The organism is Paraburkholderia hiiakae, from assembly GCF_904848665.1.
Lineage (GTDB): Bacteria > Pseudomonadota > Gammaproteobacteria > Burkholderiales > Burkholderiaceae > Paraburkholderia > Paraburkholderia hiiakae.
Map to the genome: position 1 here is coordinate 1 of NZ_CAJHCQ010000002.1, position 57671 is coordinate 57671.

Genomic DNA, 57671 nt, shown 5'->3' on the forward strand with positions numbered 1-57671 from the left:
GGTTTCATGTCGCCAACCCAGTTCATGCAAGACTGGCTTGTGGCTCAGCGGACAAGGGATGCGGCTGCATAACCCGTGACCTCTGGAAGGCGAAAAACCGGGGGAACCTCACCGCCCGCGGAAATGCCGGCCGCTGATTCAATATATGCGTTCGCAGGACTCGTGCCGAGCGGCCCCGAAACAAGCGCGGACAGCGAGTCGACGATCATCGATTGCCGGATGTTGCGCGGATTGCCGTTTTCGTCGAGCAGATTGCCTGCCTCCGACACCGCCATGAATGTCGAAAGCGCGTCGAAGAACGAGGTGAACAGCATCACGAAAATGAATGGCCAGTAGACGAACTTCAGCGCACCGAGCAAATCGAGCTGGCCAATGGCGGAGAAGTCCGGTGCGGCGAAGAGCCCCTTCCAGTTGACGAGCGTCTTAGTCGCAATCGCGGCGGGCCAGTAGGTCGTGCCGTCGCCCCACCAGCGCCCGATCGGTATCGCGAGCAGCGTGGTCACCACGATACCGATCATCAGCGCGCCCGTGACGCGCCGCGCAACGAGCACGCTCGCGACCGCGAGACCGACGAGGAATGTGATGATGACGGGGTTCAGATGCGTCCCGTGCACGATCGTGACGGGATCGCTGACGATGAACTTCGCGTTCACAAGCCCAATCAGACTGATAAAAAGACCTATGCCGCAAGACACCGCATGGCGCAGGTTGGCGGGAATCGCCTCGACGACGAGTTTGCGCACATTGAACGACGCGAGCACTGCGAAGATCACGCCCGACCAGAACACGCAGCCAAGCGCCGTTTGCCACGACATGCCTGCGCCATGCACCAACACGAAAGCAAACAATGCGTTCAGGCCCATGCCGGGTGCCACGAGCACTGGATTGCGCGCATAGAGCCCCATCGCGCAACTGCCAAGGAAGCTCACGATCACGGTGGCGGTGAGCGCGGCCGTAAACGGCACACCCCCCTGCGAAAGAATGCCGGGATTGACGACGATGATGTACATCGACGTTAGGAACGTCGTAATACCGCCGACGATTTCGACCTTCACGCTCGAACCTGCCGCCCGAATGCCGAAGTAGCGGTCGAGCGCGGAGAGGGAGGAAGACGCTCGGGTATCGCTGACACGATTCATCGCATCTCCTCGGTCATTGCGGAGCGGCAGGCATACCGCTGTGCGGCAGCGGGCGTCGTGCTTTCGTTGGGCGCGACGAACGCGGAGTCCTCTCAATTCGACCGTGTAATTCGGCTTGCTGTGCAGTCATAGGCACCCCGCAGGTCTTATAGAAGAACGGAATCGTTTTCAGAAAGAAAAGGGTAAGACCATATTTGAAATGCAACGCTGTGCTGGTGCACGGTGTGCCACGACAAAAAGATCTTACCAACAACTTGCGGACCGAAGATGACCTAGACCCATCGCTGCCGGGGATCGGCGTCACGGCGACGTATCCATGCACAAGCCCGTTGAGATCATTGTCACTGTTGATTGGCACCTGCCGCTTCAATGCCGACGATTGTCGTCAATCTCAGGGAGACCGTCGAATGGCCGGGATCGGGCACTATTGGCACCCACATAAGCCAGCAGCCGGCCACGATCCGCCATTCGGGTCGTCCTTCCGGGAGACATTCGAGCGGCCGGTCTAACCGCGAAGCCAACGATCAATTCGCGCCGTGCCAGGCCTGGGAGCAGAGTCAACCGCCCGCGCACCAAATAGGTGCGGCCGATCCTCCACCCCACACTGCATTGGACTCACGCACCAACGCCGTTTCCTTGCAATTGCTTGCGGGACCTTTGTCCAGTGCGTGTCGGTTCGCGACGCTCATCCAGTCGTTGCGTCGACGTCCCAAAGAATGTGGTCGCCGTGGGCATCGTGATGACAAGTTACGACATATAGTTGACTTGTCAAATTGAGCAGGGCACACAACGCCGCGAGCCCACCCATGGATATGCTGCCTGCTCACAACGCAGAGCCGCGGACAGCCCCGCGTACGTGGGCCCATGCCTGGAAGGCCGATGGAGACGAGTCGACCGTGTTGGTCTGGGTGAACACACCGAAGAGCTTCTAGCAGCCCGTTCAGATTTGCGCTGTTGCAAGCGGACTCTGAGGGTGCACGTAGTTAAGTGTGCCAGGGATGCGGCCGTGTCCCCGGCGAGAGGTGCGGCAGGTACTCGGGCACGGCGACCCGACCCAGATGCGGCGCAGGTTCGTGCCATCGGACGACACAGTCGGCTAGCCCTTCAGGAGGGGCCCAGTGCCTATTCAGGTTCCGCGTTGTAGCCCACCGTAAGCCCTAACTGGTAGGCTTGCTCGAGGGCCTTGGCGAGATCCGACACCCGCAGGAAACGGATATCCGTGAGCTTTCGCCCGGATTCTTCGAGATTGCTGATTTCGAGGTGCTGGTTGGCTATCGCAACGAGTGCAGGCCAGCAAGGATGATTCGGGGTTCTGTCGATCACGGTTAGCTCCGGCTTTCAGTGAGAGTGCGAACGGGTGCTCATCAGGTCGTCAGCAGAGGCACGCACCCACTCCTGTTCCGCGCGACACCTCAATTTCGACCCCATGGCCTTCCCTTGCTCTGCCCTCGCTACCATGTGCCCCATCAATAGCCCGAAGTCGTAAGCCCGCTCGAACGCACTGGCAAGCGCGGCAATCCGCACCAGCCGAACGTCCGTTGAGACCTTGCCCGACTCCGTGAGGGAGCTTATACCGAGCTCCTCTCTGGCGATTGCTTTCAGTGATTCCCAGTGAACTTCGTTTTCAGCTGCCTTATCCATTGCGACCTCCACATACGCGTCATCAACATTACAGTCAGTATAGGAATGTCAGGCGGTTGCCAGTGCGACCGGACGTCACACTTTGACGTAGCCTTCGCTTACATAGTTGCTATATCCATTTGTTTGACGCTTGATCGTCTGTGGGATCCAGACTCTCGAGGCTGGACACCGAGCCGTCGGTTAGTCGATGCGAACATTGACGTTGCGTAGGAAACCTTGGGCTTATAGAAAGCTGGCACGTATTCGCCAAGGCGGCAGCACACGTGAACACCCGTGCGCTCGATTTCAATCACCGATCAAGAACTCTTGCGGCAACGTAATTTCGAGCAACTGGAGATCCTCTGAATAGCGCTCAAACGCATACCGCGTGTTTCCGGGAATAGTTATGTCTGGATCTGAGGCGAGCGTATAACGGTCGCCCTCCACGACGACACCGACAGCACAAAGAAAAAGCACAGTTCGGTATTGTTCGCTTGGGCCCGACGACTCGCCTCCGCGGCAGGCCGTATAACGCGAACTCCAGGGACACCTTGGGTCGCGTGAATGTCGGCGACGTCCGGCAAGCGGTCGCCCACTCGGACGCTAAAGTTTCAAGGCAGACTGCCGTAAGGACGGTTTGGTTTCCCGATGCTGAAACGTGCGGAGTGGTATGAACAAGAATATGAGAATTCTGGTGGTGGATGACTTTCCGACGATGCGCCGAATTGTCCGCACCATGTTGAGGGATCTGGGTTATACGAACGTCCATGAGGCGGAGGACGGCATGATGGGGCTTGCGCATCTGCGTGCGAGCCCCTTCGATTTTGTGATTACCGACTGGAACATGCCGAATCTCAACGGGCTTGAGATGCTGAAGGAGATTCGCGCAGATACAAGGCTCGCACACCTTCCGGTGCTGATGGTTACCGCCGAGTCGAAGAAGGAAAACATCATCGCAGCGGCTCAGGCCGGTGCGAATGGCTACGTGGTCAAGCCGTTTCCCGCATCCCTCCTGGACGAGAAGCTGAGCCGAATTGTCGAGAAAATGGGCAAGACTGGAAAGTGAAATGAACGAACCCGCGAGGCAACCAGATCAGGAAGGCAGCAGCGACGCCCCGAAGATGAGGTCTGACGTTGAGGTTGATCAGGCTTGGCGGGGAAGCATCGTCATTTCAGCAGCCCGCTTTCAAGAGGCAGGCGCAGAGGTGGACGGTTAGGCGAACGCAACGAGTGCTCGCCGACAGCCGTCCGGGAATCACGGGGGCTACAAACAGCGCCCCCCAGAACTGGGAACGTTCTCAGCAACGTGAGCCACCGGTGATCGAACCGATGGGGCTGACCCGAAGCATGTCCGCATGCGTCGAATAGACCTTAACGGCACGTGCTGGATACATCGGACAGGACGCGGCCAGCATACGACGTTCAGCCGGAGTTTCGTAACGGCCGTCCCGCACGAATAGCGGCCGAAGAAACAAATAAACTGCAAGCCAGCACTGATCGATGCTCGCTAGCACTGAGTCGTGGACAGCGCTGCGGGTTGCCCGCCTTGAGCGCGGCATCGTCCGGTGACTTTCGTCGGCTGTCGAACTTCCTGGTCTAGGGATGAACGGTCTCGCCGCGATTCAGCATGCCGATGAATTGCTCGATCTTGCGCACTCGTGTTGCGGGCTTTTTGGCATTCTGTATCCGAAACAGAATGGCGTAGCGGTTTCGGCCGTTCAGTGTCGCAAAGAACGCGCTTGCCTTGGGATTGGCATCCAGCGCGGCCTGCAGGTCGTCCGGCACGACCGAGTTGCTGGCGGACGTATAGGCAGCCTCCCAGCGGCCATCCTCTTTGGCTCTCTCGATTTCTCGCATGCCCGATGGAAGCATTCTGCCCGCGGCGATCAACGCTTCGGCCCGGTCTTTGTTGAGCCTGGACCAGATGCTTTTTGCGGAGCGTCGAGTGAAGCGTTGCAACCAGTATTCTTCACTTTCAGTCCGTTTTTGACCGTCGATCCAGCCATGACAAAGGGCACATTCCAGCGCCTGTTCGTAAGTCAAGGTTGACTGCCTGGCGCCCCTTTTGGCAAGGCGCAGCCATATCCCAGCCGAGGTACCGCCGTTTTGCGTCAACCAGCTTTCCCATTCATTCTGATCAAGGAATGTCAGACGAGGCTCAGTCATGGAGCGATCCGAACGGTTGCATTCAGGCAGCGAGGCATTTTCGTTCACTGAAACCTCGTAGATTACCGATTTGCGCGGATTTGGGAATACCCGATTTATCGACAATTCAGCGTGTATCCATTGGAGGGAAGATTGGGGTATTTTCTGGCGGAGCATCCAGCTGACCGGTTGAATCCGCCGCCAACATATGTCATTGCCATCGGCTTTGGCGATGACCGGCGAAGGGCGATATGACCCGTTCACTTTTGCGCCGAACTGACACCTCCAGGCTCAAATGATCACGCCCAACGCCCCGACGACGCCGCCATCGCCCACTTTGACTGCCTGAATGTCGACTGCGCCGAGTCGCCAATACCCCAAACCAACGGGAGAAGCGGCAGACAATCGCTGAGCGCAGTCATTGTTCAAAGCTGCGCGAAATCCTTCGCCAAAGGCTCGCGCTCGCGAGACACTGGCCCTATCGGTCGCAGCGTGTTTCCCAGTGGTGGTGAACTCGCACCTTCTCGCAATGGTGATGGTGCTCGTCTGCGAAGCTCGGTTGTGCCGAGAGGGCTGCGAGGGCGAAGGCCGTTACGACAAGGGCGAAAGTTTTCACGTCATCTCTCCTGTAAAGTGAGCGGCCATTCGAAAGCTCCGAGCCGCCGAACGTGCTGTCGCAAAATCCTTGCCTGAGCCGGACGATCGACGATTGAACAGGCGGGCGAGGCCACCTGTTCCCCGCCATTGTCCGCGAGTTGATTCGCTAATATTGCGGAGTCTGAATTCTGCCGACCGTCCATCATCGGCTGCGCGATGCAGGGCGGCGTCTCTATCGCGTTACGCCTCGCCGACGCGCGCACATTCGGTGCGACTCTGATCGCGGGGCGTCGGCAAGCATATTCTCCGATCTAAGCTTGACCGCATGTCCGGTCATGCAACGGTCTACCATGATCCAAAGCGCCCTCTCCGTTGAAGCGCCGTGCTTCGAGCGTACCTGGCGTCACTCTGAGAGAAACTGGTCGACATGCGTAACGAATCGCTCCGGGTACTGATACAACGAGCCGTGATTGGCGTCGGGATAGATGATCAACTGGGCGTTCGGAATGTTCTGCTGCAGTATCCATGAATTGATCGAATAGATAATCACATCGTTGTCGCCGTTGACGACTAGTGCTGGCTGCGTAAGCGCCTTCAGATATTCGTACGGCCCCTCACGCAACGCCCCCCATTTTGCAAGCGCGGCAAGTTGCGCAGGCGCGACCTTTTCGTCAACCTCTGGATCGCGGTTCTCTTTGCGTAACCGGAACCGTTCGATAAATTTGCGGCCAGCAGCCTGACTTGTTTCCGAAGACGTGAAATGCACGCGCAGCCACAAATCGTCCGGGTTGGCGTACGTTGCACCAAAAATTTCCTGTGCTTCCGGCGTCGGTGTAGCCATACCTTCGCCGCTGCGCGGGCCAGTCCCAACGAGAACGACACGGCGCACCAATTGTGGTGTCGTGATCGCGAGTTCCTGCGCGATCAACCCGCCCATCGAAAATCCGAGCACATCGACCTGCTCCAGATCTAGCGCACCGATAAAAACGCCGGCGTTCGTCGCCATTTCTTCAATTGACTCCGGCACACTGCCCGAACTGCTGGAAATGCCGGCGTTATTAAACAGGATGACTTCGCGCTTCTGCGCGAGGCCGTCGCTCACGGCGGGATCCCAATGGTCCATCGTACCGGTGAAGTGAATATTCATGACAAGTGGCACCCCACCGGGGTTGCCGAGGCGGCGATACGCGAAGCGAATGCCATTTGCGTCGACGAACTGAGTCGGAGCGCTCCGATGAGTATGGGCAGTCATGGCTATGTTCTCCAAAATGAGCGGGCGGCTTGACGCGGCCCGAAAGGGCTGACTTACAGCACGGTTAAGCAGATTGACTCTCACCGCGATTACGAAGGGAACTTCGCCCCGAACATCGGAAGTCCGCTCATGGACTGCGCCTGTGTCGCCTCATCCTGCAAGACGTCCCAATGTTCCGCGAGTTTGCCGTCTTCGAAACGAACTACCGCTCTGTTGCGGTCGCGGAGAAAGAAGATCGCACGCTGGCAGCGTCAGTCAGTGCTGATAGTGTCGAGCGCCACACTGTACCTTGCGCGAGACGTTCCTTCGGGTTGTCATCGGCACGCGCATATCCCGGCGGGTGACCGTCGCACAGCGGCACTGCTGGATAGCTTTTCATAGCGCGATGCCTCACGTATGCGGGGGAGCGTCGACTCGAATAGCAAGTTACGTTGTGCAGGTCTCACACCCCACGAGCACGCTCCACCGGCAGCTTGAACGAGCCGGCAAAGTCGGCAACTACGGGCCCGATTTGCGGAACCGGGTAATCGTCCGTGGTCCTGACGACCGCTTCTTCTAGCGCGCGGCTTTTCTTCGAAGGGTGCCTGGGCATGCGTACCCCGGACACCCGTCCTTTACACCGTTACGACGATCTTGCCGAACTGGCCGTTATTCTCTAGATATCGATGGACTTCAACCATTTCATCGAACTCGAACGTCCGGTCGATTGCGGGCTTCAGCGCGCCGCTCGCCAAGCCGGCAGTGACGAACTCCACGGCCGCTTTGCGGCGTGTGTCGTCGCCGCTCGTCAGCCAGATGTTGTGTGCCTTGATGGTCGGTATCTTTGCGATCATTGCAAGCACCGGGATGGGCGTATCACCCTCCGCTAGCGCCCCGTAGATGTATACGATGCCCTGGAAGGCTAGCGCATCGATGAGCTTCGGAAAGTTCGGACCGCCTATTGGATCAAAGGCGACACGCGCGCCCTTTGTGTCCGTGATACGCATGACCTCCTCGACCATGTCCTGTTCGTCCGTCGCGATGACGTGGGCTGCGCCAGCTGCGAGCAGCTGCTCTTTCTTGGCCGACGAACGCGTAAGCGCAATCGGCTCAGCGCCAGCGTAATTCGCGATCTGGATCGCAGCTAAACCTACGCTGCTCGATGCTGCCGGAATAAGGACAAAATCGCCCCTCCCAACTTTTGCGTCTTCGATCAATGCCCCATAGGCTGGAATGAACATCATCCACACTGAGGCCGCTTCAGCGTACGAAAGTATCTTTGGATGCTTCACAACCGCGAAACTCGGCAGGGTGACGACCTCGCCATACGTAAAGTAGTCATTCATTGAAAATGACGGAATCACGCTCACGTCATCGCCCACCGCAATTCCCGTGACGTCAGCGCCGATCGCGTCGACTATTCCTGCCGCCTCATAGCCAAGTCCCGCTGGAAAGTCCACCGGCTCGATATAAATATCGGTCCGCGACATCGACTCCGCACGGTTTATCCCGATCGCCTTCACCTTGATACGAACTTCTCTCGGCCCGAGGGTCCTTTCGGGTGCGTCAATAAACTCAATGACTTCAGGTCCGCCCGCTTTCGCAAACTGAATAATGCGTGCCATTTGAATCTCCGGAAGATTGTCGTGTGCGATTCCAAACGGCTCACAGTCCCGCTTCGCCGTCGTACGTCGGGAAATCTGTGTAAAGCCGTTCGTCGCCGCCCCAGAATCCAGCACGTACGTAAGGAGCGAGCGGTAGCTTGTGCCTGAGTCGATAAGGGAGGTCCGGGTTAGAGGTGAAATGCCGACAAAACGCCACGAGGTCTGCGTCCCCGGAAGTCACGATCTCTTCCGCGCTAACGCCGTTGAATCCTCCTGCCGCGATGATGGGGCTGCGAAAGTGCGGACGAAGATAGCTGGACGCCACCGGCGGATGACCGTCGTGAAGGGTGTCATCGCCTTTTATGCGAGGTTCGATCACATGAAGATAGGCGATCCCATACCCGCTCAATACCTTCGCCACATGGCTGAATGTAGCTTCCGGATTGCTGTCCGATATGCCGCCCCACTCCCCGGACGGCGAGATTCGAACGCCAACCCGTTTCTCACCCCAAACGGAGCTGCCGGACGCCTGCCGCTGACTCGCGCGTCGCGCCTTTCCATCAATACCCCCAATTCTTGTCCTAGACTGAATCCATTTGCCGGGAGTCAATTCGCGGAGGGATCGCCAATGAGAGTAACTCTGGAATTCGTGAAGGCCAAGGCAGAAGAAACGAAGAACGAGACCCGATGGGGGCGGGTGCTCGAGCCCATTCCGCGGGAACAGGTACAGGAGGGGCCGACCTGCGGCTTCTATGCGCTCAGCATTGTCATGGACTACTGGAAAGCAAAGGGACGCACGAAAATGAGCGCACCGGCCCGTCAGCGCGACATTGACACCCAGAAACGCGATCCCGCGGAAAAGGACAACCCCTCTTTGCGCAACCTGGGCAAGCAGACTGGGGCACTTGATGTCGGCAAGATGGTGAAAGCCTCTACGGGCGGGGTCTGGACAGCGGCGCAGCTCGCCGCGGCGCCGCAGTGAAGTTCGCGAACTTCAAGGTGAAAATCGAAACCCAGGTGAACCCAATCGACTTTGTCATGGCAATTTTCGACGCCATCGATGCAGACGTCCCACCGATCGTCGCTTTCGACGTGCGCGACGCTGAGCCAGTGTCGGATGCCGCCGGGCAACGTTCACATTGGGGGGTGATTATCGGCTATTACGAGGACATGGACATACAGTGGGTTATCTGTACACATGGCCATGGCGGATATCATGTCTGGTCTGCATCAAAGCTTCAGAGCTCGAATTTCGCTTTGACCGGCACAACGGTCAAGAGAGCGAGCGAACGCAAGGTCCGGGGAAGCGGGCCCGGCCTTAAAGGACCGTACGAAAAGTTCAACCGCACGCAGTGGATGACTGCCGCAAAGCAGAAGGAATTTGCGACCAGGATCGCTGAACGCAAGCTCGAGGCCACATTGACAGAAACGGATGAAATTCGGGAAGGCGTCGAGGCAGCACAAGATCTTGGACGGCACCTCGTGCTCGTTGAGCCCGCACAATGAGTTCGCGCATGTCCGGCCCAGGAACCGGCCGCGGTGTTCGACTACACGCACAAGCTTGTCCCGGGCGGATTGGGTTTGTCCGGTCAGCGAATTGTGGAGGGAGCAGACATGCGGGTCCCACTGGCTGACATCAAGATAAAGGCTGCACAGATGAAGTGCAAGGGCGAGTGGGGGCGGGTGCTCGACCCCATCCCGGCTGCACAGACACAGGAGGGCCCGACCTGCGGCTTTTATGCGCTCAGTATTGTCATGGACTACTGGAAAGCAAAGGGGCGCACGACGCTGAGCGCGCCGGCGCGTCAACGCGATATCGACCTCCAGCAGCGCGACCCAGCCGAAAAAGACAACCCATCGTTGCGCAAGCTGGGCAAACAGGCTGGCTCACTCGATGTGAGCGGGATGATCAATACATCCACGGGTGGGGTCTGGACAGCGACGCAGCTTGCTGCGGTCGCCTCGGCCGTGAAGTTCGCGAACTTCAAGGTGCGTGTCGAAACTCAGCCGGACCCCTCCGAGTTTATCCAGGCGATTTTCAGGGCCATCGATGCGGACATACCACCAATCGTCGCCTTCGACGTGCGCAACGCCGAGCCAATTCCGGATGCAGCGGGACAGCGCTCGCATTGGGGAGTGATTCTGGGTTATTTCCTGTTCGAGAACTTCCACTGGCTCTTCGCGACACATGGCCATGGGTTTTATCATGTCTGGCCCGCGGTCATGCTTCAGCAATCCAATTTCGCGTTAGCAGACACGACCTACAAGAAAGAGTTCGAACAAAAGGTCATGGGGGTCGGGGCCGGTCTTACCGGAAAACTCGCACACTACACCCGCACGCAATGGCTTTCAGCTACGGAAATTGAGCGTTTTCCCGTCATGATGACGGAAAGAAAACTCGAAGGAAACCTTTATAAACAGTGGGCTACCCGGCAAGCCTGTGAAATCAAACAGGATCTTGCGCGGCATATCGTGCTTGTTGAGCCCGCTAATTGAGGTCGACATGAAAAAGCCCGCACAGGTTGCGCGAGCCAGGAGTTGAAGGTCGCCTCAGATCCGGCCAGCCGACTCGCCAAAAGCGCCAAGTGGCAACGTCCACACGGCCCGGGCCAGTTTCTGCCGCTCGCTTGAGCCATGCAGTGTCGTTCGAACGGCTGGTCCATTCCAAAACCTGCCCAAGATGCGCTTGTCGGCCTTTGCGGACGTTCGGCGATAGATGGCGGTGCGTCGGCCGAAGGTAGGTTTGCTGCCATTCGCAAACCGGCGTCGGCGAATGGATCTTCTCGCTGTCAATGAACGCGTCCTCCCGCAACCATGTGCTTGAGCGCAAGGTGCTGTGTATGCGTCGGTGTGTCGCCAATGCCTGTTTGAATCATGGAATCAAGGCGGCCGGGAAACCATGTCGAATGGAGTGCGAAGCTCCCGAAGAGGCTAACGATGACTGGGCCGGCACGCCACATGTGAATACAAGATCACGCGCATCTTCCTTTGGCCCCAAACCACTTTCGAGCCGATCGAATGCGTAGATCACCTGGACAGGTTTGTCAGCGCAAACCTTGCGGGCACGCTTGAAACAGGTCCTGCTGCTTTCTAACAGACCGTGGCAATGAACGCCCCAGCCCTCCCGATCATCGGACAATTTGACCATTTCCACGTTGTGCTTTGGAGCGGATGCCGTCGTACAACCGGCGACAAACACCACGACTACTACGGCAGAGAGAATACGGATCTTCATTAAGTTAAAGCGCAACGATTTTGGTGACTGCGTGTCACTTCACTCGCTGTGAGCATTTTGTGGTGGGACTTGCACCCACAGGACTGCGCACATGCTGGGTGCACAAAAGAGGCACCTGCTCGAAAGCGGGCTCTGAGGGGAGTTCAGATACATCAACCAACAGATCGGCTACGTGTTCCCTGCAGTTGCCAGAGGCATATTGCTTCTTCGTGATTGCGCTCACAATCGTAGAAATTAGAAAGTGGGAATCCGTACAACACGATCATTCAGCGCGCGCGAAACGTTTACGTTGAATAAGCTCGGCGCTCTGACCAATGGGTAATCGACGTCTATTCATAGCGCCACACAACTGCGCACGACGAGTTCGGGCGAGTTCACCACCGATAGCCGATGCCAGTCACGATAACGTCCGTGTCTCGATCGTAACGCGTCACGACGCGATTCCATTCGATCCGCGCATCCCATCTGGGGCTGAATCGCCAGGAACCGGCTATCGTGAGGATTCCAGAGAATTTGCCGGCACCGGGCCCCGGCGACGCGCTGCCCTCGTTCTCGTTGATCGCATAGTAGGCACCCGCCCCGACGCCCAGCGTAACTTTGTCGTCGAGAAACGCGCGCGTGAGCCATAACTGACTGGTAACGCCGTCGCGGCGGGCAACGTGGGTGCTGCCCTCGTGCAGATACCCAATCGTCCAGTCCACGTTGTCTGTGAGGTTGCGCCGATATTCGATTGCGCCGCCAAATGCGTCTGGCGAACTTGTCGAGTTGACGATGGTCTTGCCGAGATACAGCGCGACTTCGTTGTTGGTCACCTTCTTCAAGGAACTCGCTGCCCAGTCGCGTGGTCCTGGCGCATCGGGTGCGTCCAACTGATAGGCCACGCCAAGCATCACGCCTGACGAGTCAGGGCCGCGCGGCACATGGACACGGTTCACCTGCAATTGCGTGACCCAGCGGTTGGATGCATACCAGGAAGCGCGTACGCTGTAGACGATCCCCCAACCGTGCACATCCGAGTAGCTGCCGCCCTGCTCCACGGTCGTCGTGTCAAAGTAACGATACGGGCCGAGCCCGGCTTGCAGCACGAACTGCGGACTGCCTACAGGCACCCTCGCCCAGAACTGGATGAGCTGACCGTCCCGATGATGATTCGGGATATGTCCTTCGTTGAGCCACGTGAAACTCGTCGCCATGGACTTGCCGAGTCCCTCCTGATAGCTGAAAGCCCAGGTATAGGTATTGATGTTGCTGGCTCGCGACCGACCACCGAGCAGCGAGAGTTCCTGCGCCTGCGCCGGCGTTGTCGCGGTGAGCCATAGCAGAACGGCCCCGATTGCCGCATTCATAATGCGCGGCATTGCGAGCGAACAACGGATCTGCCACCAGTGCATCAAGCGGCCTCCGATCCCCGATCGCTTACTGTGCGATTTCGCTTTCATGGATCGAGCTCGTCTGCGGTTTCGCCGCCATGTTCGCGACAAGAGAGTCCGTGAACGAGAAGTCACCCGTCTGCGCGCTCGCTTCGCCTGCCTCGCGCCAGTCTCCACCCAATGCGAGCAGCAGGCCGATACGCGCATTGAGCTGGTCGCCGCGTGCGCTGACAAGATCCGCCTCCGAGAGCAGCAGCGTTTGCCGGCTCTTCAGCGCGCCGCGCTCGTCGGCCGATCCAATCGAGACGCGCGCCTCCTCCCGAACCAGCAGCGTGCGGCACTCCTCGGCGCGCGCCTGCAACTCCGCGATCCGCGCCTTGTAGCTCGTCTCGGCCTGAAGCCCAGCTTCGACTTCGTTCAGCGCGTCCAGCGCACTATTGTCATAGGCGACGATTGCGGCCTTTTGCGCCTCGGTATAGTAATCAGCCTGGGCCTTGAGTTTTCCCCCGGTAAAGATCGGCGCGAGGAATGTGGCGCTCACGCCCTTGACCGGACTGCTGGAATCCATGAGTGACAGCACGTTGCTTCGGATTCCCGTAATCGCGACGTCGATGGAAACGCTGGGCAATCGCGCGGCTTGAGCCGATTGACGCTGGTCGAACGCTTCGGCAACGCGATGCGACGCGGCGATGAGATCGGGCCGGCGCTCGACGAGATTCGCAGGCAAACCGGCAAGCGGCTCGGCTGGCAACGCCGGCATCCTCGGCTCAGCCTCGATCTCACCGGCCGGGTAGCGGCCCAGCAGCAATTCCAGCGCTTGAGCAGCCCGGACCTTCGCCTGAGTCGCCTTGATGAGCGCATCCTGACTCATCCTCAGCGTGTTTCGCGCTTCCTGGAGCTCCGTTTGGGAGGCGGCGCCAGTGACCACGCGATGACCTTCTATCTCGACGAGTTGCGCCTGAACCTCGACGATCTCCTTCAGCGTCCTTTCGAGCTGCGTGCATTTGATGAGCGAAAACCAGGCCTTGGCAGTCGTTGCGGCCACGACCCGTTGGGCCCACACATAATCGGCTTGCGTCGCGGCGCGTTCGGATTGCGCCGCCCGCGACTGCGCGCGTATACGCCCCCAGAGGTCAAGTTCCCAGCTCGCGCCAACGGAAACGATCTGCGACTCGGATTCACCCAGCCGCCCCCTGGCGCCCGCGGCGGGAAGCAGCCCGCTGCTCTGCACGGTCGCCAGCGCCTCGGCCTGCTGCACGCGAATTGCGGCAATCGCCAGATCCCCGTTGTGGCCGATCGCCTCGCGCACGAGTTGGTTCAACCGGGCATCGTTGAAACTGGCGAGCCAACCGTCAGTGGGATCGCCGAGCGTGCTGCTGTTGGCCCACAGGCGCTGGCTGTCAAGTGACGGAACCGAATGAGCGGCGAGGTCGCTGGCCTTGGGTGGCGTTTCGAGCGTGCAACCGACAAGCAATCCTAAATAGATTGCAAGGATTATTGGATAGGCTTTCTTACGAATCAGCGACGACACGATCATTCCTTTAATGCAGCTTGAAGACGAGATAGTTCAGCCTGGAGCTCACCCGCAGAAACACCATGCGAATAATCTGGATCGCTTCGCCATGCTGCGTATAGATCGCCCCTGCGCCCAGCGCACCGACCGGGAGGAGCGGCCACTTCGATTTATCGTCCAGTGCGAGCTTCACGGCAAAGCGATTCGGAGTCGCGGCGACCGCACCGGTATTGGGAAGCATGCCGCCTTGAGGGAATTGGCCCTGCGACTGCGCCCAGACGATCGAGTCCACCTTCGCCTCGAGGATCGCTCCGGGTATCGTCGGCAGGTACACTTCGGCTACGTCGCCTGGCCGCACGTTGTACAGCTCGTTCTGGCCATAGAAGGCGATCAGTTCCTGGTCATCCTCAACAAAGCTGAATGCAGGCGTCAACGGCAAGGGGACGAGCATCGTACCGACACGCACCTGGAGGTTCACGACCCGGCCGGCCGCCGGAGCGCGATAAACCGTCTGAGATAGCTCCCACCTCGCGTTTTCGAGCATACTCACGGTTTCCGCACGGCGTGCCCGCGCAGCAGCGATGGCGGCGAACTCACCCTGACTTTGCGCCGAAAGCTTCGCCTTGACCTCGCCTTCCTCAGCCTGCGCACTCACCAGTTGACCTTCCAGCTCGCTCTGCCGCGCCAAGGCGTCGTCGCGGTCGAACTTCGAACCCGCCCCGACCGCAAGCAATGCGTCCTGCTCCTTCAGCCTTTGCCTCGCCAGCGACAACGAGGCTTGCACGGTGCTGACCTTCCCGGCTTCGCGGCGCACGGATTGCGCAAGTTGCAGGCTCGAGGCGTCGGCCTCCGCAACGGCTGCGTCGTCGGCATGCAACCTTCCCTCCAATTGCGCGACCGATAATTCATACGGAGTTGGATCGATACGAAGCAGCACATCGCCTTTACGGTAGTGCCTGTTACCCTCGGCCGGAAGTTCGACAATGCGACCCTTGACTTGCGGCACGACCTGCAGCACCTTGCCGACCACCCTTACCTCATGCGTCGATGGCGCTACGACGTTGAGGGTAAGAATGATCGTTGCAAGCGCAATGATCGGCAGCGTAAATGCGATGACCATGGAGACGGGATTCCACGGCAACCATTTGAACTTGAAGAAGATGAGCCACACGCAGAACGCGTAGACACCCAGAATCAAAACTTCCATCTAAACCTTGTCCTTTTCGTTGGCGATTGCGCAGACTGGCTCGTGCGCGCAACCCGGCGTTGCATGGGCATCAGCATCGTCCGGCGGCAGCCTGTCGGTTCCGTAGGCCGCCCGGTAAAAAACCGGCTTGGTGTGAGCCCATAGCCACGCTAATGGCCACAGAAGGCCGCCAAAGAACAGCGACAGCAGGCACAGCGCGTGAATCGCCTCCATTTGCGGATGTTGCTTCTTTCTCGCAACTCTTTCCGGCAAGATATGGAGAATCCAGAAGACGTAAATACCGGCAACCGGTACGACGGCGAGAACCACCCACGACATGAAATCGGCAGCGTGTTCGAGGGTCCCTCGCGAAACCGAGGCGAAAGTTGGCGTACTCAGCGCCAGAAGCGCGCCGCTAGCCGCCAGATATCGGCCAGACCGGACTAAAACGTTGACGATGCGCGGATGCTCAGCCATACATTCCATTTGCTTCGATTCGAGTTTCATGGCGTCTGCGGCTGCGAGAGGGGTTCATAGCTGAGGTGATCCTGGCCGCAATCCGGGTAGCGTCCAGTGCACCGGTTCGACACGGAGCCCGTGAATACCATCATCGGCACCGCCTCTTTCAGGCCCAGCGCGATTGTCATCACCCCCGCGCTGCCGAGGTTGCTCAATACAGAGTCGATTTTTGAACCCTCTATTGGTGTGGCTGGTGAACGACGACCGGTTTCCCGGCGTGAAGCCTGGGCGTCCATGCCTTGCGCCTGATCTGTATAGAGCAGGTCATATTTGCCCGGCGCGGCACCACCATGTTCTCGAGACCGCGCTGCCTCCATATAGAAGCCGAATCCATAGCCGGCATTCGGGGAGATGCGCGCCCCTCCGCCGGCGGCAGTCGCTTGCGCATGCGCTTGCCCGGCGCCAGCCACCGCCACTGCCAGTGTGAGTTGATGTGCGGCGGCGCGAATCGTGCCGCCCCACCGCGTGAGTTGCCATTGCCGCATCTGGCCACAAGCGTGGCGGACGCTCGCCAGGAGCGCGGTGAGCCGGTTAGTTCGCCCTCGCGAAGCCGTTGAATGATCGTTCCCGTTCATCTAAGTCGTTCCCTTGCGTTGGGACACACATCGCGAATTGCAATCTGCGTGTTGTCAATCGTTCCATCAGGTCGGTAAATTACGCGCCGCGGCACACCGTCGCTATCACAGGAATCAGAAAATGCGGGGGTACCATTTCTGATTCCTGTGATAGCCCGGAAGGTATGCGCACCCTATGCTCGTCGTGAGATGGAATTCCACACAGGGGAGACGGGGAATGGTCAGTTGCTTGCGGCGCGAAGCGAAGCGCGAAAATGCGTCGAGGGTCCAGCCGAGGGAGAGCGATGCGCCAGAGTGTGCGCGCAACCCCTTGGACGGCAGATTCCTGGTCGAATACCAACCGATCGTTTCCGCGCGATCCGGTGTGTTGACTGGCGCCGAGGCCATCGCCCGATGGAGCGCTGAGCCCACTGCGCCGGCAATGTCGGACTTCGAGACCGTCTTCAACGATGGATGCGCCAACCTGGCTCGTTGGCAGTGCTGCACGCCAGACAACGTGGCACTTTCAATTGGCATATCGCCGGATCAACTTCTCGACGATCAATTCGCCTCCCTGGTCGCGCGTGGCATCCGGCAACATGCCATTCAGCCCACCCGCCTCAGGTTCGTGATGCGTGAGCCGGCCGATCAGGATGTCACCGCAATCCTCGTCGGGCGATTATCGGAATTGAGGCGTATGGGAATTTCCATCGTTCTCGACGACTTCGGCCTCAAGCCTTCGACGCTCTCGAGCCTGATCACGTTGCCAGTCAGCGGGTTGAAATTTTGTCGTCAATTCACCGAGAACCTTCCGCACGATCTAACATCGGCCGGCATCTTGACGAGCGTCGTCAGCCTTGCGCGCGACTTCGGAATTTCCGTAGCCGTCGACGGTGTGGAGAACGTCAGCCAACTCGCCTGGCTCGGTCGGTTTGGCGATCTGGACGCACAGGGCAATCTGATCTCGGAACCACTCTCATCCACGGCAATTTTCTATTGGCTATTTCGCGCGTCCGGCATATCGGCGCGATAAAACGCGGGCGCCGGTAACCTTGCACGCTGAACGGCGTTGCCCGGGAAAGCGCGAGAAAACGTGCGAGTCAGGCAAACTAAAAATGATGGCCATGCAGATATGAAAGACTTCTTCTTGGGAATTGACCCCCATATGATTGATATATCCACTTTTCGAATAAAATTTTCCTTAGGCCGTGTCGAACTTTTTGCTGCTTTTGCTGACATAGCCTTATTCGAACAACCATCATGTAGATGATTTCTCAACCAGCGTTTCGAACCCTATCAGTAGCGATCGCAGACGATCACCCGATGATCCGCCTCGCGATCAGAGATGTACTCAGCACCATCGGTTTTCAGGTCGTCGAGCTATACCAGTCCGGCAAGGCGCTCTTTGAAGCACTCGAACAGCAACGCTTCGATCTCGTCGTGACCGATTTTTCGATGGAGCGCGCGCCGGGCAACGAAGACGGCCTGCGCCTGATCCAGCGTCTGCGCAGCCGCCACCCCGATACGCCCATTGTCGTATTCACCATGCTCACCAACAGCGGCCTGCTGGCGTGCATCAAGGCAGAAGGCGTGGCTGGCATTGCCGGTAAATCGGAAGACCCGGAAATCCTGAAGCGAATCTGCCTGAACGCGGTATCCGGCAGCGCAGGTCCGCATCTCTCCCCCGCCGTTGCGAACAGGATCAGCAGCGCGGGTGGACGCCCCGGTGCAAATGCATGCCATTTGTCCCCCAAGGAAATCGAAGTCGTCCGCATGTTCGCAAACGGCGACTCGCTCACGAGCATCGCGGCCTCCTTTCATCGATCGCTCGCGACCATCGCAGCCCAGAAGCGCTCCGCCATGCAGAAGCTGAATATCGCCAACAACGCCGACCTGATCACCTATGCACGTGACCACGGTCTGGTATGAAGAAGACGGCAACTCCGCGAGGCAATGAGTCGCCACTGCGCACCTTCGATTCCGTCGAGAAAAACCTGCAGCGCGAAAGACATGTCTTTTCCATCGTTGTGGCGTTGCTCGCGCTGTGCACGCTCGCCTGTGCGGCGGTGGCGATCGCAGTCCGGCTGAACGCCTCGCTGCGCGCGCAGGAACAACTCGCGCGACTTTATGAGCAGAGCATCGTGGATGCGGTGCTCGAGCGCCGCAGCGCGCTCACGGCCTCCAACCTCGTACTGAGCCTGCGCGCGAACGACCCGTTCCATCCCGACCACGGCGGACAGGCAAACAGTGTCTGCGTGCGCGTTTCGCAGTCGTCGCAGAAGGACGTTGTCCTTCAGCAAAGCTGTAACGAGGCGGTCCGCATCCTGCTCGCGGCAGGGCAGATGCCGGCCATCGAAATGATTTCGGTGGCCGACGGGGCAGCCTATCGATACGTCACCCCTTATTCGGCGCGATCGCGCGATGAAGCGAAGTACTCGTCGACACAGACTTCGATGATCGTTGACGCCGTTCTCAACCAGTACCGTGCCGCGAGACTCGATCCGTTGGAAGCAGCGCGGGAAAAGCGTGTCGTCTGGCTGACGATACCTTCCGGTCAAACGCGGGATAGACCGGAGATGATCGGCGCGTCACTGGTCTCAAAAAGCAATCGGATCTATGCCGTTGCCCTGACACGCATTGCATTGCGAGATTTGCTCCAGCCTGCAAGAGATGGGCTGTCTGTTCCTGATGCGATCCTGTTTGACAGCTTCGACGCTCCATTGGCCAGCCCTGGAGAAGAGGTCAAAGCCGAACTGCTTGACCACAAGCTGCAAGGCCGCCAGGACGGCGTATTTCACTGGATTCCGGGTTACGGCTGGGCGCTGCGCCTCGCCCCCCTCACCGCCGACTTTGGCCACCTCGTTTTCGTGCTCCCGCCTGGGCAACAGTTGCAGAAAATGGCCAGCGAGTTGCTGCTGATAGGCGCAGTAACAGCGCTGGTTCTCGTTTTGCTTTTTGCCATGTACCGCCACTGGAACTACCGCTTCCTCGTGGTGACGTACGAAGAAGCTTCGCGGGCGCTCGAGAGCGAGATGCTCAACCATCTGCTCGTTCATGCGAACCCGGTTGGTTTGTGCATCGTGCGGCGGGAGGCGCTGGAAATCATCGTTTCGAACCAGATCGCGCGTGAGGTTCTGGGCATGTCTCCCGGGGAAACGCGCTTGCCGCACGGTCTTCGCGCCGTATTCGACGTGCATCTTGGCGCACAGTCGGCGAGCGCCAGCGAATCCGGGATATTCCAGATCCCGCTTACCCTGAACCGGGCAGACGGCAACCCCGTGCATCTGGAAATCACCTATGCGCCCGCTGAGGTCAGGCAGGAGCCGGTGTTGTTTTGTGCGATCGTGGACATGACCGAGCACCATCACTCGAAGCAATTGCTACGACAAGCCAAGCTCGCGAGCGATGCAGCCGCGAAAGCGAAGCTAGCGTTCTTCGCGTCGATGAGCCACGAATTGCGAACGCCGCTCTCCTCGCTCGTAGGGAACATCGAACTCCTCGCCTTGGGGAAACTGGATGCCGGACAAAGAGAACGCGTTCGCGCGATGCAGGTTTCGTCAGATGGTCTGTTGCAGGTGGTCAACGACGTACTCGATTTTTCGAAGATCGATGTTGGCGCGTTGAGGATCGAAGAAACGCCTGGGTCGCTAGTCGATCTGCTGCACGGGATTGCGGCGTCGCACGCGCGCGAGGCGGGTAAGCGCGGGCTGACCTTGCACGCCGTTCTCGATCGACGCATTCCCGCTGAGCTCCATTTCGACCCTGTGCGCGTGTCGCAGATCATCAACAATCTGCTGAACAATGCGCTGAAGTTCACCCACTCCGGGAAGGTGGTACTGCGTGCGCGATGGGCAAATGACGCCCTCACCATCGAGATCTCCGACACCGGCGTTGGGATTCCCGAGGACCAGCGCGATCGCCTTTTCCAACCGTTCTCCCAGGCGTCAGCACACCGCCTGAGCAACGCACGGGGCACCGGGCTCGGTCTCTCGATCTGCGCGAAACTCTGCGAACTCATGGGCGGTGGGATCAAGCTTGACAGCATGGCGCGGGTGGGTACGCGCGTCACCGTGAATCTGCCTCTAAGGGTTTCCAACGTCGGCCGCGACACCGCCACGCTCGCGAGCGCGCCAGCAACGCGAATCGCGGTGCTATTTCGTGCACCTGAACATTATGAAACGCTGCTGAACCATCTGGACTGGTCGGACAATCCGCCCGTGGCCATACGGGACATCGGGGAGCCTCTCGACAGTAACGCATTCGAATGCCTCGTTGCTACCGAAGAATTTTCTCCTGAGGACGTTACTCGATGGTGGGGCGCGCCAGCCTCGATTGTCTGGGTGAAGCAACAGGGTCCGCTTGTCGCTTCGATACGGCCGGACGGAGGCCAGGAGGTCTCGATCTACAGTCGAGCAGGATTTCAGGTTGCATTGCTGGGGGCGATATCGGGTGGGCCGCTGCCTGGAACGTTCATCGGTGGGCGTAGCGGCCAGACGCCGGAGAAGCCGCTGGAGGGCCTGCGCGTCCTGATCGCCGAAGACAACCGCCTGAACCGAAGCCTGCTTCGCGATCAACTTTCCGTATTGGGCGCCAGCGTGCTCCAGGCGAGCAACGGCTACGAAGCACTGACAACACTGTCGAACAATCGGGTCGACGCAGTGCTGACCGATATCGATATGCCCGATATGAACGGGTTCGAACTGCTTCGTGAGATTGACGCGCTCGCTCTGGATATCCCGGTTTACGCGGTCAGCGCGAGCACGCGGCACGCAGACGTTTCTGACGCGCGCGTAATGGGTTTCGCGGACTATTTTACCAAGCCCGTCTCCCTTGCCGTTCTCGCTTCGGTGCGCAACGGCATCGCTTCAGAAGAAGATGCGTTTCGTCTCAGCAAGAATCCTGCAGCCGGGGATGCGAGCACCGAGAGCGCTATTCCAGAGATTCCGCGCGTGCCCGCAGCCTATGTGAGCGCTTTTCTGGAGCAAGCCGAAATCGACATTGAGGCGCTTGAAATCGTCATTGCCGAGCGCGACGTTGCGCAGCTCGAGCGAGCGTTACACCGAATCTCGGGCACGCTCGCCGTACTCGAGCGTTCTGAACTGCTCGCCCTCTGCGAAGAGTTGCACCACTACCTCGCGGAAATGGAAAGCTGGAACGCCGAAATCGAAAGCCAGGCCGGGGTCGTCGTGCAAGAGTTGGCGCGCATGTGCGAATGTACAAGCGATACGTACACCAAAGAAACTGAGGCGATTTAGCCCACACTTTCCAACTTCTATGATTGTGACCATTGCCGCGAAGACGCAATATGGTCATGACAGCTGCAGCGATCAACAGCAGATCTGTCGTTTCACTTCATGTGGACTCTCCCTTCTCGCCCGCCTTCGTGCGGGCGACTTTTTCCCGCGAGTCACTTATGAGCAAACGTCGACATTTTATGTTCGCCGCGCAGGCTGCGTTCGCGCTGGCGTCCGTTATCGCGCCAGCCGTGGCCGAAATTGCGCAGGCACAGGTCATTTACCCGAAACCCGTGATTTATCCCGCAAGAGGACAGTCACCCTACCAGCAGTCGAATGACGACGCGGCCTGCTATAGCTGGGCGAAGCAGCAAAGCGGCGTGGATCCCGCATTCGCGGCGACGGCGCCGGGCCCCGTCGTGGTGCCTGGCGGCCAGCGTGTGGTCGGCGCAGCACGCGGCGCGGCGGCGGGGAGCGTAGCTGGAGCGATTGCAGGCGACGCCGGCAAGGGGGCCGCGATCGGTGCGATGGCAGGTGGAATAGAACGGCGTCAGGAACGTCGTGGAATAGCCGCATACAACGCACAGGCCCAGGCGAGCAACGAGTACGCAATGTCGTCATATTGGCACGCATGGCGTGCCTGCATGACAGGCCGGGGCTATACGGTCGAATAGGTGGTTGTGCGCTACGAACGCGCGCGACACGGTAACCCAATGCAAAGCGGCCCGGCCGGGCCGCGGTATTGGTCGCCGCCAAACCATCCCTTCGAGTCGATCGAGGTGCAGGCGCAAATGCGTGGCGGTTCTCGACCATTCTCCTCCTGGTGAATCCAGTCGCGTGGCCGTGTCACCAAGCAATCCATCATAAGATCATCTTTTTTCACTAAAACAACACGGGATGAAATCGCGCCTATCCCGATCGCCGAGCCATCGCGCGAATCACCTGGTCGAGCAGCGGATCCAGTTCCGGCCAGCGCCACTGCCTGGGTTTCACGATCGCTCGATTTTTTTGGGCGCGCGGGGCGACGACGGCTGACGGCGGGGGGCCGTATTTGAAGGTTCGAACACTCCCGCGGCCGTCTGTTCGAACGACATGAACTTCGCTGGCGGCGACCAGGGCACGCAGCCTGATCCTGATTCTCAACTGGCTGACATCCAGCGCTTGAGCCAGCAGCTTTACGGTCCACCCATCGCCGTCGAACATGAGATCGAGGACCCGCTCTTCGAGCGTGGCGACATAGTGCCCACCAGTCATTTTCACCTCCAATTATTCTGTACTCCATAGTGATTCGCAACCCCTCTCCGCCTGCCGGGGCTCGGATCCCTCCGTGGCCTAGACCACTGCGGACTGCAAGCAACCGGATTCACCTGATGCGGCCCTGCTTGCAGGCACGCGCGGCGAGAGAAGTGCAGGCGGTTCGCCGCCGACGCCGAACTCGTCCGTCAGACACTGGGCGGCCTCACGCCTGCGCTCTGCAGCTGTCGCTGATCCCGCCTGAACTGCGGTAATTGCGATCGTGTAGACGATGTCATCCACGAGCGCGCCGCGTGAGAGGTCGTTGACTGGCTTGCGTAGCCCCTGGAGCATGGGCCCGATGGAGATGACATTTGCCGAGCGCTGAACCGCCTTGTACGTGGTGTTCCCGGTGTTGAGGTCGGGAAACACGAAGACGTTGGCGCGACCGGCGAGCGGGCTATGGGGCGCCTTCTGTCGCGCCACACTCTCAACGGAGGCCGCGTCGTACTGGATCGGCCCGTCCACCACAAGGTCCGGGCGCAGACGGCGTACGATTTCGGTCGCCGCCTTGACCTTGTCGACGTCGACGCCGGATCCGGACGTGCCTGTCGAATAGGAGATCATCGCAACACGCGGGTCGATGCCAAATGCTCGCGCACTCTCAGCGGACTGGATGGCGATTTCGGCGAGCTCCTCCGCATTCGGGTCGGGATTGATTGCGCAGTCGCCGTAGACCAGAACCTGGTCCGGCATCAGCATGAAGAACACGCTTGAAACCAGACGTGAGTCCGGTACCGTGCGGATCAGCTGAAGTGCGGGGCGCACCGTATTGGCAGTCGTGTGGACCGCGCCGGAAACCAGCCCGTCAACGTCCCCCTCGGCCAGCATCATCGTGCCCAGCACGACGTTGTCCTCGAGCTCCAGCCGGGCCTTATGTTCAGTCAGACCTTTGGCGCGCCGCAGCCCGACCATCGGCGCAATGTAACGCTCGCGCACGTCCTCCGGGTCGATGATCTGAACGCCGGCGGGCAGCTCGATCCCGTGACCCGCGGCGACGGCGCGGATCGCCTCGGGCGCGCCCAGTAGCACGCATTGCGCGATGCCGCGGGCCACACACTGTGCCGCCGCCTGAATCGTACGCGGCTCCTCTCCCTCGGGCAGCACGATGCGCCGGCGGACGGCACGCGCCGACTGGACCAGGCGCGTGCGGAACACCGGAGGGGGCATCAGCGGCATCCCCGGCACGTCCAGACGCGCGACGAGCGGCTCGGCCACGATGCGCCCGGCGATATAGTCGACCACCTGCTCCATGCGTTCCGCGTCGCCTCGATTGACGTGGCTCGACAGGTTCGCCAGGCGCGCGGCGATTGAAAACATATCGTCGTCTGCGGCGAGCACTGCCAAACGGTCAAGTGGTCGGCCCTTGAACAGCGCCGCCATGTCTGCTGATAACGCACCTCCGCCGGTGAGAAGCAGGCCCGCGAGAGGCATGCCGCGATGCGCGGCCAGCGCCACCGCGATGATCGCATCGGTGCGGTCGACCGGCGCGACGACTAACGTGCCCGGACGTAGGCGGGGCAGCAAATGCTCCGGCGAACTCGCCGCGACGAGCACATTGTCCACTCTGACCGTTGCTGCCGCGCCAGCGCGCACGACGCGTAAATTCAGGCCACAGGCGACGTCGATCACGCGCGGGGAAAGCAGACGCTGCGCGGTCGGCACCGACGCGAGAACAGGCGTGCCGTCCCCAAGCACGTCGAGCGCCCGGGCCTTCATATCGGGTTGTTCGGCCGCGTGGTTCACGAGCACGCCGGCAAGCGGGCGCCGTCCGCCATCACCGTATTGTTCGGCAGCCCCGGACGCGACGGCGCCCAGGTCCGCTATATCACGCGCGCGCGCCGAAAACACGGGAATCAATTCGGCGCTTAGCGTACGAACGATCTCGATGTTCAGCCGCGTTGCAATCTGGAAGTCGACGTCCGGGATCAGACCTTCGACCACGAGGACCTGGTTGCCCTCGCTCGCGGTGTCGACGATCGACACCACGTCTTCCATGAGACCCGCCAGCTCGCCCGCTCGAACGCGCTCGATCGCGCCTGTATAGTCGAGCGGTTCTGGTGTTCGGGTGCCGCACAGGGTGCGCGCAAAATGCGCTGAGAGGTCGTGCTCTCCCGGAATCGACTCCGGCTGTGCAACGGGCTTCACGAAGCCTGCGCGAACGCCACCGAGTTGCAGCGCCCGCACGAGTCCAAGCGCCATCGAGGTAAGGCCGGCATCACGTGAAACCGGGACAAGGTAGAAGATTCGGGGTGAATGGCTCATGATACTTTCTCGCTTTACTGACGTGACTTGTGTTACTCGGCGGGCAGACCGCGCTCACGAAGGATCTGGACAGCCTCTGCGACCTTCGCCGCTGAGGGGGGCTTCACCCCACTCAGCTTGTAATCCAGGTTCAGGCTTTTCCATTTGTGCGCGCCAAGCTGATGGAACGGCAGGACGTCGACGCGCTTGACGATCGGCCCCAGTTCGAGAAGAAAATCAGCGAGCCGCACAATGTGCTCAGGGCCGTCCGTGATGCCGGGAACCAACACGTAGCGGATCCACACGGACTTGTTCAATCGCGCGAGCCGCCGCGCAAAGGCAAGCGTCGGTGCGAGCTCCACGCCAGTCAGCTCACGGTAGTGCGTAGTATCGATATGCTTGATATCGAGCAGTACGAGGTCCACCGACTCGAGCCACTCGTCGCTCACATTGGCGCCGAGGTAGCCTTGCGTGTCCAAAGCCGTATGCAGTCCAAATTCATCGTGAATCCGCTTGAGCAACTGGCCGACGAAGGCACGTTGTGCGAGCGGTTCACCGCCGGAGACTGTGACTCCGCCGGTCATGCGCAGGAACTTCACATATGGGCGAACCTCTTCGATCGCCTCGTCAATCGTGACCGCACGTCCCGCCGCAAAACGCCAGGTGTCCGGGTTGTGGCAGTACGCGCAGCGCAGGGGGCAGCCCGCGAAGAAGTACACGAAACGCACGCCCGGACCGTCGGCGGCAGCGCCCGTCTCCACCGAGTGGAGCATGCCCCGCTGGGCCCCGAGTTTCGCGACCACCTTGCGGGGTGCCGCTTCGCGCAGGACAGCAGGAGTCTGGAGGGTGGCGAGCATGGCTGAAATCTCCCTTCTGAGGACAGCCGGACCGGTGCCTTCCGGTCCGGCCTGAGTGGGTTAAAGGGAAGCGTGGAACGTACGCGAGATCACGTCGAGCTGCTGCTCGCGCGTGAGCTTGACGAAGTTCACCGCGTAGCCAGACACCCGGATGGTCAGTTGCGGATACTTCTCCGGATGCTCCATCGCATCGACCAGGGTTTCGCGGTTGAACACGTTCACGTTGACGTGGTGGCCGTGGGCGAGCGTGAACGCGTCGAGGCAGTTCGCAAGATTGCGTCGACGCTCATCGGCGCGGCGCCCGAGCGCGTCCGGCGTGGCCGACGCCGTCCAGGAAATGCCATCTAGCGCGCACTCGTACGGCAGCTTGGCGACCGATGCCCCTGCAGCCACAAAGCCCTTCGTGTCGCGACCATTCATCGGGTTGGCGCCCGGCGCAAACGGTTCGCCTGCCCGACGACCGTCCGGCGTATTGCCCGTCTTCTTGCCGTACACGACGTTCGAGGTGATCGTGAGCACCGACTGGGTAGGCACCGAATCGCGATAGAAGTATGGTTGCGCGGCAATTTTCTTCATGAACGTCTCGGTGAGCCAGACGGCGATCTGGTCAGCACGGTCGTCGTTATTGCCGTACGCGGGATACTCACCTTCGATCACGAAGTCGACCGCAAGCCCGGCCGTGTTGCGCGCGACCTTGACCTTCGCGTGGCGGATTGCGGACAGGCTGTCGGCGGCAACGGACAGCCCGGCGATGCCGCAAGCCATCGTGCGCAGGATGTCGCGGTCATGCAGCGCCATCTCGATGCGCTCGTACGCATACTTGTCGTGCATGTAATGGATCGAATTGAGCGCCTTGACATAGGTTTGCGCGAGCCAGTCCATCATCGGGTCGAACTTCGCAATCACGTCGTCGTAGTCCAGCACATCGCCTTTGATCGGTTCGAAGCCCTCGGCCACCACCTTCCCGCTCACCTCGTCCACACCGCCATTGATCGCATAGAGCAGCGTCTTTGCCAGGTTCGCGCGGGCGCCGAAGAACTGCATCTGCTTGCCGATGCGCATGGCCGACACACAACAGGCGATACCGTAGTCATCGCCCCAGCGCGGACGCATGACGTCATCGTTTTCGTACTGGATCGAGGACGTCTGGATCGACACTTCGGCACAGAAGTCCTTGAATCCTCGCGGCAGCTTTTCGGACCACAACACCGTGAGATTCGGCTCCGGCGCCGCGCCGAGATTGAACAGCGTATGCAGGACGCGGAAGCTCGAACGGGTCACGAGCGTGCGACCGTCCTCGCCCATGCCACCGATTGCCTCGGTTACCCAGGTCGGGTCGCCAGAGAACAACTGATCGTAATCCGGGGTGCGCAGGAAGCGCACGATCCGAAGCTTGATGACGAGGTCGTCGAAGAGTTCCTGGGCGCCCTCTTCGGTCACCAGCCCACGATCCAGGTCACGCTGGATGTAGATGTCGAGGAAGGTCGAGATACGCCCGATCGACATTGCGGCCCCGTTCTGCTCCTTGACCGCGGCGAGATAGCCGAAGTAGAGCCATTGCACTGCCTCGCGCGCAGTGAGCGCCGGCCGCGAGATGTCGTAGCCGTACCGCGCCGCCATCTCCTTGAGCTCTTCGAGTGCGCGGAACTGCTCCGAGAGCTCTTCGCGCGTACGTATCGTCGATTCGTTGAACACCGCGTTATCGAGTTCGTGGAAGGCGCGCTGGCGGTCGCGTTTGAGTGCGTCGATGCCGTAGAGCGCCACACGCCGATAATCCCCGATGATCCGGCCACGACCATAGGCGTCAGGCAGGCCGGTGATGACGCCGGACTTGCGAGCGGCCAGCACATCGGGCGAATAAACGTCGAAGACACCCTGGTTGTGGCTCTTGCGGTAAAGCGTCCATATTTCTTTCACTGCCGGATCGATCTCGAAGCCATAGGCCTCGAGACCCGCTTCGACCATACGCAGGCCGCCATTGGGCATAATCGCGCGCTTCAGGGGCGCGTCGGTCTGCAGCCCCACGATCACTTCGTTGTCCGCATCGATGTATCCCGGCCCATGCGCCGTAATCGACGAAGCACGGTCTGCCGAAACGTCAAGGACACCCTTCTCGCGCTCGGCCTTGAGCAGGACAGCGAGTTTCTCCCACAGCGCCGTCGTGCGCGCCGTCGGACCCGCGAGGAACGACCCGTCACCCTGGTACGGTGTGTAATTACTCTGGATGAAACCGCGCACATCCACGCTGGATTGCCACGGACCCTCAACGAAATCTGCCCAGGGATCAGCCTTGAATTCAACATTAGAGACGACGTTCATCACACAACTCCATCTGGTTCACCGGCACGGCCAGTGCCGCACCCAATTCCTCAATAAGACCTGTCAATCATTTGACAGCTCTGCTCTGTGTCTCCGACCTTGCCTGCACTCCCGCGATTTCGAAATCAGGCCGCCAATCGCTCCGGCTCATGGAGGCCAGTCAGGCGGACCGCGTCACGAGCGATCAGTCCTTCCTCGTCAGTGGGGATCACCCATGCCTGGGGGCCCGTGCCACTGTCGATGCGCCCGCAGACGCCGCCTGCCATGTGCCCGTTTGCCTTTGCGTCGAGCACGAAGCCAAAGACTCGTAGATGCTTGAGCGTCATGTCACGCACGCGCGCCGAGTTCTCGCCAATGCCGCCCGTAAAGACGAGGGCATCAAAACGATGCAGTGACGTGGCGAGCGCTCCGATATACCGTGCGAGCCGATGAACAAAGACGTCGAGCGCGAGGGCCGCGCCTTCGTGACCAGTGTCCGCGGCGAGTTCGAGCGTCCTGCAGTCGCTCGAGAGCTCCGACAGACCGAGGAGTCCTGATTGGCGGTTGAGCAGGCCTTCGACGCCTGTCAGGTCCAGCCCATCCACACGCGCCATATGTGCAGCCGCGCCGACATCAAGATCGCCTGAGCGTGTGCCCATGACGAGCCCCTCAAGCGGCGTGAGCCCCATCGAGGTGTCGCAACTCGCTCCATTACGCACCGCACATACCGACGCCCCATTGCCCAGGTGCGCAATCACGACCCCGTGGTCCTTCGGATCCAGCGCGAGCATTTCGACCGCGCGCTGCGCCACGTAGCGGAAAGACGTGCCGTGAAAACCGTAGCGCCGGATGCCATGTTCACGATAGAAGCGAAACGGAATGGCGTACGTGTAAGCCTCAGGCGGCATGCTCTGGTGAAACGCCGTATCGAACACGGCGACCTGCGCAATCGCGGGGAAGAGTTCGCTACACGAGCGAATGCCAAGCAGGTTTGCGGCGTTGTGCAGCGGCGCGAGCACCGAAACAGCCTCGATATCGGCTATCACGTCGGGCGTGACGAGAACGGACCGGGCGAAGCGCTCACCGCCGTGCACGACGCGGTGGCCGACCGCGGCTACGCGGTGAAGCCAGCCATTGCGCTCGATGTGCGAAAAGATCGCCCGAAGCGCAGTCATGTGACAGTTCCCCGGCAACTCCTCGACGTGCCGCGCCTCGCCCTTGCGGATGATCAGGCGCGCCGGCCCGGTCGTACCCAGCGACTCCGCGAGTCCGGCGAGGAGAGAAGGACCGCCGTCGGCCGGAAGGAGTCTGAATTTCACGGACGACGACCCGCTGTTGACAACGAGTACCAGTGGTTGTTGCGTGCTCATGGCATCGATACCTACGAACTGATCCAGAGTCACACGGGTGTCGCAGAACGCCGCTCTGGTCGACGTACTCCGTTCTCCGCTTGTACAGCGGAGAAACCTCTTCACATCGCACCAGCCGGGCGAGGCTCGATTGCCAAACTGCGGGGCAACACCTCGTCTGACTGGCGCAGGCGGCTACCGGCTCATGCGGAAGTGGTCGCCTTGCCAAGCACCGGGCGCGTCGCCGGGGCCGGCGCCTTGCGGCGCTGGGGTGCCTTTTCGCTCGGCGGACGCAGCATCGTAATGATGACGAGCGAAACCACGCAGAGACCAACGATCCCGAAGAAAGGCCCCTGCAGTCCGCCACCAACCACACCGATAATTGCGCCGGTGAGCGCACTCACCCCGAAGCCCTGATAGATCAACCCGTAGATCTGGTTGACGTTCTTCACGCCAAAGTAGTCACCAACGAGTGCCGGGTACACAGTCAGGCTTCCACCGAAGCTGAACGTGATGGCCGCCATGGCAAGCAGGAACACGCCCTTGCTAAGCGGTACAAAGAGGAGCGTCGACACACCAAGCAGCATCAGGATCAGGCCGAATGCGAGCACAGGCTTGCGTCCGATGCGGTCGGACCCCGGGCCCATGATCAGGCGACCCGCAATATTCGCCAAAGCCATGATCGACACCACTTCCACCGCTTCCGGACGGGTCAGATGCACCAAACGCAGGCCCACGTCCGTTGCGACGCTGATCGAGTAGAGGCCACCCATGCAGGTCGTGAACAGCACCGCGAAGATCAGGTACGCCTGAGGCTTGCGCAAGGCCTCACGAAGGGTGTAGCCCGTGATACTCGAGCCCGGCGTGGATTGCTGCTCAGGGGCACTCGAAATCAGCGGAACAATTGCTACCAGCCCCAGTGCAATCAGCAAACCCCAGTACGTGAAAGCACTGGACACACCGAAATGTGCAATGAGCGCCACGTTGACATACTTGAAGACGAAGCTGCCCAGTCCATACGCGCTGATCGACAGTCCGGAAATCAGCCCCTTACGCTCAGGCATCCAACGGATCATGTTGGTGAGCGTCATCATGTAGCCAACACCGTTGGCAAACCCGACCATGACACCCGCAGTCAGGTATAACTGCATCAGGCTTTCGGCCCGAGAGGCCAGCGCCAGACCTGCACAGAGAAGAAGTGCTGCGCCGAAGAGGGTTTGACGAATACCGAAGGTGCGCTCGAGCCACGCGCAACAGGAGGCCCCAATTGCAAGAAAGAACGTGGTGAATGCAAAGGTGAGCGCGATTTTGGAGAGCGGCCATCCAAACTCGGTGACGAGCGGCTGGTTGAACAGGCTCCACGTGTAGATGGAACCCAGCACAAGCTGTGCAATGAGTGTGCCGGCCAGGACTACCCAGGCACGGCCGGAACTAGAGGTCTGATTCATGGTGTTTCCCTTCCAGGCAGAAGGCGTAATCTTGCGGACCCGGAACATCCGGGCGGTTCGCGCTTTTGACATTGACATGGGTGAGACGATGGGCATGTAATTGCATAGGCATCCTTAGTAATATTCACAACTCCGCAACCCTGATCGCCCGCAATATGACCATATCTACGCGACAGGCGGCGAGCCGGAGTAGCGACGCCGCGCCAGACTTTCCACCACGCTGTCGGAAATTTCGCACGACCGTTTAGTTGACATGTCCACTATATTCCAATCTGTAAGAATTTTGTATGCGACTCCCGGTCGCGTCCGTTCGGAAAATTCGGGACACCTTGAACCGAGGGTGCATAGCAAACCAGCCAATAGCCCTCCCACTCGCCTGCGTGTGAGGGGTTGGCAGCACTTGAAAGAGTCGGGCGACGCAACGCGCCGGGAGCTGATCCGGGCCTGATCGCAAGGAAGAGTCAGACGTCCGGGCAAGGGCGAGCCACTCCCTGCCTGTTTCGCGGCAATTGTCAGTTCAGGCGACGAGGGGTTCGGCGCCCGAAATACGCAGACACGTTAGCAATCCACAAGGGGGACGCCTGGCTGCGCCGGCAGATGAACAGCACGCACCGGTGGATGATCCGGCATGAGGGGAGACAGGGCCCTCGCCGTGCCTGTCGTTGGACGCAGCAGCCTCACTCCCGCCACACGACCGCTTGATCAACCGCATAGAGCCTGCACTGATCGGGACTTTGTTTTTGGCAATTCGCGAGGGCTAAGGCGTTCGGATCGTCTCCTCCCTCCGCCCACGACCATGCACCTGAAGTGGAAATGGCGAACGCACGGTCCGGATACTGCTGCAGAAACGTGCGGTACCCTTCCCGTCCGGCCCGATCGAGGAACGGAACGGCGTCGACCGATTCAACCGCCGCATAGCCGGACGCTTTCGGTGGATCTGGCTGCGCAATGCGGTACTGCACGCGCGTCGGCATGCCCACCTGCCTGAGGAATCCTTCGACGGGCGACCACCACACGAACACCCCATCGCGATCCCCGAGCAGACGATGAGAGTCATTCTTGTAGACGCCCAGGTCGACCATCTTCGCGGCCGCGCCACCCGCAACGTACCGGTCGTACATCCTCACACCGAGGCCAAGCGGGAAGACCGAATCGTTCTGGCCGTACAGCCATAGTGAAGGCACTTTTGTCTTCGCGCCATACGCGCCGAAGGCTCGCGTCAAGTTTCCCTGCCAGTCGGAGCAGGCGTCCTGGCGAAGGCCACCGGAGAAGTTGATCAGGCCCCGCACCCCTGGAGCGGCTTCTACGCCATATGCAATAGTCGCGAGGCCGCCGTGCGAAACACCGGCCACGACCATATGCTGCGCGTCCACGTATGGCTGCCTCGACATAAAAGCGACCGTCGCTGCGACATCTTCGGCCTGTGCCGCCCCGTTGCGCTCGACATCGCACCCGTGTTTCCCGTAGGTGCCGCCCGATTGCGCGAACCCGCGCCGGTTCGGCGCTACGACTACGTAACCGCGGCGTACAAATTCGCGTGCAAGTGGCAGCGGTTCGCTGCGCGCTTGCACGCGTGGATCTCCTTTTATCTTCCCGTGGTTGAAGACGATTAACGGGAATGGCCCTGGACCGTCCGGCCTGTAAATCGTGGTTTGGAGGGAAGCATCGCCGGCGACTGGAATGTGGATGATCTGTTCGTTCAGACCAACAATTGGCAATTCTGCGTCCTCACCGGGTGCACTGTCAGGGGGTGGTGCACTGACAAGCGGGCGCGAGTCCAGCGCTAGTGACGGCTGAGCCTGTACGGCGGGCATCCCAAACGCAAGACACCCGCATACGATTATCCACACCACCCGAATTCGCCAAAAACCCATCTGTTGCACCTGCTTCGATCTGGGGTGCAACAGACGACGCCCTGCGGCAATGTGCCCTGGCATCATCGCTTTCGCACCAAGTTGATAAATCAACTATATTCGCAAATGCGGATTTGGTGGATGCGTCAGTGCGTCGCCAGTTCAGTGAACCGAAGAACGAAAGAGCGGTGCACCCCGCCGTTCATCTGGCCCGCACTGACCTCGTGTCAGACGCTCTGGATGCCGCTTTCTTCCCCCTCCCCTCGCGGGCTACGGTTTAATACGGCCAGCTCTCCGTATGTCACTCATGGCGCGAGCCTGCATGGCTACGCTGGCGCGGCGCGAAGGCAAGCCATGCGCCGAACTGGCGCATGTTCCTGAAGACCTTCGCATCGGGCACTGCGGCAGCCAGCGCGCTGGAAGTTATGGACCAACGTCCAGCAGAAAGCGGCCGGGATCAGGGGGTCGGTGTGGCGCCTGTGGCAACGGGCACGCGGAGCGCGCCTGCGCGGTCGCGCGGCCATCCGCGTGAACGTTCCGCTCGCTTGAGCGGGCCTTCATGCGCAAATGCGTCTGCCAAGCCGTTGACCAGAACGGTCAGTCGCGCAGTGGACCTTCCCCACGACGGCGTCTCTTCGCGCGCCGCATCAGCATATTCATGCCTTCGACGAACGCGGAGAATGCCATTGCCGCGTAGATATAGCCCTTCGGGACGTGCGAGCCGAATCCTTCGGCGATTAACGTCATACCGATCACCAGGAGAAAACTCAAAGCGAGCATCACAATAGTTGGATTGCGGTCGATGAAGCGTGACAACGGACCGGCGGAAAACAGCATCGCCGCAACAGCCACAATCACAGCAACATACATGATTGCCACGTGTTCGGTCATACCGACCGCAGTCACGATGCTATCGATGGAAAACACCAGATCGAGCATCAGGATCTGGACAATGGCTGCCCGTTCGGTGAGTCCGGAAGGCTGGGCGCCGCTCGGGTGATCATCTTCCTCACCCGAGACGTTGTGGTGGATTTCTTTCGTCGCCTTCCAGACAAGAAAGAGCCCCCCGCTTAGCAGAACGAGATCGCGCCAGGAAAAAGCATGACCAAACAGAGAGAGCGCGGGCTGCGTTAAATGCGTAATCCACGCCACGGTGCCAAGCAACGCAAGGCGCATCACGAGGGCCAGGCTGATGCCGATCCGCTGGGCCTTCGCGCGCTGTGCCACCGGCAGCTTGTTGGTGAGAATCGAAATGAAGACGAGGTTGTCGATGCCGAGCACGACTTCCATGACCACAAGCGTCACAAGTGCGGCCCAGGCAGCGGGTTCAGAAATGAGGGTGACGAGGGAGTCCATGCCGATGTATTTCTTCAGGCAGTTGAAAGATCAATATGAGCACGTTGCCCTGCCGACCTAAAATTCATCGTTCTGCTCCCGAAGTGCAGCTTCCGTGCTTTCCGCCTCGCTTTCGCTCCACTTGATCCGACACGATTGGCACACGCCGGCCCTTCATCGTGGCCCGTTGCGGCCCAACGAATGAAAAAGCGAAACATGGGCGACAAACACGAGCATTCGGACTCGTAGATTAAGTGCGCACAATTGGCGGCGCCATCGGACCTTCGTCCGATAGCGCGTCCTCACACGCATCGAAATAGCACCCAAAGCTCGGGACAAACGCATGCGCAATAGGGGGAAAGGATCCTCGCAACCCGCGAGCCGACTATTGATCGTCAACGGGGGCAAGCGGTTCGCCACAGTGCCTGCAATACGCCGCATCCGGGTCGTGACCTTCGGTATGGCATCTTGGACAGGCGCGGGGACGCCGCTGCACTTGTCGCATCGACGTCGCCGCTTCGGCACCCACCATCGCCGCAGGGAAGGCAATTACGCCATACCCGAGCAGAATGGCCAGCGATGTGACGAATTGCCCGAGCGGCGTCTTCGGATGAATGTCACCGTAGCCCGTGGTGGTCATGGTGACCACTGCCCAGTACATGCTGACCGGGATGCTGGTGAACCCGTTCGATGGCCCCTCGACAAGATACATGACTGTGCCGAGCACCACGATCAGAATCAGCACGACACAAAGGAATACCATGATCCTGTGCCGGCTCCTGACGAGTCCGCGCCAGAGAACCTGGGACTCGTCGAAGTAGAGAGGCAGCTTCACGATCCGGAAGATGCGCAGCATGCGCAACAACCTGACGTCGACCAGGACATGGAAGCCAGGCAGGACTACACCCAGATAGGTTGGCAGGATCGACACGAAGTCGACGATACCGAAGAAGCTCAATGCGTAACGCAACGGACGCTCTACGCAGAGGAGCCGAACAATGTATTCGGCGGTGAAGAGTAGCGTGAAGAACCACTCCAGAATATCGAGTACTAATAGCTCACGGGCACGAACGGCTTCGACGCTGTCCAGCATGACGACTGCCACGCTGAGTATGATCGCCGACAGCATCGCGGCATTGAAGCGGCGTGCGGCATCCGTCTCGGCTTCGACTACGATGGCATACATGCGCCGTCGCCAGCCGTGCTCGGGTCTGCCAAAATCGCGTTTAAGCGGGCGAACGACGTTCATTCTGGAAACCGTCAGGACTGTTGGGTCCGGCCACGTTTGCTGATACCGGAACAAGCCACGGTCTGGCCGAAGCCGGCAACCACGTTCAACGGCTAGCGCTAGCTTCGTGCGGCAACGGCCCGCGTGTGGCGCGCGATCATCAACTCCTCGTTGGTCGGAATGACCCATGCGCTCGCCGCGCTGGAGGGGCGACTGATGCGCGGGCCGCCGCTTGCGTTGGCGGTATCGTCGAGTTCGAATCCGAGCCACGCCGAGAGTTGCATCACGCGCTCGCGGATCGGTGAGGCGTGCTCACCAATCCCCGCGGTGAAGATGAGCGCATCGATTCCGCCCATTGCCCCCGCGAGCGATCCGAGTTCTCGCGCGATACGGTACGTGTAGAGCTCGACGGCGAAGCCCGCGTGGGAATCAGCGCTTGCCAGCAGTTCGCGCATGTCGCTCGACACGCCTGAGACCCCCAGCAAACCCGAGCGCCGATAGATGAGATCCTCGATCGACCGCGCGTCCATCTTCAGCGCATCGATCAGATACAACAGAATGCCAGGATCGAGGCTGCCGCAGCGTGTGCCCATCGGCAGCCCCTCCACGGCGGTGAACCCCATCGTGCTCGCCACGCTCTGCCCGTCAACCATCGCGCACATGCTCGCGCCATTGCCCAGGTGCGCCACCACCGTGCGACCGGAGGCGGCGTGGGCGTCAAACTGCGGCAATACGCTCGCAATGTACTCGTACGAAAGGCCGTGAAACCCGTAACGCCGCACGCCGCGCGAGGTGATATCGGGCGGCAGTGCGTATGCCTGGGCCACTTCGGGCTGTCTGCGGTGAAAAGCCGTGTCGAAGCAGGCAACCTGCGCAACGTCGGGGCGCCGTCGCGCAACGATCTCGATCGCCTTCAGGTTATGGGGCTGATGCAGCGGCGCAAGCGGTATCAAAGTCTCGAGCTGGGTGATGACCGTCGGCGTGACGAGCACGGGGGCGTCGAACTGCTGACCGCCATGCACGACACGATGCCCCACAGCCACAAGCTTGTGTCCTCCGCGATGCTCGATGAGGAACTCGCCTATCGCGGCTATCGCGGCTTCATGCCCGATCTCTTTGCCACCGCTCCATTCTTTGGTTGTGACGTGCCCCGTGTCGTCGGTCGCCGTCAGGCGTGGTGTCGTATTCAGCCCTTCGACCTGCCCGTGCAGCAAGGCACGCCCGGACTCACTGCTTTCATCGAACGCGCAGAACTTGACGCTCGACGAGCCGGCGTTCAGAACAAGGACGACATCCGCCATGGCCTCACCCCATAATTTTGGCGTTTTCGCGCCGCGCACGCGCGACGAGCACAGCAACCGCGCACGACGCGAGGCGGCTCAAGACCGAATCGGCGCGGCTGGTAAGAATGATTGGAACGCGCGCACCGAGAACGATGCCGGCAGCGTCCGCCCCTGCGAGAAACGACAGGCTCTTGGCCAGCATATTGCCGGCTTCGAGGTCAGGGACCACCAGCACGTTTGCGCGACCCGCCACTGGTGAGTCAATCTGCTTGATGGTCGCGGCCTGGATGTCGATTGCATTGTCGAGCGCAAGCGGCCCGTCCACGAGCGCGCCCGTGATCTGGCGCCGGTCCACCATCTTGCAGATCGCTGCGGCCTCGATCGTCGACGGTACCTTGGGATTGATCGTCTCCATTGCCGAGAGTATCGCCACCCGGACTTCATCGACCATCAACGCGTGCGCGAGATCGATGGCGTTTTGCACGATATGGACTTTGTCCTCGAGCGTGGGCGCGATATTGATCGCCGCGTCCGTAATGATCAGGGCTTGATCATGGCCCGGCACGTCCATCACGAAGCAGTGGCTGATTCGCCGCGCGGTGCGCATCCCCGCATCGCGCCTCACGACGGCCGCCATCAACTCGTCGGTGTGCAGGCTGCCCTTCATGAGCGCCTCTGCGCGGCCCTCACGCACAAGCCCTACGGCAGCTTCCGCCGCCGCTTCGCTGAACGGCGCGTCGACCACCTCGTAGCCGTCGATTACGATGCCGTGCTCTGCCGCCACCGCCTCGATGCGCGCGCGGGGACCGACGAGGATCGGCGTAATGAGGCCCATTCCTGCCGCCTCGATCGCACCGCCAAGCGAACTGGCATCGCACGGATGCGCGACGGCAACTGGCAGCGGCGGCAATGCCTTGCAGTACTCCAATAGTCGTTCATACCTGGCGTGTGCTTCCATAGCTGGCTCCTGCGACACTGGATCGTGTCAATCGACCGCCTGTTGCGAGCGCTTCTGTTTCAGGGCGTACCCCTCATGACGTGCGGTCACCCTCCAAAAAGCGCTGGCACAACGTTGACAACAAGGATCTTTATGATCGTCATGCCCGGAAAGATCATCGCGTAGCCAATATCGGGCGCATCGGTTGGCGCGAGCTTGTTTGCATACGCGAGAATCGCGGGATTGCCACATGCGCCGGCGACGATCCCGGCTACCTCGTCGTACGGCATCTTGAAGACAAACAGGCCGAGGATCAGAATGGGCAAAACGAGTGTGAGCAGCACGATCGCGCCGAGGCCCAGCATCGTCAGTCCCGTTTGCGACACCGTCGCTGCGAACTTCGGTCCTGAAGCCATGCCAACCTGTGCGAGAAACAGCGTGAGACCGAGGTTGCGCAGCACGATATTGGCGGACAAGGGAATCGTCCAGTTAAGCGGCCCGGTCCGCCGGTAATTCCCAAGCACGAGCGCCGCGATCAGTACACCTGAAAGCCCGAGGGAAACCCTGCCCATGCCGGGCAGAGGAATGACGACAGCGCCCAGCAAGAAGCCGATCGCCATCCCCAGTCCGATTGAGATATAGCTGAATTCAGCCGTCGCCTTGATCGAGTCGCCGAAGAACTGGCGTACCGGTTTGAAGTCGTCGCGATGGGCAAGCAGCCCGACCCGATCGCCCGACTCAAGGACAAGGTCGGGACCGGGCAGCAGATCGGCATCGCCGCGGCGGACGTGAGCCACGATCGACGCCCGTGTAGTGGGCAGATTGATGTCACCCAGCGCGTGGCCGACGACTGTCGCGCGAGACGCAAAAACACGGATGTAGTCGAGGTCCCGCCGGTCCTTGGCAAAACGTCCCGGATCGGGCTCGCCGACCGCGAGTCCCGCCTGATCAAGCATCTCCTTGTTCGGCCCAACCATGAGCAGTACGTCATCTTCCGCGAGCACCGCTTCGGGCGACACCGGCTCGTTATGGTGTGCCCGTCGGAGTGCAACGATCCGCACGCTCGCGGGCAGTGTGGCGGCGAGTTCACCCACGGTCTTCCCGGCAAACTCCGAGTCGTGCAACGTAATCTCCCGCACCTCCATCCTGCCCCCAGCGTTGGACTGGAGCTTCGGCTTCAGCACCATGAAAACGATGTACAGGCACAGAATGGGACCAGCCACACCAAACGGATAAGCCACCGAATAGCCAACCGCGGGATCGTCGCTGGAAAGTCTCGCGATGGCCGCCTGCAGAGTCGGCGTGCTCGTGCCCGAACCCGCGAACAGGCCCAGAGCGTGGCCGATGCTGAGTTCATGCGTCCTTGTGAATAGCAGGCTCACCGCGCCCGAAAGCAACACGCCAATCAAGGCCATCAGGTTGGCCTTTCGGCCGTTCGAACTCTTCAAGCCGAGAAAGAACTGCTTGCCGTATTGCACACCCACTGCGTAGAGAAACAGCGCGAGACCCAACGTACCGACCATCGGGGCGGGCGCGGATTTGGGCGCGAACCATCCTACGGCGAGCGCGACGAAGAGCACCGCGCCCACGCCGAGCGAAAAGCCCTTGATGTTGATTTCCCCGATCAGATAGCCGATCGCGATCGTGAGGAACAGTGCCATGAGCGGCTGCTGTTCGAGCAGAGATTTGATGACATCCATGGGGTCTCCCCTGCGCGGTTAAAAGACCGTCAAACCACGACTTCGGAACTGCCCTCGCACACGCTCGGATAGCTCGGCGTCGGGTGGCTCGACGTTCTCCAGCTTGTAGGGAAGTCCCAATTTATGCCACTTGTCGCGGCCCATTTGATGAAAGCGCAGGATCTCGACCCGCTCGACCGTTTTCAGGCCGCCCACAAAATCCGCCAGTTTCTCCACGTTCCCATAGTCATCGGACAGGCCCGGCACCAGCACGAAGCGGATCCACATTGGCCGGCCGAGTTCCGAAAGACGCCGGGCGTAATCCAGAGTCGGCTGCAACGCGTTATGTGTGATCGTCTTGTAGATTTCAGGGTCACCCGACTTGATGTCGAGCAGATTCAGGTCGATGTAACCCAGATCCTCGTCGGTCATCATCTCGCCGAGGCGTCCCGATGTGTCGATGCAGGTGTGAAGTCCGAGTTGCTTGCATCCCCGGAAGATCTCCATCGTGAACTCGCGCTGCACCATGGGCTCGCCACCGGAGAGGGTCACTCCACCACGGCTGATCTTGAGTACCTGAGCGTATTTCCCAATCTCGCGCAGCGCGCGGGCCACCGTTACCGGGTGGCCGTTATGCTTGTGCCAGGTGTCGGGGTTGTGGCAGTACTGGCAACGAAGGAGGCAACCGGTCAGGAATGCCACAAAGCGTATCCCCGGTCCGTCGACCGTACTGCCAACCTCCCACGAGTGAACGTAACCTACGACGTCTTCGTTCTCAGGAATCTTTCCGACATCATCGGCATAGACCGCGTAGTAGTCGGATACCTTGTTTTCGGCTGCGCCTTCATGTGTGACGCGATACTCGTAGCGGCTACCACTGAGCGACTGACTCATGGCGACGTCCCTCAGAGTGCACCGTGGAATGTCCGGTTAATGACGTCGAGTTGCTGTTCCTTGGTGAGCTTGATGAAGTTCACGGCGTAGCCGGAAACGCGAATCGTCAGTTGTGGATACTTCTCAGGATGTTCCATCGCATCCTGCAGCGTCTCACGGTTAAGAACGTTAATGTTGACGTGGAAGCCACCGCTTGAAAAATAGGCGTCCAGCGCGCCAACGCCGCGTGTGAGGCGTTCGTCCTCCGTGCCCAGCGCCGACGGAACGACAGAAAGCGTCAGCGAGATGCCGTCCTCCGCGTCGTCGTAGGGAATCTTGGCCACGGACATCAGGGCGGCGAGCGCGCCGTGCGTGTCACGGCCATTCGACGGGTTCGCACCTGGGGCAAACGGCTGTCCTTTCTTGCGGCCATCCGGTGTGGTTCCGGTGCCTTTTCCATACACCACATTCGACGTGATGGTAAGAACAGATTGTGTATGCACCGAGTTACGGTAACTTGGATACAGGCGGATCTTGCTCATCATCTTCGAGACCAGCATCTTCGCGATATCGTCGACGCGGTCATCGTTATTGCCGAAGCACGGGAATTCACCTTCAACATTGAAATCGACGATGATTCCGCGCTCATCCCTCACGGGTTTCACCTTTGCGTACTTGATTGCGGAAAGACTGTCGGCTGCATGTGACAGCCCGGCGATTCCGCATGCCAGTGTGCGCAGGATATCCCGGTCGTGGAGCGCCATTTCGATCGACTCGTAGCAGTACTTGTCGTGCATGTAATGAATGACGTTGAGCGCATTCACATACACCTTGGCGAGCCAATCCATCATGGGATCGAGGCGGCTCATCACGTCGTCGAATTCGAGCACATCGGCCGTAACCGGTGCGAGTTGGGGCCCGACCTGCTCGCCACTGAGCTCGTCACGGCCTCCGTTCAATGCATAGAGCAGCGTCTTGGGAAGATTCACCCGCGCACCGAAGAACTGCATCTGCTTGCCGATCCGCATTGCCGACACGCAACATGCAATCGCGCAGTCGTCTCCCCATTTCGGGCGCATCAGATCGTCGGACTCGTACTGGATCGAACTCGTATCGATCGATGTTTTCACCGCGAAACGCTTGAACCCGTCCGGCAGCCGTGGCGACCAGAACACAGTGATATTCGGTTCGGGCGCGGGTCCCAGGTTGTACAGCGTATTCAGGACGCGGAAGGCGGTCTTCGTCACGAGCGTGCGGCCATCCTCCCCCATTCCCCCCTCGACTTCCGTGACCCACACAGGGTCGCCAGAGAAGAGCTGGTTGTACTCCGGCGCGCGCAGAAAGCGCACGATGCGCCATTTGATCACGAGATCGTCGATGATCTCCTGTGCCTGCGATTCGTCGAGCGTACCCTCACGCATATCGCGTTCGAAGTAGATATCCCAAAACGTAGAGAGACGACCCGCCGACATGGCGGCGCCGTTTTGCTGCTTGACCGCGGCGAGGTAGGCGAAATAGGTCCACTGCACCGCCTCGCGAGCATTGGTCGCGGGGCCGGTAATGTCATATCCATAGTTCTTCGCCATCTCCTTCAGCTCATTGAGCGACCGGATTTGTTCAGCCAGCTCCTCGCGCAGGCGAATGACGTCTTCGCTCGAATGGCGTTCGTCGAGTTCCTGCCGTTCCCGCTGCTTGTCCGCGATCAGGAAATCGACACCATAGAGCGCAACGCGACGGTAATCGCCCACGATCCGCCCTCTACCGTATGCGTCAGGCAATCCGGTGACGACATGCGACGCGCGGGCTCGACGGATCTCGGGGGTATAGGCATCGAACACACCGTCGTTATGCGTCTTGCGATACTTTGTGAAGATGTCCACCAGCTTCGGATCGGGCTCGTAACCGTACGACTTGAGGCTTGCCTCGACGACCCGCCATCCACCGAACGGCATGATCGCGCGCTTGAGCGGTGCGTCCGTCTGCAGGCCGACGATTAGTTCGTTTTCCTTGTCGATATAACCCGGGCCGTGCGCGAGAATGCCGGACGGCTCCTGGGACACGTCGAGAATCCCTTTTTCTCGCTCCTGTGCAAGCATCGGCACAAGCTTCTCCCACATGCCCTTTGTGCGTTCGGTCGGGCCCTGCAGGAAAGTGGCGTCCCCCTCGAAAGGCGTGTAGTTGCGCTGGATGAATTCGCGCACATTGACGCGGGTTTGCCAGGCGCCCGGTGTGAAGCCGCGCCACGCGCCCTCCGTGTGCATTTGCGCTAAATCGAAGCCGAACGTGGTATCCATGTGCCGCTCCCAGCCGTGGTGCCCAGCGGACACGAGTGCAGTGGCGCGAGGCGATATGCGAAGCTCCGGCCGTCCCCAACGCAGGTCGGGTACGGCCGGCACCTGTTTGTCAAAGCCCGGGCCAGATGTTTCTCGCCCGGGTCGAGGTTACCCTGCAGCGTGCCGACAAAGCGCAGCACGATTGCAGTGGCAGCACGCGACATTGTTGATAAGCACACCGGTACGGCACATCGATACGGTGATGGACCCGTGGAAGCTCGATAGCAAACTAGTTATTGGTCCCTTGACTACTCGCGTGCCCGGGTTGCACGCAACAGCACCTTCCGGTTCGTGCGTGACGAGGCGCCTGGCGGCGCCGCGCCTCTTTTGACTACTGCTTTCCTGAAGGCGGCGCTCCGTTGGGCCGCCCTTGTGCTGTTCGGATCTCGCCAGGATTGCCTGGCTGGCGCTGCCGCGCCCCGGCACGCCGACTGCCATGCAGGCACCAGACGCCGCGGCATTACGCAGAACGCGACTCTCCCGGTGGAAATGAAGCACATGCGACAGATTGGGCTTCCAATCGATGGCCGCGCGTCGCGAGAGGGGTCGAAAAACAGCATATACATAGGGCCCCGGATTCGGAATAGGACTTTGGTCCAACTGCGGCTGACGAATAGAGCGGTGAGACGCGTTTGTCGCGCAAACGTCACGATATTGCGTGCCGCGTGCCGGCCGCACAGGATGGGCCAGTTGACGACGTCCGCGATTGCGCAGCGGATGTGTCAGGGTTGCTTCGTCAAACAACCCGCGTTCTTCATAGGCAACCGGCGAATAACGGCGACGTTGCTTCAAACATATCCGGTACAGAACAACACCGCGGACGTTTCTTTACACCGTCGAAAAGGATCGTCAACGCCGCAGGCTTCACGACGCCCCTGTATCGGTTGCTGCTGCGTTGGCCACGCAATCGGGCTCCTGCGCATCTCCCTCAGTCTTCAGCTGGATCCGATTGCGACCTGAGCGCTTCACGCAATACAGTGCGGCGTCAGCGCGCGCCTGCGCCGCCGCCAGATCCGGTTCGCCATGTTGATATAAGGCGATACCAATGCTCACGGTTATGCTTACGGCCTGCCCATCGTCTAGAACGATCGGGGCGTTCGCCACCGAGAGCCGAATGCGCTCGGCTATGCCACAGGCCTGTTGAGGCGTTGCGCCCTGCAGGATTACCGCGAACTCCTCACCGCCTACTCGAGCGGGCATATCCTGATCGCGCAATGCTGCGTTGATCCGGCCCGCGATAGCTTCCAGGACGCAGTCGCCCGCGGCATGTCCCCACGTGTCGTTGACACGCTTGAAGTGGTCAAGGTCCAATGCGAGGACCGCGAGCGGACTCCCGTGTTCTCGTGCGTGAGCCACTGCGCGGTCGCTGGCGCGGGCGAAACTGCGTCGGTTGGGAAGTTTGGTCAGTGCGTCAAAATCGGCTTCCGTGCGCAGCTGGCTAATCTGCGCGCATTGCCTGCTGACATCGAGGAGCGTGACGAGCACAAGTCCCTTGTCTTCTGGTGTGTCAATGTGGTCCAGAAGGCGCGTGCACCGCACGATCATCTGGACAGCCCCGGCGCAGGTCAGCATCGAAACGGGCTCGCTGTTGTCCCGCACGTACATTCCGGTCCAGTTCGCCGGCTCGGCAAACAGCATCGACAAGCATTCCCCGACGTCGCCCTTGGCACCAAACAAGCGCCTGAATGCCTCGTTTGTCAGTGCGATCTTTTCCGTACCGACGTCCACCAGCGCGATCGGCGTCGGGATGTCCCTGACAACGTTCGACACGAAGCCCGACCAGGTCCCTATTTCCTCGTGCAGCCGATTTTCACGGCGGAGCATCACAATGCCTGCGATCAGCAGTGCGACCTCAATGACAATGCCCAGCAGGTTGAGAAGAAGGCTGTGCAGCCAGGGGAGCCGATATTCGTCGACGGCATAGCCAAGCTTGAGTGTCCAGTTGTCCCCCGATTCGCCAACCGGAATGCTACGGAGCGTCTCGAGCCGTTCGCGTCCGTCCTCGTCCGAGATTGCATAGTACGTTGAGGGCGTGGGACCTTCTCGTTTCAAACCCGCGACGTGACTCACCGATCCGGTTTCGATAGCCGGACTCAACGGGTAGCGCGCGATCACCTGATCGTCATGATCGACCAATATTGACGCGCTGCCTGGCGGAAGCGCCATTCCCTTCATCAGCGCCTGGTCGACGGGAACAACCATCGCTATGCGCACATCGGCAATGCCGCCTACACCGGGATGCTCTCTAATGAAGAGCAGGCCCCAGCCAGAGCTGCGGTGAATGAGCTGAGCGATCGTGGGCGAGCTGGTAGTCAAGCCGTGCAGGGCCTTGAACCATGCCTCGTCGCGATCCCCCGGCGGGATCGAACTCGCGAGCACATGGCCTGCGGAGTCAAATACAGCAATCGACACGTTGCCGAGCGTGCCACCGTCTAGCGCCGCCAACCGGGCGAGCGTCCCGTCGTCGGGCGTCCCGTTTGCGAAGGCTTCGTCCACCATCAGGAATGTATGGTCAACCACCCTGACGCGATCCTGGATGCGCAGCGCAATGGTAGTGGCCAATGTGTCCAGGCGACGGGCCGTCCGCTCGTTGAGGTTGCCGAAATCCCCCACCGCCTGCGCGATATGTGCGGCCATGTTCAGCAACACGAGAAGTACCATCACCGGAAGCGCCAGTTTGAGCCAGGAGGTCCGGCGGACCCCGGTGGATGATATGGACGCACGGAGCGTGGCGGCGGTGGCGGGGGACTTCATGGCAGGTCACTCACTAGCACGGCCGTGCCGGGACAAAAGGCATCGAGAGGTGCACTGGCGTCGACGGGTAGGTAACAACGCTGGATATCGCAACGCGAAGACCGGAATTCATCCGATCAACTGAAAGCTTTATCCGGGCATCAGGTTGATAAGTCAACTATATGCCACGATGTAAGGTATTTGTATGCGTCGGTGTGTCGCCAGTGCCTGCTTAATTCACGCCGACAATACGGTCGGGAAACCATCCCGAGGAGAGTGCCAAGTCGTTTGCCATTCGGGTTTCTGCCGTTGCCTGAACTCAAGGGGAACTCAGCCGGATATGACGCGGTGCGCTTCAGGGCCGCTGGCTGCAGGACCCGGGCGCGTCATCATCCAGCCACGCGCGCAGTACGGATGAACAGCGCCCGAAACTTGTTCCAGAAATCGCCGCCGAGCACGAAGAAGCTTGCGACGAACATCAGGTCGCCGAGCAGTTGTGCTTCCCACATCTTTGGCCGCAGCCCGGGCCATATCGCATCGATGTAGGGCTCCAGCATGGCCGAGCCCAAGGGCAGGCAGAACATCACGAGCCCGATGGCGTGCCGTGCAGGTCCAACCGTGTCGGCCGGGGAAAACCGCTTAAGGTGGCGCAACAGGAGGGCCTTTAGCCGCTCGAATCCCGGTTTGCCCATCACCGCGACACAGGCCAGCAGCATAAGCTTGTTGGCGACCACAATGCCGCCCGTCAACGTCGCGATGACAGTGGCGGGGGCGCCCGCCAGGGCTGCGAGGGGAACAAGCCCCCACGCCGCGTACGCCAGCAGGAAGACACCGATTCCGGCGCGAAAGCGCCACGTGCCTGACGGTAAGGCTTTGGCCTGGGTGTCTGGAGTCGTCATGCTTGCCATCCTTGGGTAATGAGTCCGGTCTCAGACAAGCGGGAAGTTTTTCCCGAGGTCGTCCAACCGATCGCATGCAAACGCGACGACTACCGGTTACGCGCTCGCCTGAATGTCGACTGCATTGTCGAGAAACCTGGAACGGGAAAGTCGTGGACCGATGTTGCAAGGGCTAATGGTATCGATGCGGCACTGCTTGCCAAGACGTTCGATATTCTGAAAAGCGACGGCCGGTGGCAAGGGATTTGTTCTGTGCTTTGTAACGCAAGAGGATTGGCTGAACGGGAATGAAGTGCAAGGCTATCTTCGTCGACGGTGAATGGTCCGAACAGTTCGGACGGAGCGGGCACGACAACTGAGTACGCACGCGATGAACACCGCCTGCGTGCAAAGTCGTGCAGTGCCCTGAGGCGGCGAAACTTGTTTCAATAGTGCGATTGCCGTTTAATGGGACACGATCGTCCCCAAGGATGGATAACGCGAACGCGACGTGCATGGCTCCGCACAACGGGCAACGCCGTGCGAACTCGAACAGCTTAACCTCCAGTACAGAGTCAATTGCATGGTCAGAACCGTTTTCGTTTGCAAGCCACCAGGCGTGGTAATCGGCAACCGAAACCTCATCTGTTGCAAACAAAGTTGCCCTTACGATTCGTCGCCCGGGCATCTGGCTCAGGTCAGGCAGGCACGCGATAACACCGGTACAAGTGTAGTCAGCCGGATCTGAATCGACAGAGAATATCCGACGCACTCTGGCCCATAAAGCCCGCAGCCGGAGAGCTGTGCGTCAAAGGTACAGGCTTGACGACTATTGGATTCCAGCTTCGCGGCACGGCTTTTGCGCACCGCCTTTCGCCTTCTAGCGACGGCTACGGGAGCCAATCATGCAATTCACTTTTCAGTCATGCCTGATCAGCACGAGTGCAAGTATCGATGACGGGAGAATTGTCGCGAACGCGAGAATCTTCTTTCCAGCTTCGGATGGTGCATTCGAAGACGATGTCTACGATTTATGTCTGGATGAGAATTTCATCGACGAGAACGAGGCTCTGACTTTTGCTCGCGAGCGTGCAATGGGCTGGGTTGAAGAGCATTGCGCAAGCGCAATGTAGTCGCGGCGAGTATGCCGGAGCGTCCTCAGTGCATGCCTGACACTTCATTTTTGAACGACAAAGAGACACGCGCCCGAAATTCGACGACCTTGCCGCCATCAACCCGCATATCGAGTCTGGAGATTTCGGCCACTCGCAAATCACGCAGCGAACTGCCAGCGGTTTCGACAGCATTCCTTGCTGCCTCCTCCCACGATGTCAGGCTGGTGCCTGAACGCGCGCGACCGTCAATGCCAGCGCGCGTCGCTCTGCAACATTTGCGCAATTGTCATTGGTGCTTTCGTTGAGCTTGTCATCACAGGACTCACGATAGAACAAACCATCAAAACACGCGCCGCTGCCATACCGGTCTCATTGTTGATTGGCAGGCCGTATGGACTTCGCAGGGATTGGGTGTTCAGGCGGCCAGGCAGCGCAGAAAAGACGCTACCGCAAAAAAATCCTGCTGGATACATTCATCAATTTGACGTTCCAGATGCCTCTCTATGCGCTGATACTGGCATTGAATGGCGCTACGTTTTTGCAGATCCTTACCGCAGTGAGTTCTATTCTTGTCATCGTTAGCCTTTGCGGCCGCCGATACGGTATTTTTTTAAGCGGATGTCGGCGGCTGTTTAGGGTACCTAACACGCTTCAGGGAAATGCTGAATCTTGAAGGCGCTCGATAAGCAGGACCAACGGCTTAATCGTGACGCACCGCCAAACTCTGGCGGGCGGCCTGAATCGGCCAACCGCCCGCAAACTTTCACTGCCTGCACGCTATGCCGGCCGGATGTTTTGGTTCACGCGGAAGAGGTTGTCAGGATCGAACTCGCGCTTGACTGCGGACAGACGCGAGTAGTTGTCCCGGAAGCTGGCCCTCACCCGCTCCTCGCCCTCATCCATCATAAAGTTCACATACGCCCCTCCGGCCGAGTAGGGATGCAATGCGGTCTGATAATCGCGCGCCCACGCACTGATTCGATCCGCATTTGCCGCATCGGGATCGACGCCGGCAAATACCGCCGCCCAGCGGGCATCGCGATAACTGAAGGCGGTCTCGTTGCGTCCCACCCGGTGCGCGGCTCCGTCTATTGGATAGAGATGCATGGTCGAATGCATCGTCGGCAGCCGTTCGGCGTAATCCGCGTGCAGCGCGATCGCTTCGTCGGACAAATCGTTGAAAAAATCGGCGCGCCAATACCACTGCAGTCCGGGTGGATAGAGGCCGTCGAACGCGCTTTGCAGCATCGGGAACGGCAGCGTCTGAACCCCGTGCAGCGCAGGCCCGGTCGCCAGCACCGGGGCGAAAGCTGCATCGGCTTTCATGGGATCGCCGGTCCAGCACCAGACCACCGCACACATCTTCTGCAAGTGCAGCGCTTCAGGGAACGGTGCCACCGGCGGCACGGTCATGAACGCGAAAAAGCCGTTGAGTTCGTCCGGGGCATCGGTAATGAACGTGCGGTACCACTGCATGATTTCCGTCGCGCGCTCGAGCGGCCATAGCGTCGGACCGGCGATAACGTCCGACACCGGATGCAAGCGGAATTCGAATGAAGTGACCACGCCGAAATTGCCGCCGCCGCCGCGCAGCGCCCAGAAGAGATCGCCGTTGCTGTGCTCGCTCGCGGTGACGAGGCGTCCGTCTGCCAGCACCACGTCGGCGGAAAGCAGATTGTCGATCGAGAGTCCATAGCGGCGCGTCAAGTGGCCGATGCCGCCCCCGAGCGTCAAGCCACCGACCCCCGTCGTGCTGATCACTCCGCTCGGCGTGGCGAGCCCGAACGCGTGCGTCGCATGATCGACGTCGCCCCACTGGCAGCCGCCCTCCACACGGACGGTGCGCGCGCTCAGGTCGACGCGGATGCCGCGCATCCGCGAAAGATCGATCACGAGACCGTCATCGCAGATACCGAGGCCGCCGCCGTTGTGTCCGCCGCCTCGCACGGCCAGCAGCAGCCGATGCTCGCGCGCGAAGTTCACGGATGCGATCACGTCCGCTACGTCCGCACATCGCGCGATCAGTGCCGGATGTTTCGAAATCATCGCGTTGTAGACCTTGCAGGCATCGTCATAGGCGGCGTCGGCCGGCTGGATGACGGTTCCCCGAAGGCACGCGCGCCAGGCCGTCAAGTCGTTGTCGCTGAACATTTCGATCTCCTCGATGCGTTTCTGACGTTGACTGTAGGCCGCTGGCCAACGGCCGGCCATCCACAGGATTGATCAAATTGCAGCGCGACGTTGCCCTGCCCGGTAGTCGATTCTGACTACCGCGGCACAGGCCCGCGCTTGACAGGTGTACGGGGCGTCACTACAACGGAAATGCGGCTTGTCTGAAGCGTTCAGTGCGGGAGGAGGCGATGTCACTATTTCTCATCGAACGCCAGTTCGCCGAAGAATTGAAGCTGGACGCCGCGGGTGCCGTGGCGCTGAAGGAAATCAACGACGCGAGCGGCGTCAACTGGCTGTTTTCATTCCTGTCTGCAGACAGGCGCAAGACCTACTGCCTGTATGAGGCCCCGAGCGCCGAGGCGATTCGCGAAGCGGCCAGGCTCGCCGGCCTGCCGGCCGACGTGGTGGTGGAAGTGAGCGAATTGCGGCCCGAGGCGTACAGCCAGGCATCGTAGGCCCATCCGATGCAGTGCCCATTCTGTCGCCGCGACAATCGCGAGGACGCCCGCTTTTGCGACGCCTGCGGCACTCGTCTTGCGGCGCATGCTGGGGGTGAGCAGTCCGAAACGTCGATCGTCAGCCGTGAAAGCGAACTCGCCAGGCTCGCCGATTTGCTCGGAAAGATGACGAGCGGCCATGGCGCGATCGCCGTGCTGGCTGGCGAGCCTGGCATCGGCAAGTCGCATACTGCGCAGACGCTGGCCCGCCGCGCCGCCGGCGTGCGGGTGCTATGGGGGCGTTGCAATGAGGAGCCGGGCGCGCCGCCGTACTGGCCCTGGCTGCAGATCATGCGGGTCTGGATCGAAAGTCATGACGAGGAGGCGTTGCGCAGCATGCTCTCCGCGGCCGCGCCCATCGCGGAGGTTCTCCCCGAGATCAGCCGGCGGCTCGGCGATCAGGCACCGTTGCTGCCGACGACCGATCCGCTGCAGCACCGCTTTCGGCTATTCGAGGCAATTGCCAGCTTCTGGAGGCTCGCAGCGGCAAGCGAGCCGCTCTTGCTGATCATCGACAATCTCCATTGGGCCGATGCGTCGTCGCTGCGGTTGCTCGAGTTTCTCGCAGCGGAGATCGAGGATAGCCGCATCCTGCTGCTCGCCACCTATCGCGACATCGAGTTGAACCGCCAGCATCCGCTATCGGTCACCCTCGGCGACCTTGCCCGGTACGGTCATTTCCACCGGCTGCGTCTTGCCGGACTCACCCGTCGCGAAACTGAGGCGCTGATCGCCCAGTCGGGCGGGAAGGCGTTCACGCCAGCGCTCCTCGACGCGATCTATGAGCAGACCGAAGGAAACCCGTTGTTCGTCGTCGAGACGACACGTCTGCTGGTTCAGGAAGGCGTGCTCGGGCATGGCACGCGTGCAGGGCGCGCCGAACCTTGCGCGCCGCCGGGGATTCGCATTCCCGAAGGCGTGAAGGAAGTCATCGGGCGGCGGCTGAACCGGCTGTCACCGTCGACGAATCTCGTGCTCGCACGCGCCGCACTGATCGGCAGGACGTTCGATCTCCAGTTGCTGCGACGCGTACTGGACGAGCCGCTCACGAACCGTATCCAGGACACGATGGAGGAAGCCCTGCGGTCCCGCATCGTCGAACCGGAGGAGCGGCCGGGATGGTTCCAGTTCTCACACGCAGTGATCCGCGAGACCTTATATGACGAAATCGCGATACCTGCCCGCAGCGGTCTCCATTTGCGGGTAGCGCAGGCCATAGAAGGCCTGTATGCCAATGATGCGGACCAGCACCTGCCGGCGCTCGCGCACCATTACACACATGCCCTGCCCGGCGCAGACGCCGTGCGCGCGGCCGATATCGCGCGCCGCGCCGCCGAACGCGCAACCGGGCTGCTTGCGCACGAGGAAGCGGCGCGCTACTACCGCCTCGCGCTGCAGGCCGCGGGCATGACGAGCGCCTGCGATCCGGCCTTGAAATGTTGCCTGCTCAATGCGCTCGGTAAATCGCTTACGTTGGCGGGCGAGTATCTGCAAGCGCGCGAAGCGTTCGAACAGGCGATGTCGCTTGCGCGCGAGGCGAAAGCGACCGACGAGATGACGAGCGCCGCGCTCGGTTTCGAACGGGCCACCTGGGCGCCAGGGCTTCCCGGGCAGACGGCGGCGCGGCTGCTGCGTGAAGCGCTCGCCGCCCAGGACAGCGGCGACAGTACCACGAAGGCCCAGTTGCTCAGCTCGCTTGCGCGGGCGTTGATCTTCAGCGGCGAAGAAGCCCAGGCCGAGATCGTGCACGAACAGGCGGTGGCGATGGCCCGGCGCAGCGGCGACACGGGCACGCTGGTCTCGACGCTGGTCTCGACGCTCTCCGCACGCTGGCAACCGGAGCGCAGTGCGCAGCGGCTGCGGGATATCGAGGAGGCGCTCAGTTTGGCCGAAAAGTCGAACGACGTCCTGCGCGCACTCGATGCACAAGCCTGGCAAATGTTCGAACTGATGGAACTCGGCGATCTTTCAACGTGGCGCGTGCGGCTCGAGCAATGCGAGCGCCGCGCGGCAGAGTTGCGGCAGCCGTTCGAAAGCTACGTGGCTGCCACGTCCCGCGCCACCTTCGCGCTGATGGAGGGCCGGTTCGACGCCGCCGCGCGCCTCATCGAGCAGGCCCTGCAGATTGGCCGCCGCATGCCCGGTCTGGACGCGCCCGGCGTCTACGGCATGCAGATGTTCACGTTGCGCTTCGAACAGGGACGTCTGCGCGAGTTGGCGCCGCTTGTGCGAGCCTTCGTGAACGCGATGCCCAGGGCGGGCACATGGCGACCCGGCCTCGCGCTGCTCTACTCGGAGATCGGTCTGCTCGACGAGGCGCGCGGCGAGTTCGAGGAACTCGCTGGAGACAATTTCGCGGTCGTCCGCCACGACGCCTTGCGAGCGGCGAGTCTGGCGTATCTGGCCCAGGTTTGCGCGCGACTCGACGACAAGGATCGCGCGGATGCCCTCTACGCGATGCTGCTCCCGTACGACGGTCGAAATCTGCTGATCGGGACGACGGTCGGATGCCTGGGGGCGGCGTCGTCGCTGCTTGGCTTGCTCGCGACGACACGGCGCGAATGGCGCGACGCCCAGCATCACTTCGAATGCGCGCTGGCGATGAACCTCCGGCAGGGAGCGGAGCCCGCCCTCGCGCGCACGCGCGTACGCTACGCATCGATGAGGCTTGCCCGCAACGCCGAAGGCGACGTCGATGCGGCGCGCGTGCTGCTCGAGGATGCACGGGCGGCGGCGGCGCGCATGGATATGCGTGCGCTCGTCGAGCAGATCGACGACGTCCTGCGCTCGGCCGCGCACACCTCATGTCCGCCCTGGCCGGCCGGGTTGAGCCCACGGGAAGCCGAGGTGCTGCGATTGGTCTCGAGCGGGCTCGGAAATCGTGAAATCGCGGAGCGGCTCTTCCTGAGTCCTAACACGGTTGCCAACCACATTCGGGCCATTCTGGCGAAGACCCATTCCGCCAATCGTACTGAGGCCGCAGCATTCGCAATCCGCAACGGCCTGACAGGAAGGTGAGGAGCGTGACGGCTCTGCGCGGCAATCGCGTCCCGGTTACAGATCGACGACGATGTCGCGAACCGGTTGCGAGCAGCAGACGAGCAGGTTGCCTTCGGCGGGTTGGTCTAGCGGCTGCGGCCGGTACGCCACCTCGCCCGACACCAGTCCGCTTTCGCAGTTGTGGCAGACACCCGTGCGGCACGCCCAGCGCACGGGAACGTCGCAGGCTTCCGCCAGTTCGAGAATGCTCGGGTAGACAGACGGATTCCAGTGCGCGGCGATGCCGCTGCGCGCGAACGACACCAGCGGCCCCGTGTTCGCGTCGTCTTTCGGCAGATGCGGACTACGCCTGAGCGCCCCGACGATGCCCGGGTTGCGCGACTCGCCGCCGTTGAAGAACTCGGCGTGAATCCGTTCCCGCGTGACGCTCAGGCCGGCGAGCGCCGCTTTCATGTCGTCCATGAAGTGCGTGGGTCCGCAGAGATAGATGTCCGCGTCGCGCGTCACGCCGGCCTCGTTCAGGACCGCTTGCGACAGGTGGCCCGTCGCGTCGAAATCCACGCCCCGGCGGTCGCGCGTGTCCGGTGTGCTATAGCAGACGTAGGCGCGCCCGTTTGCAAGCGTGGACATCAGACGGCGCGCTTCGGCGGCGAACGGATGATGCTGTCCGTCGTGCGCCGCGTGCAGCCACAAGACCTGCCGCGTCGAGCGCGCCGACGACAGCGCGTGCAGCATCGCAAGAACCGGCGTCGCGCCGATGCCCGCGCTGAGCAGCACCACGGGAGAGTCGCCCGGCTGTAAAACGAAGCTGCCGCGCGGTGCGCTAACGTCGATCGTGTCGCCCACCCGCGCGTGTTGCCTGAGGTAAGTCCCGGCCGCACCATTCCGCTCGATCTTCACGCTGATGCGGTAGCTTTGCGGCGAACGCCCGCCTGATATCGAATAGCTGCGGAAAAGCGGCTGGCCGCCCACCGTTCGCTGCAGACGCAACACGACGTATTGGCCCGGCAGAGCGGGTTGCAACGGCTGTCCATCCGCGCTTTTGAAGCTGAGCGAGAGCACGTCGGCGGATTCCGGCTCGATCGCCGTTACGGTAAGTGGCCGGAAACCCGGTGCGACGGGATGCGATGCCGCTGCGGGCACGAGCCCGGCATTTCCTCCCTTCGCGCTGCTCTTCAAGAGCGCCTCGAATGACCGTCGCCAGCCTGGCGACAGCGCCTCGATCCGCAACGCGCGCTCCAGTTGATCGCGCGGATGGTGAGCCGAGTAAAGCAGCGCATTGACCTGCGCGACGCTCATGCGCTCGCTGGCCCCGCCGACCTTCACAATCTCGTCGCCTGCGCCCACCTCCCCTTCCTGGAGGACGCGCAAGTAGAAGCCGGGTCGTCCGCTCGATGTCAGCATGGCGGCCATCTGGGGTTCGTTCATGCGGATGCCGACGCGATAGCAGGTGACGCGGGGCTGCGTCACCTCGAACAGCGCGTCGCCGATCCGATAGCGGTCGCCGATGCAGACTTCAGAATCGGGTAATCCTTCGATGGTGAAGTTTTCGCCGAACTGTCCGTAGGCCAGGTCGTTCCTCTTCAATTCCGCCTGCCAGTAGCGCGACGATTCGATCTGGTAGACGAATACGGCCCGCTGCTCGCCGCCGTGCCCCGCCAGATCGCCTTGACCGTCGCCGTCGAGGTTCAGCCGCCCGGCGCGGCATCGGCCCCGCACGGGGTCTTTCCAGATCCCGGTATGTACCGTGCGGCCTTTCCATTCGATGTCGCGCGGTAGTCCGACATTCACCGATAGCAGTCGCGCCATGGCCGTCACCGCTCAGGCAGGCCGGTGTGCTGCCACGCACCGCGCCGCGCGTTCCGATCGCCCGCGCAAACGGCGAACCACGATGTGGTCCCGAGGTCGGTGATCCATTTGCCGACGAAGCGCACGCGCATTGGCCGGCGCAGCGCCTCGGCGCACAACAGTCGCTTCGGCAGCGGCTCGGGTATGAGAAACCGGCCAATTGCGCCCGTCGAAAGCGGACCTTGTTGCCACGACAGTCCCATTGCTGTGCTCCCGCCGTCAAGGTCGACCAGCCGGAATCGCGGACACCGCATCAACGCGCTCTCCACAACTCGGGCCGATCTTCCTGGACGAATGATGAGGCAGACAAAGCGTGCGCCGCACCCGTCAACTGACGCGCGGCACAAAGTCAGCCTAGTTTAAGCGGCCTCGCGGGAGAGCGCCGCGGCATCATTAATCGGATAAATGATGCCCTCCCGAGGGCCGCCAGCGCATCGGGGACTATCGACACCTTGGGCCCCGCGACACGGCATCCGCAATGCCTTCGGCTTTGGCGAACGGCTACCGTGCGCCACTCCGTACACCAGCGGTGCGTTTTCTGCACGCATTTAAGGGCGGCGCTACACTCGAGCGGTTGTCGAAAGGCCGTGTCCACGGGCCTGCACTTTGCCCCGCACATTAGGCGGGCAAAGCGGAACAGCCGGCGCGCGGACACCTCGATTGCACGATCAAGAACGACAAATCCCCACTCTCGGAGAGCCGCTCCATGACGACGCTAACCATCAACGGAGAAACTCATACGGTCGACGCGCCGCCCGACATGCCGCTGCTCTGGGTCCTGCGCGACATTGTCGGCCTCACCGGCACGAAGTTTGGCTGCGGCATTGCACAGTGTGGCGCATGCACGGTGCATCTCGACGGCGAAGCGGCGCGCTCGTGCGTGCTGCCCGTGGCGGCCGTAGCAGACCGCAAGATCACGACCATCGAGGCTATCGGCGCCACGCCTGCGGGGCAGAAGGTGCAGAAGGCCTGGCGCGAGATCGACGTCGTGCAGTGCGGCTACTGTCAATCGGGGCAGGTGATGTCGGCGGCGGCGCTCATCGCCGCGAATCCGAACCCGAGCGACGCGGACATCGACGCCGCGATGGCGGGCAACATCTGCCGCTGTGGCACCTATGCGCGGATTCGCGCCGCCATCAAGCAAGCTGCGAAGGAGGCCTGACATGTCACAGGGTCTCCTCGATGCGCAGAACGGCATGCCGCAACGCAAGCCGCAACACACCCCAAGCGGCCAATTCTCGCGCCGCACTTTTCTCAAACTCGGCGCGGCAGCGGGCGGCGGGCTGCTGCTCGGCATCAGCTTTTCCGCGGGCGCACAGGGCGACAGCCAGACGCGCAAGTCAATCGTTGGCGGCGATGGCAACGAAGCCCCGCAAGACGGCGTGTTCGAGCCGAACGCGTTCGTGCAGATCGACCGCTCGGGCAAGGTCACGCTCATCGTCCCGAAGGTGGAGATGGGGCAAGGCGTCTACACCTCGATTCCCATGCTGATCGCGGAAGAACTCGAAGTGCCGCTCGACAGCGTGACGATCGATCACGCGCCGCCCAATGCGCAGCTCTTCAGCGACCCGCTGCTGGGCGGCCAGCTCACAGGCGGCTCGACGTCGATTCGCTTTGCCTGGCAGCCCATGCGCGAAGCGGGCGCTGCCGCGCGCACCGTTCTGATTCAGGCCGCGGCGCAGCAGTGGCAAGTCGATCCGGCCAGTTGCCACGCCAGGGCGGGCGAGGTGCTGCACGACGCGAGCGGGCGGCGCATCGCCTATGGCCAACTCGTCGATGCGGCCGCGCACCTGCCCGTGCCGCAGAAGGTGGCGCTCAAGGACCCGAAAGACTTCACGCTGGTCGGCAAGCCCACCAGGCGCCTCGACTCGCCGGAGAAAGTGGACGGCTCGGCGCTCTTCGGCCTCGACGTGCGCCTGCCCGGCATGGTCTACGCCGCCATCGTGAACTGCCCCGTGTTCGGCGGCACGCTCGCAAAGGTCGACGACACGCGCGCGTTGCAGGTTCCCGGCGTCACGCAGATCGTGAAGATCGACAACGCCGTGGCCGTGATCGGCGCGCACACGTGGGCCGCGAAGCGAGGCGCGGCGGCGCTCGTCGTCGAATGGAACGAAGGCGCGGGCGCGAGCGTTTCCATGCAGCAGATCGTCGCCGATCTCGCGAGCGCCTCGCAACGCGAGGGCGCCGTCGCACGCAAGGATGGCGACGTGCAGCAGGGGTTCGGCACCGCAAAAACGCGCATCGATGCGGTTTATCAGCAGCCGTTCCTTGCGCACGCAACGATGGAGCCGATCAACTGCACGGTCCACGTGCAGCCCGACGGCTGCGAAATCTGGGTGGGCACTCAGGTGCCCACGCGCGCCGTGGACGCGGCCGTGGCTGTCACCGGCCTCAAGCCCGAGCAGATCACGCTGCACAATCACCTGCTCGGCGGCGGCTTTGGGCGACGGCTCGAAGTCGATGCGATCACC

Annotated in this window: 45 protein-coding genes and 3 pseudogenes (1 of these 48 running past the window's edge); 15 read left to right on the forward strand and 33 right to left on the reverse strand. The window is 61.0% G+C overall.

Translation table 11 applies throughout. The annotated features are described in order from the left end of the window. Positions 1-110 precede the first annotated feature (110 nt). From JMY28_RS03940 to JMY28_RS03950, 3 genes and pseudogenes are all read right to left on the reverse strand, one after another. Positions 111-1139, reverse strand: a pseudogene (locus JMY28_RS03940) (NCS2 family permease); the annotation flags it as partial. 1122 nt (positions 1140-2261) lie between these two features. Beyond that, the gene (locus tag JMY28_RS03945; RefSeq protein WP_201694614.1) at positions 2262-2462 is read right to left on the reverse strand and encodes a DUF6900 domain-containing protein; all 201 of its coding nucleotides are present in this window, start codon (positions 2460-2462) and stop codon (positions 2262-2264) included. 15 nt (positions 2463-2477) lie between these two features. Continuing rightward, the gene (locus JMY28_RS03950; RefSeq protein WP_201694615.1) at positions 2478-2780 is read right to left on the reverse strand and encodes a DUF6900 domain-containing protein; all 303 of its coding nucleotides are present in this window, start codon (positions 2778-2780) and stop codon (positions 2478-2480) included. Between the two features lie 649 nt (positions 2781-3429). Here JMY28_RS03950 and cheY point away from each other — a divergent pair. Then, on the forward strand, positions 3430-3825 hold the full coding sequence (gene cheY / locus JMY28_RS03955) for a chemotaxis response regulator CheY (RefSeq protein ID WP_201694616.1): 396 nt from the start codon (positions 3430-3432) through the stop codon (positions 3823-3825). A 530-nt stretch (positions 3826-4355) separates the two neighbouring features. Here cheY and JMY28_RS03960 read toward each other — a convergent pair. The 4 genes and pseudogenes from JMY28_RS03960 to JMY28_RS03975 form a co-directional block, all read right to left on the reverse strand. Further along, a complete protein-coding gene (locus JMY28_RS03960) occupies positions 4356-4925 on the reverse strand; it encodes a YdeI/OmpD-associated family protein (protein ID WP_201695162.1) in 570 nt (189 codons plus the stop codon). Positions 4926-5904: 979 nt separating this feature from the next. Then, entirely contained in the window at positions 5905-6753 is an 849-nt protein-coding gene (locus tag JMY28_RS03965) for an alpha/beta fold hydrolase (protein WP_201694617.1), read from the reverse strand. Between the two features lie 614 nt (positions 6754-7367). Continuing rightward, positions 7368-8357, reverse strand: coding sequence for a zinc-dependent alcohol dehydrogenase family protein (locus JMY28_RS03970; protein WP_201694618.1), 990 nt, complete (start codon positions 8355-8357; stop codon positions 7368-7370). Between the two features lie 40 nt (positions 8358-8397). Beyond that, positions 8398-8856 (reverse strand): annotated as a pseudogene (locus tag JMY28_RS03975) (oxidoreductase); the annotation flags it as partial. A 108-nt stretch (positions 8857-8964) separates the two neighbouring features. Between JMY28_RS03975 and JMY28_RS03980 the strand changes: the two are divergent. The 3 genes from JMY28_RS03980 to JMY28_RS03990 are packed head-to-tail and all read left to right on the forward strand — an operon-like array spanning position 8965 to position 10832. Beyond that, entirely contained in the window at positions 8965-9318 is a 354-nt protein-coding gene (locus JMY28_RS03980) for a hypothetical protein (RefSeq protein ID WP_201694619.1), read from the forward strand. Further along, positions 9315-9842 carry a hypothetical protein gene (locus JMY28_RS03985; RefSeq protein ID WP_201694620.1) on the forward strand — a complete coding sequence of 176 codons (528 nt, stop codon included), beginning with the start codon at positions 9315-9317 and terminating at the stop codon, positions 9840-9842. Before JMY28_RS03980 ends, JMY28_RS03985 begins: the two co-directional genes overlap by 4 nt. A 33-nt stretch (positions 9843-9875) precedes the next feature. After that, the gene (locus tag JMY28_RS03990) at positions 9876-10832 is read left to right on the forward strand and encodes a hypothetical protein (RefSeq protein WP_201694621.1); all 957 of its coding nucleotides are present in this window, start codon (positions 9876-9878) and stop codon (positions 10830-10832) included. Between the two features lie 1113 nt (positions 10833-11945). On the opposite strand, the gene JMY28_RS03995 is transcribed toward JMY28_RS03990, so the two are convergent. The 5 genes from JMY28_RS03995 to JMY28_RS04015 form a co-directional block, all read right to left on the reverse strand. Next, positions 11946-12917, reverse strand: a complete 972-nt coding sequence (locus JMY28_RS03995) for a hypothetical protein (protein ID WP_236596739.1) — start codon at positions 12915-12917, stop codon at positions 11946-11948. Positions 12918-12987: 70 nt separating this feature from the next. Next, positions 12988-14478, reverse strand: a complete 1491-nt coding sequence (locus JMY28_RS04000; protein ID WP_201694622.1) for a TolC family protein — start codon at positions 14476-14478, stop codon at positions 12988-12990. A 4-nt stretch (positions 14479-14482) separates the two neighbouring features. Then, the gene (locus tag JMY28_RS04005) at positions 14483-15661 is read right to left on the reverse strand and encodes an HlyD family secretion protein (RefSeq protein ID WP_201694623.1); all 1179 of its coding nucleotides are present in this window, start codon (positions 15659-15661) and stop codon (positions 14483-14485) included. Beyond that, positions 15662-16147: a DUF3302 domain-containing protein gene (locus JMY28_RS04010; RefSeq protein WP_236596681.1), complete on the reverse strand. Its 486-nt coding sequence runs from the start codon at positions 16145-16147 to the stop codon at positions 15662-15664. Further along, the gene (locus JMY28_RS04015; RefSeq protein ID WP_201694624.1) at positions 16144-16734 is read right to left on the reverse strand and encodes a hypothetical protein; all 591 of its coding nucleotides are present in this window, start codon (positions 16732-16734) and stop codon (positions 16144-16146) included. Before JMY28_RS04015 ends, JMY28_RS04010 begins: the two co-directional genes overlap by 4 nt. A gap of 217 nt (positions 16735-16951) precedes the next feature. On the opposite strand from JMY28_RS04015, the gene JMY28_RS04020 reads away from it, so the two are divergent. The 4 genes from JMY28_RS04020 (at position 16952) to JMY28_RS04035 (ending at position 22621) form a co-directional block, all read left to right on the forward strand. Beyond that, a complete protein-coding gene (locus JMY28_RS04020) occupies positions 16952-17746 on the forward strand; it encodes an EAL domain-containing protein (protein ID WP_201694625.1) in 795 nt (264 codons plus the stop codon). Between the two features lie 233 nt (positions 17747-17979). Then, a complete protein-coding gene (locus JMY28_RS04025; RefSeq protein ID WP_201694626.1) occupies positions 17980-18642 on the forward strand; it encodes a response regulator transcription factor in 663 nt (220 codons plus the stop codon). Beyond that, a complete protein-coding gene (locus JMY28_RS04030) occupies positions 18639-21968 on the forward strand; it encodes a hybrid sensor histidine kinase/response regulator (RefSeq protein WP_201694627.1) in 3330 nt (1109 codons plus the stop codon). Before JMY28_RS04025 ends, JMY28_RS04030 begins: the two co-directional genes overlap by 4 nt. Before the next feature lie 158 nt (positions 21969-22126). Then, positions 22127-22621: a glycine zipper family protein gene (locus tag JMY28_RS04035; protein WP_201694628.1), complete on the forward strand. Its 495-nt coding sequence runs from the start codon at positions 22127-22129 to the stop codon at positions 22619-22621. Positions 22622-22856: 235 nt separating this feature from the next. Here the strand turns inward: JMY28_RS04035 and JMY28_RS04040 are convergent, their stop codons facing one another. The 17 genes from JMY28_RS04040 to JMY28_RS04120 form a co-directional block, all read right to left on the reverse strand. Then, positions 22857-23213 (reverse strand): hypothetical protein, encoded by a 357-nt coding sequence (locus JMY28_RS04040; protein WP_201694629.1) that lies wholly within the window; start codon positions 23211-23213, stop codon positions 22857-22859. A 66-nt stretch (positions 23214-23279) separates the two neighbouring features. After that, entirely contained in the window at positions 23280-25505 is a 2226-nt protein-coding gene (gene pta / locus JMY28_RS04045) for a phosphate acetyltransferase (protein WP_201694630.1), read from the reverse strand. 32 nt (positions 25506-25537) lie between these two features. After that, positions 25538-26341 carry a pyruvate formate-lyase-activating protein gene (gene pflA / locus JMY28_RS04050; protein ID WP_201694631.1) on the reverse strand — a complete coding sequence of 268 codons (804 nt, stop codon included), beginning with the start codon at positions 26339-26341 and terminating at the stop codon, positions 25538-25540. A 60-nt stretch (positions 26342-26401) separates the two neighbouring features. Next, positions 26402-28660: a formate C-acetyltransferase gene (pflB, locus tag JMY28_RS04055; RefSeq protein ID WP_201694632.1), complete on the reverse strand. Its 2259-nt coding sequence runs from the start codon at positions 28658-28660 to the stop codon at positions 26402-26404. A gap of 125 nt (positions 28661-28785) precedes the next feature. Continuing rightward, a complete protein-coding gene (locus JMY28_RS04060; protein WP_201694633.1) occupies positions 28786-30009 on the reverse strand; it encodes an acetate/propionate family kinase in 1224 nt (407 codons plus the stop codon). A gap of 182 nt (positions 30010-30191) precedes the next feature. Beyond that, positions 30192-31436, reverse strand: coding sequence for an OFA family MFS transporter (locus JMY28_RS04065; RefSeq protein WP_201694634.1), 1245 nt, complete (start codon positions 31434-31436; stop codon positions 30192-30194). 677 nt (positions 31437-32113) lie between these two features. After that, a complete protein-coding gene (locus tag JMY28_RS04070; RefSeq protein ID WP_201695165.1) occupies positions 32114-33310 on the reverse strand; it encodes a dienelactone hydrolase family protein in 1197 nt (398 codons plus the stop codon). A gap of 280 nt (positions 33311-33590) precedes the next feature. After that, on the reverse strand, positions 33591-33716 hold the full coding sequence (locus JMY28_RS04075) for a transposase (RefSeq protein WP_407945473.1): 126 nt from the start codon (positions 33714-33716) through the stop codon (positions 33591-33593). A 170-nt stretch (positions 33717-33886) separates the two neighbouring features. Continuing rightward, positions 33887-34645 (reverse strand): TerC family protein, encoded by a 759-nt coding sequence (locus tag JMY28_RS04080; protein WP_201694636.1) that lies wholly within the window; start codon positions 34643-34645, stop codon positions 33887-33889. Positions 34646-35009: 364 nt separating this feature from the next. Next, entirely contained in the window at positions 35010-35873 is an 864-nt protein-coding gene (locus JMY28_RS04085) for an ion transporter (protein ID WP_201694637.1), read from the reverse strand. A gap of 98 nt (positions 35874-35971) precedes the next feature. Further along, positions 35972-37153 (reverse strand): acetate/propionate family kinase, encoded by a 1182-nt coding sequence (locus JMY28_RS04090; protein WP_201694638.1) that lies wholly within the window; start codon positions 37151-37153, stop codon positions 35972-35974. 4 nt (positions 37154-37157) lie between these two features. Continuing rightward, the gene (locus tag JMY28_RS04095; RefSeq protein ID WP_201694639.1) at positions 37158-38093 is read right to left on the reverse strand and encodes a phosphate acetyltransferase; all 936 of its coding nucleotides are present in this window, start codon (positions 38091-38093) and stop codon (positions 37158-37160) included. A gap of 86 nt (positions 38094-38179) precedes the next feature. After that, the gene (locus JMY28_RS04100) at positions 38180-39772 is read right to left on the reverse strand and encodes an aspartate:alanine exchanger family transporter (RefSeq protein ID WP_201694640.1); all 1593 of its coding nucleotides are present in this window, start codon (positions 39770-39772) and stop codon (positions 38180-38182) included. 18 nt (positions 39773-39790) lie between these two features. After that, positions 39791-40645: a pyruvate formate-lyase-activating protein gene (pflA, locus tag JMY28_RS04105; protein ID WP_201694641.1), complete on the reverse strand. Its 855-nt coding sequence runs from the start codon at positions 40643-40645 to the stop codon at positions 39791-39793. A gap of 11 nt (positions 40646-40656) precedes the next feature. Beyond that, positions 40657-42918, reverse strand: a complete 2262-nt coding sequence (pflB, locus tag JMY28_RS04110; protein ID WP_328809368.1) for a formate C-acetyltransferase — start codon at positions 42916-42918, stop codon at positions 40657-40659. A gap of 903 nt (positions 42919-43821) precedes the next feature. Beyond that, positions 43822-45711 carry a sensor domain-containing diguanylate cyclase gene (locus JMY28_RS04115; protein ID WP_201694642.1) on the reverse strand — a complete coding sequence of 630 codons (1890 nt, stop codon included), beginning with the start codon at positions 45709-45711 and terminating at the stop codon, positions 43822-43824. A 368-nt stretch (positions 45712-46079) separates the two neighbouring features. Further along, on the reverse strand, positions 46080-46589 hold the full coding sequence (locus JMY28_RS04120; protein WP_236596683.1) for a transporter suffix domain-containing protein: 510 nt from the start codon (positions 46587-46589) through the stop codon (positions 46080-46082). Between the two features lie 884 nt (positions 46590-47473). Here JMY28_RS04120 and JMY28_RS04125 point away from each other — a divergent pair. After that, positions 47474-47701 carry a hypothetical protein gene (locus JMY28_RS04125; protein ID WP_201694643.1) on the forward strand — a complete coding sequence of 76 codons (228 nt, stop codon included), beginning with the start codon at positions 47474-47476 and terminating at the stop codon, positions 47699-47701. Positions 47702-47726: 25 nt separating this feature from the next. Here the strand turns inward: JMY28_RS04125 and JMY28_RS04130 are convergent, their stop codons facing one another. Beyond that, positions 47727-47966, reverse strand: coding sequence for a dodecin family protein (locus tag JMY28_RS04130; protein ID WP_236596684.1), 240 nt, complete (start codon positions 47964-47966; stop codon positions 47727-47729). Between JMY28_RS04130 and JMY28_RS39495 the strand changes: the two are divergent. Together JMY28_RS39495 and alaE are read left to right on the forward strand one after the other, a co-directional pair. Beyond that, a pseudogene (locus tag JMY28_RS39495) lies at positions 47897-48046 on the forward strand (hypothetical protein); the annotation flags it as partial. The gene JMY28_RS04130 and the pseudogene JMY28_RS39495 sit on opposite strands and share 70 nt — an antisense overlap. Positions 48047-48074: 28 nt before the next feature. Then, the gene (gene alaE, locus JMY28_RS04140; RefSeq protein ID WP_201694644.1) at positions 48075-48356 is read left to right on the forward strand and encodes an L-alanine exporter AlaE; all 282 of its coding nucleotides are present in this window, start codon (positions 48075-48077) and stop codon (positions 48354-48356) included. A 104-nt stretch (positions 48357-48460) separates the two neighbouring features. Here alaE and JMY28_RS04145 read toward each other — a convergent pair whose 3' ends face one another. Next, a complete protein-coding gene (locus tag JMY28_RS04145) occupies positions 48461-49834 on the reverse strand; it encodes an FAD-binding oxidoreductase (protein WP_201695168.1) in 1374 nt (457 codons plus the stop codon). 209 nt (positions 49835-50043) lie between these two features. On the opposite strand from JMY28_RS04145, the gene JMY28_RS04150 reads away from it, so the two are divergent. Together JMY28_RS04150 and JMY28_RS04155 are read left to right on the forward strand one after the other, a co-directional pair. Continuing rightward, on the forward strand, positions 50044-50310 hold the full coding sequence (locus JMY28_RS04150) for a DUF4242 domain-containing protein (protein ID WP_201694645.1): 267 nt from the start codon (positions 50044-50046) through the stop codon (positions 50308-50310). 9 nt (positions 50311-50319) lie between these two features. After that, positions 50320-53370, forward strand: a complete 3051-nt coding sequence (locus JMY28_RS04155; RefSeq protein ID WP_201694646.1) for an ATP-binding protein — start codon at positions 50320-50322, stop codon at positions 53368-53370. 36 nt (positions 53371-53406) lie between these two features. Here JMY28_RS04155 and JMY28_RS04160 read toward each other — a convergent pair whose 3' ends face one another. Together JMY28_RS04160 and JMY28_RS04165 are read right to left on the reverse strand one after the other, a co-directional pair. Next, positions 53407-55161 (reverse strand): MOSC and FAD-binding oxidoreductase domain-containing protein, encoded by a 1755-nt coding sequence (locus JMY28_RS04160; RefSeq protein WP_201694647.1) that lies wholly within the window; start codon positions 55159-55161, stop codon positions 53407-53409. Positions 55162-55166: 5 nt separating this feature from the next. Beyond that, complete coding sequence (locus JMY28_RS04165; protein WP_201694648.1) at positions 55167-55403, reverse strand: hypothetical protein; 237 nt, start codon at positions 55401-55403, stop codon at positions 55167-55169. 503 nt (positions 55404-55906) lie between these two features. Here JMY28_RS04165 and JMY28_RS04170 point away from each other — a divergent pair. Together JMY28_RS04170 and JMY28_RS04175 are read left to right on the forward strand one after the other, a co-directional pair. Beyond that, the gene (locus tag JMY28_RS04170; RefSeq protein ID WP_201694649.1) at positions 55907-56362 is read left to right on the forward strand and encodes a (2Fe-2S)-binding protein; all 456 of its coding nucleotides are present in this window, start codon (positions 55907-55909) and stop codon (positions 56360-56362) included. A gap of 1 nt (position 56363) precedes the next feature. Beyond that, positions 56364-57671 carry the 5' portion of a xanthine dehydrogenase family protein molybdopterin-binding subunit gene (locus JMY28_RS04175; protein ID WP_201694650.1) on the forward strand. It continues 957 nt past the right edge of the window, so the window shows 1308 of its 2265 coding nt (coding positions 1-1308); its start codon is at positions 56364-56366; its stop codon lies beyond the right edge, outside the window.

Excerpts from the sequence above, each read along its gene's own strand:
- JMY28_RS04170 (WP_201694649.1), top strand. The coding sequence starts at position 55,907 with ATGACGACGCTAACCATCAACGGAGAAACTCATACGGTCGACGCGCCG.
- JMY28_RS04160 (WP_201694647.1), bottom strand. The coding sequence starts at position 55,161 with ATGGCGCGACTGCTATCGGTGAATGTCGGACTACCGCGCGACATCGAA.
- JMY28_RS04020 (WP_201694625.1), top strand. The coding sequence starts at position 16,952 with ATGGTCAGTTGCTTGCGGCGCGAAGCGAAGCGCGAAAATGCGTCGAGG.
- JMY28_RS04145 (WP_201695168.1), bottom strand. The coding sequence starts at position 49,834 with ATGTTCAGCGACAACGACTTGACGGCCTGGCGCGCGTGCCTTCGGGGA.
- JMY28_RS04035 (WP_201694628.1), top strand. The coding sequence starts at position 22,127 with ATGAGCAAACGTCGACATTTTATGTTCGCCGCGCAGGCTGCGTTCGCG.
- JMY28_RS04155 (WP_201694646.1), top strand. The coding sequence starts at position 50,320 with ATGCAGTGCCCATTCTGTCGCCGCGACAATCGCGAGGACGCCCGCTTT.
- JMY28_RS03965 (WP_201694617.1), bottom strand. The coding sequence starts at position 6,753 with ATGACTGCCCATACTCATCGGAGCGCTCCGACTCAGTTCGTCGACGCA.
- pflA (WP_201694641.1), bottom strand. The coding sequence starts at position 40,645 with ATGAGTCAGTCGCTCAGTGGTAGCCGCTACGAGTATCGCGTCACACAT.
- JMY28_RS04070 (WP_201695165.1), bottom strand. The coding sequence starts at position 33,310 with ATGGGTTTTTGGCGAATTCGGGTGGTGTGGATAATCGTATGCGGGTGT.
- JMY28_RS04065 (WP_201694634.1), bottom strand. The coding sequence starts at position 31,436 with ATGAATCAGACCTCTAGTTCCGGCCGTGCCTGGGTAGTCCTGGCCGGC.
- JMY28_RS04000 (WP_201694622.1), bottom strand. The coding sequence starts at position 14,478 with ATGATCGTGTCGTCGCTGATTCGTAAGAAAGCCTATCCAATAATCCTT.
- pflB (WP_328809368.1), bottom strand. The coding sequence starts at position 42,918 with ATGGATACCACGTTCGGCTTCGATTTAGCGCAAATGCACACGGAGGGC.
- JMY28_RS04025 (WP_201694626.1), top strand. The coding sequence starts at position 17,980 with ATGATTTCTCAACCAGCGTTTCGAACCCTATCAGTAGCGATCGCAGAC.
- pta (WP_201694630.1), bottom strand. The coding sequence starts at position 25,505 with ATGAGCCATTCACCCCGAATCTTCTACCTTGTCCCGGTTTCACGTGAT.
- cheY (WP_201694616.1), top strand. The coding sequence starts at position 3,430 with ATGAACAAGAATATGAGAATTCTGGTGGTGGATGACTTTCCGACGATG.
- pflB (WP_201694632.1), bottom strand. The coding sequence starts at position 28,660 with ATGAACGTCGTCTCTAATGTTGAATTCAAGGCTGATCCCTGGGCAGAT.
- JMY28_RS04100 (WP_201694640.1), bottom strand. The coding sequence starts at position 39,772 with ATGGATGTCATCAAATCTCTGCTCGAACAGCAGCCGCTCATGGCACTG.
- JMY28_RS04080 (WP_201694636.1), bottom strand. The coding sequence starts at position 34,645 with ATGGACTCCCTCGTCACCCTCATTTCTGAACCCGCTGCCTGGGCCGCA.
- JMY28_RS03970 (WP_201694618.1), bottom strand. The coding sequence starts at position 8,357 with ATGGCACGCATTATTCAGTTTGCGAAAGCGGGCGGACCTGAAGTCATT.
- JMY28_RS03950 (WP_201694615.1), bottom strand. The coding sequence starts at position 2,780 with ATGGATAAGGCAGCTGAAAACGAAGTTCACTGGGAATCACTGAAAGCA.
- JMY28_RS03980 (WP_201694619.1), top strand. The coding sequence starts at position 8,965 with ATGAGAGTAACTCTGGAATTCGTGAAGGCCAAGGCAGAAGAAACGAAG.
- JMY28_RS04125 (WP_201694643.1), top strand. The coding sequence starts at position 47,474 with ATGCAATTCACTTTTCAGTCATGCCTGATCAGCACGAGTGCAAGTATC.
- JMY28_RS04010 (WP_236596681.1), bottom strand. The coding sequence starts at position 16,147 with ATGAAACTCGAATCGAAGCAAATGGAATGTATGGCTGAGCATCCGCGC.
- JMY28_RS04090 (WP_201694638.1), bottom strand. The coding sequence starts at position 37,153 with ATGGCGGATGTCGTCCTTGTTCTGAACGCCGGCTCGTCGAGCGTCAAG.
- JMY28_RS04085 (WP_201694637.1), bottom strand. The coding sequence starts at position 35,873 with ATGAACGTCGTTCGCCCGCTTAAACGCGATTTTGGCAGACCCGAGCAC.
- JMY28_RS04030 (WP_201694627.1), top strand. The coding sequence starts at position 18,639 with ATGAAGAAGACGGCAACTCCGCGAGGCAATGAGTCGCCACTGCGCACC.
- JMY28_RS04165 (WP_201694648.1), bottom strand. The coding sequence starts at position 55,403 with ATGGGACTGTCGTGGCAACAAGGTCCGCTTTCGACGGGCGCAATTGGC.
- JMY28_RS04060 (WP_201694633.1), bottom strand. The coding sequence starts at position 30,009 with ATGAGCACGCAACAACCACTGGTACTCGTTGTCAACAGCGGGTCGTCG.
- JMY28_RS04095 (WP_201694639.1), bottom strand. The coding sequence starts at position 38,093 with ATGGAAGCACACGCCAGGTATGAACGACTATTGGAGTACTGCAAGGCA.
- alaE (WP_201694644.1), top strand. The coding sequence starts at position 48,075 with ATGGACTTCGCAGGGATTGGGTGTTCAGGCGGCCAGGCAGCGCAGAAA.
- pflA (WP_201694631.1), bottom strand. The coding sequence starts at position 26,341 with ATGCTCGCCACCCTCCAGACTCCTGCTGTCCTGCGCGAAGCGGCACCC.
- JMY28_RS04120 (WP_236596683.1), bottom strand. The coding sequence starts at position 46,589 with ATGACGACTCCAGACACCCAGGCCAAAGCCTTACCGTCAGGCACGTGG.
- JMY28_RS03995 (WP_236596739.1), bottom strand. The coding sequence starts at position 12,917 with ATGAATGCGGCAATCGGGGCCGTTCTGCTATGGCTCACCGCGACAACG.
- JMY28_RS03960 (WP_201695162.1), bottom strand. The coding sequence starts at position 4,925 with ATGACTGAGCCTCGTCTGACATTCCTTGATCAGAATGAATGGGAAAGC.
- JMY28_RS04015 (WP_201694624.1), bottom strand. The coding sequence starts at position 16,734 with ATGAACGGGAACGATCATTCAACGGCTTCGCGAGGGCGAACTAACCGG.
- JMY28_RS04005 (WP_201694623.1), bottom strand. The coding sequence starts at position 15,661 with ATGGAAGTTTTGATTCTGGGTGTCTACGCGTTCTGCGTGTGGCTCATC.
- JMY28_RS04115 (WP_201694642.1), bottom strand. The coding sequence starts at position 45,711 with ATGAAGTCCCCCGCCACCGCCGCCACGCTCCGTGCGTCCATATCATCC.
- JMY28_RS04150 (WP_201694645.1), top strand. The coding sequence starts at position 50,044 with ATGTCACTATTTCTCATCGAACGCCAGTTCGCCGAAGAATTGAAGCTG.